We start from the raw sequence: 57,671 nt of genomic DNA, 5'->3' as shown, positions 1-57,671 counted from the left end.
AAGTATAAAATTATATCGGAAATATAAAAGCCGGTTTTGAAGAGATACATTAAGAGTCAAATTGGGACTATCAAGGATGAAAACTTTTTTTATCAGTGAAGAAGAAGTAAATTAGGGAAACATAAAAATCAAGTTTATGCCATACAACCCAACAACAATCGCCAACTATTTTATCGAAAGATATGGAAAAGCCGGAGAACTAACCCCAATGAAACTCCTCAAATTAACTTATATCGCCTACGGATGGTATCTGGCCATCACCGATGGGAAAAAACGATTAACCAACGAACATCCTATTGCCTGGGATATGGGACCCGTTTTTCCAACCCTATACAGTAATATCAAGAAAAACTATAAAAAGTGGAACATAACTACTACAATTTTAACTGCTCTTACCGAAACCATAACCGAACAGGATAAGACTTTTTTGGATAAAATATGGTCCATTTATGGCAAATTTGATGGCATTTACTTAAGTGCTTTGACCCATCAGGATGGCACTCCGTGGCGAAGTGTTTATTCTAAAGGATGTAACATTCCATTAAAAGATGAAGACATCTATCGACATTATAAAGGAAAAATGGCCACTATCGATGGATAATTTTGACGAAAATGTAGGACGGATATTGCTAAATGAGACATCGGTCAACCCTGTAGATTTCGTTATTGGTGAAATACAGGAACAATGTCTGTCGCTGAATTTAGAGAAAGAAAAAATAAGAAAATACAAATCCAGAACCGAACGATACCGGATCAATACTATTCTGAGAGTTGTGTTTTCGGCGATTTATACCGGAATTTTAGTCTTTTGGTTGTATCGGGTTCTGCATATTGTGCAATACAATAACTTATACCATTATGAACTCTCGGATCATGTACTTCTTGGTTTGCTCGCCACGACTACTGCGAATGTGATCGGTATGGTTGTTATCGTGCTGAAAAATTTGTTTCCGATGCAAAGCGGAAATACCAATGCTTTGTGCTCAAAAATATAAGACCGATAGTAGGTACCGGTCATATATTTTTTTGAGTGCTGTTAAGCTATAGCAATAAAAATATCCACTTCGGCATTTTCCGGATTGCTTGCTTTTTCGGAATACACTTCGAAATCGGCAGTATAGGCTCTGTTTCTGTCGGAATTCCAGATATCAAACCAGGCTTCGGCAAGTGCGCCTTGAAAAATATTACCTTTAGCGACTATTTTTTCATAGGTGCCGGACATAAATGTTTTTGTGACCATTCCATTCGGAACAAGGCTTGTATCGGATACGCGGCAACCCAAAATGGTGGTATACGGTTGCGTATGGTCTTTTTCGTAATCGGTATAAATGCAATAAATGGTAGTGTCGATTTTGTTCGGAATTTTTTCCAGAAGATTTTCGGATATAAATTGTTGCCATAACGCTCCGATATCCGTCATTGCCTGTTGGTTTTCATTAGTAGTGCGTACAGAAATTCCGATCACGCTAAAAGATTCTATTTTTTCGGTATTCATATTTTTGTTTTAAAGATCAAGGGGAAATAGATTGTTCAAAAGTATTCATTTTATAACTGATTTTAAGATACAACCGACCAAAAATCAAGTGTCATACGGGTTTCATCGATCAGTTCCATTAAAGGCATGCAATTTGAATCGGAAAGATAACCGGAGCAGATTTGCTGTGTGGCTTCCAATGTGGTACCAAACGTCACTTCGGCATACAGATCTTCCGAAAGCGATCCGATAAAATGCAATTGGGTGTTTGGAAAGCGCGACAGGTAATTTCTTTCAATAGTATCGGAAACCATTAGCAATTCCTGAAGATTTCCTTTTTTTAAGGCAAATGTTCCGAATTCAATACAGGAAAAATGTTCCGGCATAAAGAAGGCCTCTTTTTCGATGTCCAGATAATGGATGTCGACCGTTGTTTTATCGATCAGCTTTAAAAAAGAAAGCGCACCGGGATTCGAAACGATATCTTTTTCAATGGCCGTAAGTACGGCAGTGTATTCGGCGAGAAGAATATTCGCATATTCTCCTTTATCGTTTTTAGCCAGACAATGAAAAACAATGCCTTTCTGATGTGCCAGAAAATCATTTTCGAAATCGGAAATGGTTTTTAGGAGTGCTTCTTCTGTGGTGTTTTCGGTTATTCGGAAACGGGTAAATTCCATTACGGAAGCCTTCAGGGGTACTTTTATCATGGTGTTATGTGATTAAATTACTAACAGCACGAAAGTAGTAGTGGCGAGTGACAACAGTATGTCAGTTGCCGTAAAAAATTATTCGTTGGGTTCGATATGGATCAGAATATGGCCCAGTTCCGGAATTTGTTTTTTCAGCGTATCTTTAAGTCGGTGTGCGATTTCATGACCTTCTTTAACGGTAAGCTGCGCGTTGACAATAGCGTGCAAATCCACATGGTATTTCATACCGGATTTCCGGATAAAGCATTTTTCGGTATCGATAACACCATCCACCTGAACTGAAATGGTGCGTATTTCTTCGATCAGATCGTCGTAAAAATGTTCGTCCATGATTTCACCCAAAGCGGGACGGAAAATCAGATAGCTGTTATAAAGGATAAAAAAAGACGCAAATAAAGCCGCCCAATCGTCGGCCGATTCGTATCCTTTTCCAAAAAACAAGGCTATGGAAATTCCTATAAAAGCTGCAAGTGAGGTAATTGCATCGCTTCGGTGGTGCCAGGCATCGGCTTTTAATGACGAACTGTTGGTTTCGATACCTTTTTTATAAACCATCCGAAATGAAATCTCTTTCCAGATAATGATGGCACCCAAAACAATCAGTGTATACGGTTTTGGCAGGTCGTGTGGTGTACTGATATTGATAATGCTTTCGTAGGCAATAATCGTAGCCGAAGTGATCAGAAAGCCTACAACAAGGAAGGTGATCAATGGTTCGGCGCGTCCGTGTCCGTAAGGATGATTTTTGTCGGCTGGTCTATTGGAATATTTAATCCCGAACAACACCAGAAACGAAGCAAAAATATCGGTAGTCGATTCGATTGCATCGGCAATTAGGGCGTAGGAGTTCCCAAAATAACCGGTTAATCCTTTAATCAGCGCCAGAGCGGTATTCCCGATAATACTGAAATAAGTTGTTTTAATTGCGGTTTGTTCGTTCGTCATAGTAAGCTTCCAAATAGAGGTCGAAATTACATAAAATATAAACGTCACTGGATTAAAAAAACGTTTTTTACAATAGAACTATTTTTTAGGTTCGTTATGATTGTAATCGTTGCTACGTTTCCATCCTTTAACCAGTTCAAACCAAATAACCGATAGAAAACCAATGGCACTGCCAAGCATTAATGATGGTAATGACAACTGTTCGAACTCAAAAAAGGAAGTCAATGGCGGAACAAACAACATCAGAGCGAGCATCAATAGTGTCAATAAAATGATCCATGTGATCATGTTGTTTTTATAACGCAATGTTCGTATCACGGAATAGTAAAACGAACGATTCACCAACGTTAGAAAGATATTTGCAATGATCAATGTCGTAAAAACCAGGGTTCGCGTAGCGTTTTCGCTATAATCGTTTTGAACTGCAAATTGATATACACCGATAATTCCGGCGGTGATCCCCAATCCTTGGACAATGCTGGTAAAAAGTTCTTTCCAGTTAAAAAAGGTAGCCGAAAATGGTCGTGGTTTTTCGTTCATACTGTTGGCTTCCATTGGTTCGTTTTCATAAATGATAGAACAGGTAGGTCCCATGATCAATTCGAGAAAAATCACGTGAACCGGCGAAAAGATGTTTGGATATATCCAACCCAGAGCAAGCGGTAAAAATACCGTTAGAATAATCGGGATATGAATTGAAATGATATACTGGATTGCTTTTTTCAGATTGGTATAGATTCGCCTTCCCATCGCAATTGCCGTGACCATTTTTGATAAATCGTCTTCGAGTAAAATCAATGAAGCCGCCTGTTTGGCAATTTCGGTTCCTTTTTTTCCCATGGCAATACCGATATGTGCAGCTTTTAGCGCCGGTCCGTCGTTCACACCGTCGCCGGTCATGGCTACGATTTCTCCCTGAGCTTTTAAAGCGTTGATGATTTTGAGTTTGGCTTCGGGATACATACGGGTAAACACCTGAGTGTTTTGGACTCTTTGTTGTAATTCCTGTTCGTCCATCCGTACCAATTCGTCTCCGTTTAAACTGTTTTCGCTACCCGAAAATTGAATTTGTCGGGCTATGGCTGTCGTAGTTTCGGCATTGTCGCCTGTTACAATTTTTACCATAATACCGGCTTTATAAAATTGTTGTAATACTTCGCCGATATTTTTTTTCGGAGGATCGTAAAACGCAACAATACCTTTGAATACAAAAGGGAAATCCTGTTGTTGTTTGGGGTATTGATTTCCGTCAAAAGTGGCCTCGGCTACGCCTAGAATACGGTAACCGTTGGAAGCGAGTTGTTGCATCGCATTGGTGATTTTCTTTTTTTGCGTTTCGTCAAAAGGGATACAGTCTAAAAAAGCTTCGGGCGCACCTTTGGCAGCAATAATACGGTTTTTGGTGGTATTTTCGAAAATATGTGTCATCATGGGTGGCTTACCGCCTAAAGGGTATTCGTGAGCCATTGTATAGTCTGGCCGTTCGTCATGACTATGGGTTTCGCGATAGGCGTTATGAAGCGCGATTTCCATCGGATCAAAAGGAATTGGCTCACTGGACCACATTGCCATGCGGATAATTTCACTTACGTCTTTATTGGGATTACCGGAATAATCCGAAATCGTATCGGTTTCAAACGAATAGATTTTAGCCAGGCTCATTTTGTTTTCGGTAAGCGTTCCGGTTTTATCGGTACAGATCACGGTAGCACTGCCAAGGGTTTCCACCGTTTTCATTTGTTTGACCAATATTCCCAACCGCATTAAACGCCAGGCGCCGAGAGCCATAAATGTGGTAAAAGCTACCGGAATTTCTTCCGGGAGTATACTCATGGCGAGTGTTAGCGCTTTGAGTAAACTGTCGAGTAGGTTTCCGGAATGATAGTAATTAAGACTCCATACGATCAGGAAGATAACAGCGCCCAAAAGCACCATTTTTTTGACAAAATTCCCGATTTGTTGTTCGAGCGGTGTTTTTTCCTCTTTGATGTTTTCGAGACTTTTCCCGATTTGCCCCAACCGGGTTTGATTGCCAATAGCCGTAACAATTGCAATCGCAAGTCCGCTTACAACGGTGGTTCCCTGATAAAGGTAGGGTTCCGGATTTGCCGGATCTTTGGTCACGGAAAGGGATTCGCCGGTGAGAATCGATTCGTTAACCGAAAAGTCGTTAGCCTGTATAATCCGGGCATCGGCAGCAATAGAAGTTCCTTCTTCCACAACGAGATGATCGCCTACAACGAGTTCAGTACTTTTTATTTTTTCGGTAATGCCGTTGCGAATCACGGTACATTCCGGTTCGGTATAGGCTTTTAATTTTTCAAGGGCATTCCGGCTTCGGGAATCCTGATATAAAGAGATTGCCGCTACCAGAACAATGGCAGAGGCAAGGAAAATCGCATCGTCGGTATTACCACTGATAAAATACAATAGTGCAGCAATCAGAAGGAGTACGACCATCGGTTCTTTCAATAACTCTTTTACAGCTTTTCGGAATCCGTTTTCTTTTTTGTAGTCGACTTCGTTTTTACCGTATTTTTTTCGGGATTCGAGTACTTCCCGAGTGGTAAGGCCTTTACTATTCTGCATGGTTTGTAAGATTGTGGAGTTAACGTTGTATAAAACTGTTTATTTTTTGCATATAGGTAGTACCAAAATCCCCCTGCGATAATTTGGTAAAACCTTCCAGATGATTCCCGTCAAATACGATTAATTCTCTGTTTGCAGCCATTTCCGAAAACAACTTACTGTCTGCCACTGTAGTCATTTTGTCTTGTTCTCCGGCAAAAAGCAAATAAGGGCAGCGGATCGTAGACGATAATTTTTGAATGTTGAAATTTGTATCCGGCAGGAGTATCGTTTTGTCTTTAGCCTGTTTGATTTTGGCGGCAATGGCAGATGGATCGAAAACCAAACCTTCGGCAATTACAAAATCGACCGACTGTTTTTGTAGGGCCATGTTGGTCATAATGGTTCCCATTGAAAATGCCCAGATACCGGTTTTGTTATTTTTATTTTTGGTTTTAGTCCATTGGATTACAGCTTCCAGATCGGTTACAAATTCATTATAATACAGGTAATCATTATTGATCGTAAAATCCTGACTTTGCCCGAAACCGCGATAATCAAAAAGTACTACGGTATAACCATTATTCGATGCGACCCACGCCTGATTGAGCCAATAGGACATGTTGCCGGAATCGCCATAAGTCAGAATCAAAGTGGTCCTTTTATCGTTCGCCGGATCGGGTTGAATGGTCCAGGAATGTAACGCATATCCATCGGAAGTGGTAATCGTACTGGTTGTATAGCGTAACGAAAGATCTTCCGGTTTTGCGACATAGTTTTTATCCGGTTTTAAAGCCCAGCTAGTAGAAAATGACAGTAAAATGAGAAAGGAAATAAAATACTTTGCCATGGGGAATGTATTTAGTTTTTTGGATTCCCTTAAAAGTACCGATTATTTAGCCAATTTCAAAGATTTTTTTCTTTTAGGATTCGTTTAAGCATTGGGGTTTTTATAGGCTTGCCGTACCATGTTTTTAACAACCATACGATGAAAGGGTTTTATAAACTGCATATAGATACGTCCCTTACGGTTGTTGTACGATACGAGCGTTGTGACTTTTATATTGTATAAAGGCGTTTGCGAGTTTGTGATCACGGCTCTGAAATTTAGATGTGTATCGTCGGCACCCAGTAGCATTTCATTTTCGGTTATTGAAAAAATCCGGAAAAATCCAATGTAGTGACCTATTTCAAAACCGACTTTATAGTCTGCTGGTTTGTTGTTTTTCAGACCGATAAAGCGCACTATAAAATTCCGGACAGCAAACAAGGCACGGATCCATTTTGGAGAACGGCCAAAAATAAGTTGGGTTATTTCTGTAATTGAATTTATATGATTAGTGGTTGCAAATGTATCGGAAAAATCAATTCGGGTTAGATTACTTAGTACTTTTTCGCCAGGCATATAGGTAACTTCAATTACTTTCATGGGAGTAAATATTTTAGGGCAAATGTACTAAATAAAGTTAAAATTAGTACAGTTGTACTAATTTTTATATTTTTGCACGATGAATAAAACAAAAAAGAAAATATTGGAAGCCGCTTTACAGCTTTTCAATACTTATGGATTGCCGAATGTAAGCCAGCGAAAAATATCGGATCATTTGGGAATAAGTCCTGGAAATCTAACCTATCATTTTAAAAAGAAAGAAAATATAGAGGAGGCCTTATATTTTGATCTGGTTAACTGGATTAGTGAAGAATTTAGACAGATGGGCGAGAAGGAGGTGAGTTTACAGAATCTGATTACTTTTGTGGATAGCTTTTTTGTAACCATTTATGCGTATCGTTTTGTTTATTTGGACATCGTGCACCTGATGCGTAATAACGATGTTATTTCGGCGCATTATAAGCAACTGATCATTTCACGTAAGCTACAGTTTTTGCGAATGATTGAACAATTTATCGATTCCGGTTTGTTTCGCGAGGCAGAATTACCGGACGAATACGAAATGTTGTACAAGCGTATCCAGATCATTTTGGATTTTTATCTTTCGGCCGAAGAAATCACCGAAAATGCAATTGGCTACCGCCCGATGGGAAACCATACGCTTTTATTTATGCATTCCATTTATCCGTATCTGACGTTAAAAGGGAAAAAACAATTCCAGGAAATCCTGCCACTTTATGAATAATGCCATAATTATCAGGATATGAGTTTATAAGTTGTTTTCCGCAATTTTCTTTACAATTTCCAACGCCTGCGGAAATTTTTGATTAAAATAGGCCTCAAAATCTTCGGGAATGTCCATGCTCACTTCCAATTGGGTAACATCTTCCAGAGCGATTAAAATGTAATTTTCGGTGATTCCCGACCATTTTCGGGTTTCGTCGTTTAAGGGTTCCCGCTGACCGTTTTTTAAAATGCCAAGATGCTTAAAAGACATCAATTTGTTCGGTACCAGTTGGTCGATTATACTGTACATTCCATTTTGATGATCATTATCTACAAAAAGTATGGTACTTCCTTCTTTCCAGTCGGAAACAGCAGTGGAACCTTCACTAAAAACATGAACCCACTTTTCGTAATTGCCAATTTCCCATAAAGCATTCCATACAGTCGTAGGAGATGCTTTGATTTCGATTTTAAATTGCAGAATTTTCATAGGGTAGCTTAATTTATTTCGATAAATAGTCTTTTAAGAATATGCACAAAAGGTTTTATTATTCAAAATCAGGAAAACGGTCAGCTACCAATGCTAAGTTGATATGGTGTTCCAAAAGTGCCTTTAAAGAGGCCAAAACGAGTGTAAAACCTTCGGTAGAGTTGCGGACATCGGCAATAATTTCATCTACAGTTCCATCGTAACCGGAATCGGTAATGCTCACAAAAGTAGTATTGTCTTCCCGTGCGGTAAAAGTAAATTCTACCGTAGTAGGCCATTCGATCACGATACGTTTGTTCGGTTCGACGGTTTTTACGGTTATTGTAACAGAATGCTTGTACATTTCCCAATCCCATTGTACGGATTTTCCGGCTTCGAGTGGTCCGCTACTTTTGGTAAACCAGAATTTCGTGGTGATATCCGGATTGATAAAGGCTTCAAATACTTCGGAAACCGGTCTGCGTATTAGCATTGCGGCTTTAGCACTATAGGTTTGTGGATGCATAGGAGATCTTTTTAAGCGCCATTATAGGCTTGTTGTAGCGTATTAATATCAAGCTTGTCCATTTGTAATAAAGCCATCATCACGCGATGGGATTTTTCGGGATCGTTAGAACCCATAAGTTCACCCATATTGGCGGGTACGATTTGCCAGGATACACCGTATCGGTCCTGTAACCAACCGCATTTTTGCTGCTGACCACCTTCGGAAAGTTTATCCCATAAAAGATCAATTTCATCCTGATTGTGACAATTTACGACAAATGAAATGGCTGGTGTAAAGGTAAATTGCGGACCGCCATTTAGTGCAACAAACTCCTGTCCTTCCAATAGAAAGCTGGCTGTCATTAGCGTACCGGCAGGAGCCGGACCACCTTCGCTATAATAGCTGGTTTTGAGTACGCGGGCATTGTTGAAAATGGAAATGTAGAAATTCATGGCTTCTTCCGCCTGATTGTTAAACCAGAGAAAAGGCGTTATTTTTTGAATAGGTTTGTCCATAATCGATTATTTTTGATTGTTATCTCAAATTTAGCAGAATTGTAGGAATAAAAGAAGCGTTTAATTGCTAAAACATATGTAAATTCTTGTAAGTATGTTGAATAAAGATAAAAACGAATGAGGTAAATCAAAATGAGGAATCCTTCCAATACGGGATTTCAGCTCCGGTATTGGAAGGGTACTTTTTTTAATCAGGGTTTATATATTCCGTTAAAAAGAACTACCCGCCATTTATCGGGATCTTCATAGGTTTCACTTTTCCCGTTCCAATAGGGATTTTCCGGTGCTACGGGAGTGAATCCGGAATCGGTCATCCGTTGCACAGCCTGATGGTATTTTTCGGGTGTATCGAAATAAAAAACCAGTATGTTTTCACGGGTTGGTTCCGGTAAAGCAGTCTGACTGTCGTGTTGCGTAAATTCCAGGTGATACTGTTCTCCCGGAAGGCCAAGCATCACTCCGTCGTAACCATCGTGTCCGGAAAAAGAACCCAATTCTTTTAAACCTAAAGCCTCTTTGTAAAAAGTTACAACCGCTTTTAAATTGTTGGTAGGACGTGCGATTCGAAACTGAACGGCACTGAAACCGTTTGTGTTTTCATTCATGGTAACTGTTGTTTTTGTTTGGTTCTGACAGGCGGTTACAACGAATAACCCGGTCAAAATAGCTGTTGCTAAAAAATGTTTCATATAATTTTTTAGGCAAATTTCCGCTAAAACTACAGGGACATCAAGAGCGGTATTGCGGTTATAAGAACCAATTTTACCGAATTTGACGGTATTCGGATGGTGTCTGTTTTTTTTGTGCTTTAAAGAAACGTCCAAAATGTGAAATCGTATCAAAATTCAGAAAAATCGAAATTTCTTTAATGGTCAGTTCGGAATAGCGTAATAAAAATTCCGATTCCAGGAGAATGCGTTGATGAATCAAATCAATGGCAGAATAGCCCAGTTGTTGTTTGGTACATTCGCTTAGGTATTTCGGAGTGATATGCAATAAGTCGGCATATTCTTTTACGGTTTTAAGCGTGGCAAAATGAAGGTCAATCAGTTTTCGGAATTTATGAACAATCTGAAACTGCCGGTTCATATTGGTTGTGGAATTGAGCAGACAGATTTCGCAAACGCGATTGTAATCGAACAGAATCTGAACCAGATATAACCGGATCATATCCAGAAAAAAAGGATTGGTCTTATTTTGTTCTTCCAGTATCTTATCGAACTTATACAGATTGGCCTCAAAATTATCCGTGTCCAGTTCAAAAATGGGCGGATAATCCGGATTGATGTAGAGTAATTCATCCAAAATAGCGGTATTCAGGAATCCTTTTCTTAGAAAATCAGATCGGAATACGATTAATTTGGCTTTAAAATCGGCTGAAAACCCGGATAAAGCATTAATATGTTCGGCCGGAATAATAGCGATATCGTGTGCTTTTATGGTAAATTGATGCTGACCCACAATGCTATCCAGACTGCCGGAAAGGCAAAGTAGTACGCTTGTAAATCCAAAGCGGGCCACGCCAACTGGTTTTACGGAAGGATCAATTTCCAGGACTGCGAAATCATCGTGGAACGGCTTTGAATCTACTTTTTCGGTTAATCCGGAAAAAAGCGAAATAAAAGTCGGAATATCCAAAGGTTTCGGTCGTTGTAAAAAAAGTTCTTTGTTAATGTAGCATTGTTTTTCCAGCATGATAACCAGTTTCGATTATATTTTAGTAACGGTATTCGTATAACTTTTCGTGTTATAAATGTACGATTTTTTATAGTATTCTAAAAAACAACACTTTTTGATTATTATTTGTTTTTTGTTACAATCTGAAAAGAAAAAAATAAAATCTAAAAATAGCTACTGTTTTGATGTGGAAAATACACGGATTTAGGTTTGATCACATATTTTTCGAAGTTGCTTTTGTATGCCGGAGTATAAAAGCCAGTCGGTTTTCGACAGTGTCTTGTGGCACTTCAATAATGGTATAACCGTGTTGACGATAGGTTTGTACCATTTGCTCGTAGGTAGCAACGGCTTCTTCCCAACTTTGCTTGCGTTCGGCATCGGTATGATAAATCGCTTCCCAGGGCGGTAGGATAAAAACGTTACGATTGTAACGATACTCCCGGGCATACGCTGTCATTTTTTCGGTAATCGGTTGCTTTGTTAATTCGGCATAACATAACGTATCGGGAATACCGCGATCAAAGAAAACTGGCTGGTTTGTAATGTGCTTTTTTGCGGTTTCCGTATAACTTAAAACTGAACGCTCGAGCATGATCTCAGTATATAAAACATAATCCTGCCAGGGTAGTGCACTACCATTATCCCGGATTTGTTCGCTGATAATTTCCCGGGCCACTTCGGGGATACACGAATAACTGCTTTGCGCTAGTGCTTCGATTAAGGTGGTTTTTCCGGAACCGGGACCACCGGTTAGGATATAATAGTTATCCGGCATAAGCAAGTTTTAAGTTGGATTATTTAAACGGTGTTTTAAATAAAATCAATATCCGGTACTTCAATAGTAATGTGATTAATGCTAAGTAAGTAGCAAAAAAAACCGGAACGAATTCCGGTTTTTTAAAGGTCTTTTATTAATAAAGACCTGGATATTTTGAAGGATTTACTTCATTCATAATTTCATAAACCTTTTCGAAGATATCTTCTACAGATGGTTTAGAGAAATAATCCCCGTCGGTTCCATAAGCCGGACGATGCGCTTTGGCAGCCAATGTTTGCGGCTGACTGTCTAAGTGCAGGTATCCTTTTTGAGTGTCGATGATCTGTTGTAAGATATAAGCCGAAGCACCACCTGGTACGTCTTCATCGATTACCAGTAAGCGATTGGTTTTGGCAAGGCTTTTCACGATGTCATGATTGATATCGAAAGGCAATAATGATTGCACATCGATGATTTCGGCATCAATACCCACTTCCTGTAATTCTTTAGCCGCCTGTTCTACCAAACGAAGGGTAGAACCATAGGAAACCAAAGTAATATCACTACCTTCTTTTAAGGTTTCCACCACACCGATTGGCGTTTTGAAATCTCCTAAATTGGTTGGCATTTTTTCTTTTAAACGATATCCGTTCAAACACTCGATCACCAAAGCCGGTTCGTCGGTTTCCAATAAGGTATTGTAAAAACCGGCTGCTTTTGTCATACTACGCGGAACCAAAACATGGATACCACGAATGGCGTTCAGGATCATTCCCATTGGCGAACCGGAATGCCAGATTCCTTCCAGACGGTGGCCACGTGTTCTAATGATCAATGGTGCTTTCTGACGACCTGCGGTACGGTATTGTAGCGTAGCCAAATCATCACTCATGATCTGAATCGCATATAATAAATAATCCAGGTATTGGATCTCGGCAATTGGTCGCAGACCACGCATTGCCATTCCAATTCCCTGACCTAAAATGGTCGCTTCACGGATACCGGCATCGGCCACACGGAATTCACCGTATTTTTCCTGCATACCTTCCAATCCCTGATTTACGTCACCGATATTTCCGGAATCTTCTCCGAAAATCAACGCTTCCGGGTATTTGGTAAAAATAGCATCGAAGTTATCACGGATAATCAAACGCGCATCCACATCTTCAGAGGATTCTGTATATACCGGAGCCACTTCGGCTACGTTATAAATGTTTTTATCCGATTGAGAAAACAAATGCGAACTATAACGCGGTTGTACTTTTTCGGTATAATTGGTAATCCAGCTGGCTAATTGTGCTTTTCCGCTTTCATTCACGATAAGACGAATAATTTTACGGGCTGTAACCAGGATATCTTTGCGAATTGGCTCTTTTATAGCGGCCAGATCGTTGCTGTATTTTTCAATAAAAACTTTATTCGGACTGGAAGCGGCAATGGTGTTTAAAAGTGCTACCAATTCCTGTTGTTCTTCTTTGATAGGATTTACGTAGGCACTCCAGGCGGCTTTTTTACCTTCCAAAACCTGTTTTTTAGCCTCGGTATCCATCGCTTCAATTTCTTCGGCTGTAGCGATGTTGTTTTCGATTAACCATTTACGCATTTGCGCCATACAATCGAATTCGGCTTCCCATTCCAAACGCTCTTTACTTTTGTAACGCTCGTGTGATCCGGAAGTAGAGTGACCCTGAGGTTGTGTTAGTTCCTGTACGTGGATGAGTACCGGAATATGTTGTTCCCGTGCGATGGCAGCAGCTTTGGCATAGGTTTCGACTAAAGTCGGATAATCCCATCCTTTAACGGTGATGATTTCATAACCGTTGGTATCCGCTTCACGCTGGAATCCTTTTAATATTTCGGAAATACTTTCTTTAGTTGTCTGGTAACGGGCATGAACCGAAATTCCGTATTCATCGTCCCAGACACTCATTACCATCGGAACCTGTAATACTCCGGCAGCGTTGATGGTTTCGAAAAACAAACCTTCGGAAGTAGAAGCGTTACCAATGGTTCCCCAGGCAACTTCATTTCCGTTTACGGAGAAATTGGTATTGTTTTCCAGTCCGCTAACATTGCGGTATATTTTTGAGGCCTGTGCTAAACCTAAAAGACGTGGCATTTGCCCGGCAGTAGGAGAGATATCGGCACTTGAATTTTTCTGAGCGGTAAGGTTTTTCCAGTTTCCTTTTTCATCCAGACTATGTGTGGCAAAATGTCCTCCCATCTGACGTCCGGCACTCATCGGATCATGAGCCAAATCCGGATGGCCATACAAACCGGCAAAAAACTGTTGGATAGTCATTTCGCCAATTGCCATCATAAAGGTTTGATCACGGTAATATCCCGAACGGAAATCACCATTTTTAAATGCTTTTGCCATGGCAAGTTGCGGCACTTCTTTACCATCTCCAAAAATCCCGAATTTCGCTTTACCGGTTAGTACTTCACGTCTTCCCAACAAGCTGCATTCTCTACTGATAGTTGCAATTTTATAATCGTTAAGCACTTCTGTTTTGAAATCTTCAAAAGAAAGCGCTTCTTTAGCGGCCGTTTGATTCATAGTCAAATAATAAAAAAAATGAGATTGGGACAAATTTAATTATTTACCCAATACAAAACAAAGAATTGTTAAAATTACAATTTAATATTTGATAAAAAAAAGAGGATATGAGATGTTTTTGTTGCATATATTTTATTTAAAATCATTTTTTATCAAGGTATTTTTAATAAAATAAAATAAAAAAGGGACTTTTTTTAAGTTTTATTTAGAACCACTTACGCGTAAAAAGGGATACTAATGTTCTTGCGCTTAGGGTTACGACAAATCGAATACGCTGACCGTAGTTCGGATCTTTTATTTCCCAGCCATTGTTGGAGTATACCGGGAAATACAATTCGAAATAATCCTGAACCAGATTCAGTCGGATACCACTGTCGTATACAAACTGCGGATCGGAAAACTTATTTTTAATAATCCCGGCATCACCATAGGCTTCGATCCAGTTCCAGATACTAACACTAACATTGGATGTCGTCATCCATTGATTGGCATAACGGTTTTTTAGTTTGGATTTAAAACCTCCGTCGGCCATCACAAATTGCTGACTGAAAAGTCCTGTGGATTCCGAACGTCCGATAAGGTTGTAACCGAAAAGATAATCCGATGGGCGATCCAATCCGAAACTAAAGAAATCGGTTCCGGTTTCGTTATACATAAAAGTACCACCAAAGAAACGAACGGTTAACTGACGACGATCGTCAAATAATTTACGATATTGGTATTCCGCGGCTATTTTACTGAAATTATTGGCAATCTGTAAATCGGTCAGAAAGCTGTATAATTTGGCTGTTTCTGCTTCTCCAACAGAATAGCGTGCATTGAAAACAGAATAATTTTCTTCCTTTTTATTTTTTAATAATGGTGAATCTTCTTTTTCTACAAAAACATGACGTAACAAGATCGTTTTCCTTTTATTTTCACGGTAATCCGGTTCCCGGAAACGGAATTGTACCGATGGTGTAATCTTGGTATACGATGCATTTGGAGCATAATGGAGAGTCGATCCTGTAATGGAATAACGGATGTTATACAAACGCTCGTCGCGTATGTTTTGATAATAGGAGAGTGTGGCACTACCTACCAACTCTTTGGTATTACTGGAATAATCCGGGGTAATATCAAATTGGAACGGTTTGTCCAACAGGGTTTCGTTATGGATACGCATTCCTAACATCACACCGTCGTATAGGTTATAATTAAAATCCGGAACATAGAATAACTGGTTGTATTGCGGATCTTCCAGATCTTTAAAAAAGTTAAACTTGATCGGACGGTTTAGCGATGGAAACCCTTTTAAGGTTTTATAATTATTCCGACGGTTAAATTCGGGCACCTCATTACCGTAGTTCAGCGCCAATCGGTCGATACCTTCTCTGGAAACGGTCACAACGGTATCGGTTGCGACATTGGGCAACCATACTTTCGATATAATGCGGTCCTTTTTAACACCGTAAAGCGAAATCGGAACGGTGGCATAGGCGTTGTTTTTAACCGTTACCTGCACGGTTTTACCATCGTCACTTTCTTTGATTCTTCCAAATTTGTAATCGATCAGATCTCTGGAATTGATCACCGATTTAAAAAACCAGTCAATATTTTTATCGGTTTTCGATTTCAGGATGTTTTCGATATCCTGACGCGTGGTTTGCTGCGTTTTATTTAGGCTTACAAAATCGTGTAGCGCCTTGTCGACACTTTCCTGTTGCAAATAAGCATCCAGATAATTCAGTGCCAGACCGGCTTTGTATTTTCCGGAAATCTGTTCATTGAATTTAACAAAAGTATTTTTTGGATTTCCAATTGGCTGGTCGAGGTTCATACGGGCCATCATCAGATAGAGATAGCTGTATTGCTCATTAAAACCGGTACTAAAAAGACTAAAACCTCTTAAGATTTTATAACGCGCCAGCGTCCCGGTCATTTTTACATTGGGGTAATTGTCCTCAATATATTTCATCATCGTATACACCTGAATGCCGTCGTAAATCCAGTTGTCCTCGCGATGATTTAATTGCAAGGTATTTTTCAGATAATTGTTGACGTATGTTTTGAGAAATTTCAGTTCATATACAAACGAATCGGGAAAGGGTCTTAAAAATTTCGGAAGCTGGTTAAGTCCGTAAAACGGATTACGGTCGTAGTCGGTCTGACTAATGATTATTTTATTTTGCGTCGGACTACCCAAATGCTCGGAAACATAATTCACCACCCGGTCGATGATCACCGCTTTTTGGAAATCATCCAGTTTTTTTTCGTTGATGTTGGTTGCGATTTCCGTTTTATCGTTTTTATAAAAGCTATAGGTAGCGGTAGTTTCAACTGCCAATAGTATATCCTGACGGTTTTTACCGCTTAGGGTATATATTTTATAAGGATCCGCTTCGTTTGTGGCCAAAACATCTAAATCAGTTGTCAGTGCTAATTGCGATGGGATTATGATTTGGATATCAAAATCGGACACCGCATTTGAAATATCGTCCAGATTTTCGTTACTGTCTTTTACAAAACAGCCTTTTTCGTAACGCGCCGGTGTTAAAAACCAGTTTTTGATATAAAAACCACCCTGACTGTCAAATCCGTATCGCGTAAAACGATCGCTCGGGATTTTTACGGAATAGACAATATTAATTTTAAATTTCTGATTCGGATATAAAGGATTCAGTAAATGCACATCGACCAGATCGGGTTGGTTGGGAACGCGGGACCATTCGAGTCTTCTCTGATTTTGATCGATAATGGAAATAATATCGGTATGGCCGCGATCGCTATCGCCGGCCAAATGAAAAATCCGGGTAAACTCGTCCGAAAATCGTTTCCCTAAAGGCGAACTTTTATCGGAATAAGCATTATTCCAATCGTTTAAAATATAGTCTTTTAGGGTATCGTTGGTCGTGTTATGATAGGTAATCTCCTGTTGAATCTTTAGTATTTTGGTATCGGGATCAACGGTTATCTGCATGGCGCTGTGGTGTTGCGCATGAATCCTGCATATTCCTGAAAGTAAAGCAATAAAAAGATAGATATAGGCTTTCAATAGATAACGTTTCTTGTGTTTGACCTGATTTATAGTTTCACATTCCCGATACACAATGTTACAATTTTAATTCAGAATATTTACGAAAATTCTTTTAACAGAAATAAAAAAATCAAACAGTATTTTGATGCTTGACCATGCCAAAACCGATAGTAATGATGTTAATAAAAGGTAATTTTTTGATATCCAGATACGTATTAACAGTTCAAAAAGGCTATTTTTTCGTCATTATGGCTACATTTGTCCTTAAACTCACTTAAAATGACAAAAAAACTCCTCCAAATTTTACTACTATTTGCGACGAATCTTATGTTTTCGCAGGTGGTTATCAACGAGCTGGACTCCGATACTCCTTCGACAGACGACAAAGAATTCATCGAATTAAAATCGACTACACCTAATTTTCCGTTAAACGGCTATATCTTGGTTATGTTTAATGGAGGAAGTAGCGGAACATCGAATTTGAGCTACTATGTGATCGACCTGAATGGTTTGGTTACCGATGCGAATGGAATTATTGTGTTGGGAAATCCTTTGGTATCGCCGGTTCCGAATTACCTGTTTCCAATTAATACCGTACAAAACGGACCGGATGCGATCGCGATTTACCAGGCAAGTGCTTCCAGTTTTCCGATGAATACGCCGGCCTCAACAACCAATCTTATCGATGCGCTGGTTTACGGAAACAACAATACACAAGCCTCGGCTTTACTGACCGCTTTGGGAGTTTCGACTCAGATTAATGAAAACATGAATTCTCAGGGGACTACACAATCCATTCAGCGTAAAAACGACGGAACCTATGAAGTTAAAGCGCCAACACCGGGCCGTAACAACGATGGTAGTGGAATCCTTTTTAACGGTATCACGATTACCGCTCCGACAACACATCTGACCGAAGGGGATAGTTTTAACATCACCTTTACCACACAAACGAATGTGACGAGCAATCTTACTTTTAATTTTACGCTGAACAACGGTAGTTTTACCAATGCTGATTTTACCGGAAATACAACGGTTTTTATCCCGGCAGGTTCCAATTCGTTTACCACGACGATCCAGTTGGTCGATGATACCGAAGATGAAGGCGACGAAGTTTTACGCATTAAATTCGGAACACTTCCGGCGGGTTATGTCCGGATGAACGACTTTATCGAGATTCGCGTAATTGACAACGATTATACCACTTCTACCTGGGGAACGCCTCTAAATCCAACCTATGGTGTGGTAGCCAGTACGGCTCCGGCCGGATATTACAGTTCGCTGGAAGGACTAAGCGGAGCCGCCTTAAAACAGGGAATTCAGAATATTATTGCCAATCCGGTTGTAGTACGCGCGCATAATTATGGCGATATTGTCGATATTCTGAAAAAAGCCGATCAGAATCCGCTAAACAGCAATCAGGTTTGGATGATGTATGTAGAAGCGCCACGTGCCAAACTCGATTTTCAGACCGGAAGCAGTAATGTAGGTACCTGGAACCGCGAACATATTTATCCGCAATCCCGCGGTGGATTTAGTAACGGAACGTCATCTACACCGGATGGAATCAATGTTTGGTTACCCACAAATGCAGACGATATTAATGCTGCCCATGCCGATGCCCATCATTTACGAGCGGAAGACGGACCGGAAAACAGTTCGCGTAACAATCGTGATTATGGAGGAACCGATTATAATGGACCGGTAGGCAACCAGGGATCCTGGAAAGGTGATGTAGCGCGTGCTTTATTTTATATGGCGATTCGTTATAACGCATTGGATCTGGTAAACGGTAATCCACCGGATACGACGGTAGGACAATTGGGTGACTTAGCGTCTTTATTAACGTGGAATCACAGCGATCCATCGGATGATTTTGAAATGAATCGTAACAATTATATCTATACCTGGCAAATGAACCGTAATCCATTTATTGATCATCCGAATTTAGCGGATTATATATGGGGTGTTCATGCGGGAGAAGTATGGTCGGCTACCTTAACAACCGAAGATATAACAAAACTACAAATGGTATTGTATCCGAATCCGGCACACGATTATCTGATGATTAACGGTAGCGTTGATCGCGGACAAATTGAAATCTATAACATCGCCGGACAGAAAGTACGTACGTTCGATTTTGACGGAACAACCCGTTTACAATTGGGATTGCCATCCGGAGTTTATATGGCTCGGGTAACCGCTGCAGATCAAACATTGGTTAAAAAGTTGATCATCAATTAAAAAAGATAGTGTTATTCCATAAAGAAGCTCCGTATTACGGAGCTTTTTTTGTTTGTGTCCCGTCTTGAAATAAGTTGACAATAAATCGACTTTATTATGAAAAAAATAGAATATTTTGCCCGGTTCGTATTGAAACATCGGACTTCCCGGAGGTTTTCTAAAAATTTATTGAAGCTTACGAAAGCTCAACAAAAAAACTAATCACCCTCTCTTTGAAACCAGTTATTTTAAGTGACTTTATGATATATGTCATTTACTTCTCCAAACGTTATACGTGAAAATCAAATTTTTGCCACCGGAAAAAGAAAAACGATCTGTATATTCAATTTTATAGGTCCCCCCGTTGTGTAGTAGTTTTGAACCATCGGTTTTTGTAACCACCATATTTAGCCTGTAATTCATATCTGAATATGTTTTTTACGGATTCCCGTAAAAAATATTGAAAGCCTCTAATACCTTTGCTCTCGCTATAAACGTGTACAAAACGCTTTAATTAAAGTACGTGTTAATATGTGTTTTTAGTACTAAATATGATGTTTTCCGGGAATTCGTATTTTTTAAAAAAATAAAATTGTAAGATTTGCGAGATCAAATTATGTATTAAATATGGACAATAGAAAATTACGAAACCGTTTTCCCATTTTTGTTTTTATTCTGATCGCGCTTTTTGGCTGTGAGCTTGAGCAAGATGCAATACAAAAAAACAGCTATCAGGAAAAGGTAAAGATTAGGCGTAGTACTTTCGATGCGCTGTTAAAAGAGCGAAATTTTGTTAACGCATTTTCAAAGTTAAGTCAAGGCCAAAATAAGGGCTTACAATCAAAAACTGTTATGGAAGCCGAATATGGCTTTACTATTATGCCTAATTTGGCTAAAGTTATAGAAAGTGCCGGAAGTACATCTTACACGTTTAAGATTACCCGTGAAATTAACAGTGTAGATTATTTTGAAAATCTTGTGGTTAATGTAGATAGTTTAGGCCAGTCAAGTGCCTATATTTTAAAATATACGCCAAGTGAACCGTTAGCACCAGCTGCCCATAATTCCTTTAATTTTACAGGGCGAGTAAAAATAACGCCGATTACTTATAATACCGATGAAATAGGAAAGACTACAATTTGTGTCACGGCTCAGATACTTATGTGTGATCAGGCGTGGAGTTCAACTAATACTGGCGTACATGTTGCTACTAATGACTGTCAAGATCAAAACCATTTATTTTACGCTCCCGTTACAACTTGTTACTCTGTAAATGGAGATATTGGCGGGGGCGACTTTGGAGACGACCCTGGAGTTATTGTCCCTATTGGCGGCGGCGGCGGCGATGGTTCCCCACCAACTAACGGAGACCTGACGCCTCCTAATAATTGCCCAAGATGTCCAATTATTATTACTGCCCCTGTTGAAGATGTACCTCCAACCCCAACTCAACCAAATCCGTGTGTAAAACTTGGCAAATTAATTCAGCAAAAAAAAGTCAAATCAGGATTAAATCATTTAAAAAACAATTTGGAGACTAACTTGGAAACTGTCTATTCATTGGAATATGACGCCACAAATAACAGTGTATCATTTAGACCAGGTGTATCAGGAACGCGAAGTGGAGTGGTTCGAATATTCCCTACGACTTTTGGTGCAGCTCATAACCATCCCGTAAAGTTGGAGGACGATGACTCGAGTTACCCGATGTTTTCGGCAGATGATCTATTAACACCCTACCAAATCGCAATGAGTAGCGGATTTCAACCTACCGACTATCCGCTCACCAACTTAATGGTTGTGCCGGAAAACACCTATGCACTAATTCCAAACGATGTACAATCGCTTTCAATATTAACGTCAAAATTCGCAAATGAAAAATCTTTAAGAGACTTTAATTCTGAATTGCGAGATTTGTATATTGCAAAAGGTAAACCTTGGAATGCTGACCAAAACACATTGGCAAGAGAATTTTTAAAATTTGTAAATCAGAAGTATAATTTAAACATTAGTCTATTCCAAATGAGTAATTCGGATTTTTACAACAATAATAATACTTGGTCTGAGGTCAAGTTAGATCCTACTAGCCCCACAGGAATAACCAAAACGCCTTGTAACTAAAAAATTAGAACTATGAAAAATATATTTATAATAACTATTTTATTACTGTCAATTACTGGCTGTTCACAAACTTTTCCATTATACTTAGCGCATAGTCAGGAAGCCGGAAAATATTACAAAGACATTGATAACGATTTAAACAAGTTTCAGGGGACGTGGAAATACACTAACGGTTCTACTTCGTTAACCATAGTACTAAGAAAGAAAACGCAAGTGGTTAATCCATTTAGAAACTTTACAACTGATATGCTTATAGGTGAGTACAGCTATATTCACAATGGCATACAACAAGCTAATACAATCGGTTTAATGGAGTCAAATTCATCTACCTATGGTGGCAATAATATCTACGGTGCAACACTTGGGAAATGTGACGAATGTCCTACGGGCGGAAAAAATTTGGTTTTTCTTTCTTTTAGTGACCCGGCGGCAAGTTATTTAAACAGCCAAATGAGTGTTAAGTATTATGTTGAGAATGGTATTGAAAAAATAAAAATAGGGTTAAAGCCTGAGAATTATGTACACACAGGGGAATTGCCGGCATTACCTAGTGGATATGTGCCTGTGCCTATTGATAAATATATTCTGATAAAGCAGCCCTAATATTACATATTTTAGGATACAAAAAAAGCCAAGTAATAATTTACTTGGCTTTTTTTGTTGATTTTCATGATGTTATCCGCCCATATATTCGTCGCCACCACCATTATCATCGCGTTTTTGTTGCTTATCTCTGTCGGATTTGCTTTTGTTAAAACGGTAGGTAAAGGTTAGATTGATCTGACGTTCTCTCCATTGCATTTCGCTGTGGGAATTTAATAGGAGTGGAATGCTGGTATCGGTAATTCTTTTTCTGGAGTTAAACACGTCGTTTACATTTAAGGCGATCGTTGCTTTATCTTTTAGAATATCCTTGCTTAACGCCAGGTTTGCCGATACAATACCTTCGCTTCTTCCCTGAGACGTGTTTTGTGGTGCATTATAGGTCGCATTGGTCTGCCAGTCGATACCATATGGTAAGCTTACTTTCGAACTTACACGGGTAAACCAGCTGTAGGCTGTATTGCTTAAATCGGTAAAGACTTCCGTGTTGTTTTGATCAATATAAGTATAACTTCCATCTAACTCGTTACGGAAGAAATTGAAGTTTCCGTTTAGTTTCCACCATTTGTATGGCGTATAATTTAAGGTAAACTCAAAACCAAAACGGTATTCGGTGGCTAAGTTTACCGGCGTATTGGCGTATACCGGGTTACCGTCGATTACATTTCCGGTTGCTTTTTTAATAAACTGGAAACTATCATCGGTTTTATTAAAATAAGCCGAAGTATTTAAGGTTAATTTGTCCCAACGTTTTAAATAACCCAGGTCAAAGGAGTTGGTATACGACGGATTCAAATCCGGGTTTCCTTCGAATACGTTGATGTTACTCGATAGTCCGTTAAACGGATTTAGGAAACGCCCTCTCGGACGGTTGATACGTTTACTATAACTTAAACTAATACTGTTATCCTGTGCAAACTCATAGCTCAAGAATACACTTGGGAAGAAATTGTGGTATTTTTTGGTGTTGAATTGTTCCGTACGTAAAAAGTCAATCCCGATGTTGGAATCTTCAAAACGCATTCCCACCATATAACTGAATTTACTGATCTTGGAACCAAACTGTGCATAAAGCGCGTTGATTTGCTCTTTATATTCGAAAATATTGGTAAAGTTTGGATCGTTCATCCAGGTATTGTTACTAAAATGATCCACGCGGTAATCGGTAGTCAAATCGGTAAAATCACCGCGATAACCCGCTTCAAACTGACTTTTCTTTCCAATTGGTAAAACGTAATCGGCTTGTAACAGGCTTCGCGTTTGTTTTTGGTTGTTTAAAGTTCTATCAATGGTAGACACACCGGTATCAAAACGGGTATCACTAATCGTTGCATCGTCATTATCACGGTTGGTAGAAGCCGAAAAATCAACGGTTAATTTATGACCATCTTTTTTAAACTTCTGTGTGAAATTTGTCGAGTATTCTAAATTTTGTGAATCGTTTGACTGATCGTTAAAACGGTTACGGGTGTATAAAAAATCGTGATTAGCATCATAATTATTAAAGAATACATTATCCGGATTGGCACCGTTGTTTTTACGGACTCCAATCGAGTTCGTCCAGGTTAAGGATTTGGTTAAATACCATTCCAATCCGAAACCGGCATTATACCCTTTACGCTCTCTTTTGTTTTTACGTCTTTCTTCGATATAGCTGGAAACTGCACCGGTATTTCGGTCTAAGTTTTCCGAATCGGTAAACGAATTCCCCGGACTGTTACTATAGTTGTAGCCGAAGTTGGTAAAGAGGTTAAACGCTTTGCTTCTGAAGTTGACATTGGTATTCCCTCCGAAATTATCCGGATTACCGGCAACAGCCATAACACTACCATTGATTCCCTGTGCTTTTCCTTTTTTAAGGATGATGTTTACGATACCGGCACCACCTTCGGCATCATAACGTGCCGACGGGTTGGTGATTACTTCCACTTTGTCAACCGAATCGGCCGGAAGGGTACGTAAAGCATCGGCAACATTGATTCCGGCAAGACCCGATGGTTTTCCGTCGATCAAAATACGGACGTTGTCGTTACCTCTTAGGCTTACATTACCGTCAGAATCCACGGTAACCGAAGGAACATTGTCCAATACATCGCTCACGCTACCGCCTTTAACGGTCATGTCTTTTCCTACGTTATATACTTTTTTGTCCAGTTTGATCTCTACCGTACTTTTCTCGGCTACCACGGTAACTTCCTGAAGCTGTTTAGCGTCAAGAGCAAGGGTGATCATTCCCAGGCTGGTATCTTTTGTAAGTTCTTTTTGCGGGATTTCAACGGTTTTAAAAGATAGAAACTCCACCTTGATATAATAATTTCCGGCAGGCACTTCAAAACTGAATTCCCCTTTGTCGTTGGTCATCGCACCGGAAACAACGGATTTATTTTTAAGATTTTGGGCATAGATATTCGCATATTCCAGGGGTTGTTTGGATTCGCTGTCCACAACACGTCCGGTAACAGTAACTTTAGCCGCGTCTGGTTTTTGAGCGAATGAGACAACAGAAGACAATAGTAAGAACATTACTACTGCAAAATGAAATCGTTTCATGTGTAATTAGTTTGATTTGCAAGGTTTGACTGCAAAAGTAACCTTGGGTTTAAGTGGGGAATCACAAATGTTTGTTAAAACAAACGTATACTGATTCTAAATAATTTCCAGAATCTTTTCGGTTGGACGACCAATTACGGCCTTGTCACCATTGATAACAATCGGACGTTCAATTAGTTTGGGATTTTCGGACAAAATGGTAATGATCGCATCGTCGGAAAGCGTCTGACCTTTATAATTTTCGCTCCAAAGACTTTCTTTCTGACGAACCAGTTCGATTGGTTTAATTCCCAGTTTTTGGATGATTGATTGTAGTTCTTCGCGGCTCAAAGGCTGATCCAGGTATTTTACGGTTTCAAACGAAATTCCTTTTTCTTCCAACAGGCAAAGTCCTTCTCTGGATTTGCTGCATCTCGGGTTGTGGTAAATTGTAATCATAGTGCAATATTTTTTACAAAGGAACTACTATTCTGTGAAAATTGGATTAACTTAGTGAAAACAAATTTTCCACCATAGGTTGCTATAGGAAATATACTAAAATCCAGTAACAGATATGTTTATCGAACAAGTCAAAACCAAAAACTTTCGTTTCTTTTTATATTTACCGATTCCGGTATTATTTTTTGCCGTTATGATTGCCAATTATATAGCGGCTTCCGAGATCGATACCGAGCAGGCAATGCATCAAACCATAGCCGCCTTTGGTGAAAATATGACCTTTGTAATGATTATTCTGCCGCTTTCGATTGCTTGTCTTTTGTTGTGGGTTTGGGTAAAAGTGATACACCGTCAAAGTATTACCAGTTTGACGACTTCGCGGGCAAAAGTGGATTGGAACCGGATTTTATTTTCATTCGGATTATGGGCAACAATATCGATTGTACTGACACTGGCGGTTTATTTTTCGCACCCTGAAAACTTTAAATTGAATTTCCAACCGGTACCATTTTTTACCTTTCTGATACTGGCGGTATTGTTTATCCCGTTGCAAACCAGTTTCGAGGAATATTTATTTCGCGGTTACCTGATGCAGGGCATCGGAGTGGTGACCCGAAGTCGGTTGATTCCATTTTTGATTACTTCAATTATGTTCGGACTAATGCATATTGCCAACCCGGAAGTTGGAAAAATGGGGAATATTATATTGATCTATTATGTCGGAACCGGATTTTTTCTGGGAATAATGACACTAATGGACGAAGGCTTGGAACTCGCGTTGGGTTTCCATGCGGCTAATAACCTGGTTGGAGCACTTTTGGTTACTTCCGACTGGACGGTATTTCAGACGCATTCCATTTTAAAAGACATGTCGGAACCATCGGCCGGTTTTGATGTAATACTGCCGGTGTTCGTTATCTACCCGATATTGCTATATATCTATTCGCGAAAATACCAATGGAAAAACTGGAAAGAAAAGCTAACCGGTAAAATCGTATTTGAAAATAAAGAGAATTATGATCAATAAGCTAACCTATAAAAATGTGCATAATCGTTTTAAATTAAACGGTGTGCATTTTAATGGAAAAGAATTGTATGACAAAGCCTATGTTTTTGTAAAAGAAGGAGATGCACACGAAAAAGCACTAGGGCATTTTATTCTGGAATGGTTTGATGGAAAGGAATATATCGAAATGACAACTTCCGGAACCACGGGAACGCCTAAAAAAATACACCTGCAAAAGGCTGCAATGGTCAATTCGGCACTGGCGACAGGTGATTTTTTCGATCTAAAACCGGGTGATACGGCACTTCACTGTTTACCCATACAATATATAGCCGGTAAGATGATGCTCGTACGTGCTTTTATCCTCGGGTTGGAATTGGATTATGTAGTACCGGATTCCCGTCCGTTGGATATAACGGGGAAAAATTACGATTTTGCGGCAATGGTTCCCTTACAGGTAGAACAATCATTAGCCGAATTGGATCAGATTCAGAAACTAATTATCGGCGGAGCCAAACTAAACGCCACTTTGGTCGAACAGTTAAAAACACTACCGGTGGCCATTTATGAAACCTATGGGATGACGGAAACAATTACCCATATTGCGGCCAAAAAAATACAGGAAACGGCTTTTTCCCTATTACCGGGAATACATATTGCTACCGACGAGCGCGGTTGTCTGGTGATAACGGCACCACGTATTTGTGAGGAACCCCTGGTGACAAATGATATGGTAACGATAATAGGAGAAAAGCAATTTATATGGTTGGGACGTTATGACAACGTGATTAACAGTGGTGGTGTAAAATTGTTCCCGGAACAGATCGAAGAGAAGCTGGCCACGGTAATACCACAACGTTATTTTGTGATCGGAAAGGAAGATGATACGCTGGGCGAAAAGCTGGTATTGGTGATCGAAGGTGAACCCTATACGATCGCACCGGAAGTTTTTGGTGAACTGGATAAATTTGAAAAACCAAAAGAAATCCTTTTTATACCGCATTTTAAAGAAACAGCAACCGGAAAAATCAAAAGGAAGGAAACCGTGGCATAAGGACATAAAAAAACCACAAAGTCACCTGTTTGGCTGTTCACAACACGTTTCTGAATACACGTTGGTTCAAGTGGTCTTTGTGGCGGGTTTTGTATAAAAACTATTGGTTCATTTTAAAATAATAGTCGGCCGAATGTTTCCCGCTTCCGTAGAATAGAAAAAAAACACAGACCAACAGTGTGATCGAGGCCATAATCAGGTTTTGTACATTCATTTGTCCTAAAAAGTTAATTATAACTGCTCCGATTAGTATCGGCAATTGCGCCCAGATAGACCAGCGGGTCAGTAATCCGAAAACGATCATAATACCGCCTACCATATGTGCCGAGGCAACATAGTGGATGAGCAGCATTTCACTACCGAAATTCCTGTTCATATGACCGAGAATTTCGTGTAAGTACTGTCTGTTTGTGATAAAAAATACGCCTTTTAAAAACAAAAAGACACCAAGGCCAATACGCACCAGATCTATCGGATAGCTGGTATGAGCGTTGGCCCATTTGTTTAAACTTTTTACTCTATCCATAACAAATGACAATTTGATTTAGTATGAAAGTTACTAAATAAAATTAATATTTGATAATTTATCGGTTAAAAGTTATGTTTTTATATGTTTAAAATGTTAAAATAATGTATTTTGTAAATTATTTCTGAACATTGTAATACATTTTTTTAGTATTAAATTCCAATTGATCGGCGGTTACCTTTTTGTCGAATTTCTGCCATTCGGTAGTAACGTCTATTCGGGCCGTTTTTCCTTTGTACGTATATTCTACCGGCATCTGGAAATTTTCCACATTGGCTTTCCAGCGGTATTCCAGACGGTTGTTTTGGGTGCGAAGTTCCAATACCGGAATGTCTTTATAACGTAGGTATTGGTTGAATATAGGGGTCAGGTCTTTTCCGGTTTCCTTATTAAAGAAAGCAATAACGGTTTCGGTGTCGATAATTTGCTTTTTATAGGTTTCGGAATAATCCAGTAACAATTTCCACCATTTGGCGTCGTCGTTAAGAGTATGACGGATTGTATTGAGCAGCAAAGCACCTTTGTAATACATATCGCCCGAACCTTCTTTGTTCACACCATAAAAACCAATAATAGGACGATCGTTTTTAACGTTACGACTTTGTCCGTTTATATAGGCCAACGCTTTGTCATAGCCCAGATTGCATTCTACAAAAACCGCTTCGGTATAAGTCGTAAAAGCCTCGTGGATCCACATGTCGGCAATATCTTTAGACGTAATGCTGTTTCCAAACCATTCATGTCCGGATTCGTGTATGGTGATAAAATCGAATGTCAGTCCGATGCCGGTACCACTCAAATCCGATCCCAGATAACCTTTTCGGTATTTGTTTCCGTAGGCTACAGCACTTTGGTGTTCCATACCCAGATAAGGCGTTTCGACCAGCTTGTAGCTGTCTTCCCAGAAAGGGTATTTTCCGAATTTCAACTGGAAGCAATCCATCATTGGTTTTACTTCTTCAAAATGTTTACGGGCTTTGGCTTCATTTTCGCGTAGCACATAATAATCCAGATCAAGACCTTTGTAATTATCATGGATATGAGCATAATCGGCTATATTAACCGTAATGTCGTAATTGTTTATCGGATTGATTACTTCCCAATCCCAACGGGTATACCCATTTTTCAGATCTTCACTACCTTTAAAACGACCGTTGGAAACATTCATCAAACCATTAGGAACAGCCACTTTTACGGTGGCGCCATTATCGGGCTCGTCGGTCTGCGAATCTTTAACCGGATACCATAAACTCGCTCCCGTTCCCTGAACGGCTACGGCAATCCAGTCTTTTCCTTTGCTATCTTTGCTAAATACAAAACCGCCATCCCAAGGTGCATTTTTGGCTACGATGGGTTTCCCGGAATAATAAAACCGTACGGTTTCGGTAGTTCCTTTAAGAAGGCGCTCCGGAAAGGCTATAAAAACAGCATCGTTATCGCGTTTGTAGTCCAGTTTTTTATTTTGAAACACGATACTGTCGACTTTCATATTTTCAAACAGATCTACCTGAATCATATTGGTATGGGTAACCACTTTAAAAGTGATGTCGTTATAACCGATAATCGAACGCGCTTCCGGGTTGATTGTGATGTTCAGGTCGTAACGTTGTACGTCATAGCTGGTACGTTCGGCTCGTAAGCCACCGTGAAGGGAATCCCTGCGGGTAAAAACGTCTTTTTCGGTGATCAGTTGAGCGGAAGCCTGCTGGAAGCCGAATAATACAAGCGAAGCGAGTATAAAGTTTTTCATAATCGTATTGAATTTAATCCGGGTAAGTAAAGTAGTAATATAAATAAAAAATCTACTGCTTACGGATAAGTAGTAGATTTTTAAAATTGTTACAGTATGTTGTGTTAAACCTGGATTACGCCAAGATTAAACGGTTTTTCGATAGGAGCGTGGTTGGCAGCTTCGATTCCCATGGAGATCCATTTACGGGTATCCAACGGATCGATAATGGCATCGGTCCAAAGTCGTGAAGCGGCATAATAAGGCGACACCTGCGCATCGTAACGCGCTTTGATTTTATCGAACATTTCGGCTTCTTTTTCCGGAGTCAGTTCTTCTCCTTTTGCTTTTAGCGAAGACGCTTCAATTTGTAATAAAACTTTAGCAGCCTGTGCGCCACCCATAACGGCTAGTTCGGCACTTGGCCAGGCGAAAATTAATCTTGGGTCATAGGCCTTTCCGCACATGGCATAATTTCCGGCGCCATAGGAGTTTCCTACCACTACGGTAAATTTGGGAACAACGGAGTTGGATACTGCATTTACCATTTTGGCACCGTCTTTAATAATACCGCCATGTTCGGATTTGGATCCTACCATAAATCCGGTTACATCCTGAAGGAATACCAACGGGATTTTTTTCTGATTACAGTTGGCAATAAAACGGGTTGCTTTATCAGCACTGTCGGAATAAATAACACCACCAAACTGCATTTCGCCCTTTTTGGTTTTAACCACTTTACGCTGGTTGGCTACGATACCAACAGCCCAACCGTCAATGCGGGCATAGCCGGTAATAATCGTTTGCCCGTATCCGGCTTTATATTCATCGAATTCTGAATTGTCTACCAAACGATTAATGATGTCCATCATATCGTATTGTTCAGAACGCGCTTTCGGTAGAATACCGTAGATTTCGTTTTCATCCAAAGCAGGTTTGGCCGGTTTTTCACGGTTGTATCCGGCTTTTTCAAAATCACCGATCTTACCTACAATATTTTTAATGGTATCCAAAGCATCTTTGTCGTCTTTGGCTTTATAGTCGGTTACTCCTGAAATTTCGCAATGTGTAGTCGCACCGCCGAGCGTTTCGTTATCAATTGTTTCGCCAATAGCGGCTTTAACCAGGTAACTTCCGGCCAGGAAAATACTTCCGGTTTTGTCTACAATCAGCGCTTCATCGCTCATAATTGGAAGGTAAGCACCACCGGCAACACAACTTCCCATTACAGCAGCGATTTGGGTGATTCCCATACTGCTCATGATAGCATTATTGCGGAAAATACGACCAAAGTGTTCTTTATCGGGAAAAATCTCATCCTGTAGCGGAAGGTATACGCCGGCACTATCTACCAGATAAATAATCGGCAATTTGTTTTCCATTGCGATTTCCTGTGCTCTCAGATTCTTCTTCGCGGTTATCGGGAACCAGGCCCCGGCTTTTACGGTAGCATCATTGGCTACCACAATACATTGTTTTCCTTTGATATATCCGATTTTTACCACGACACCACCGGAAGGACATCCGCCGTGTTCTTTGTACATACCTTCGCCTACAAAAGCACCGATTTCGATACTTTTTGAGTTGTTGTCCAATAAATAATCGATGCGCTCACGGGCAGTCATTTTGCCTTCAGCGTGTAATTTTGCAATTCGTTTTTCGCCACCTCCGAGTTTTACTTTTGCTAAATTTTGTTTTAATTCGGAGACTAAAAGCTTGTTATGATCTTCGTTTTTGTTGAAGTTTAAGTCCATTATATGTTGTTTCGCTTTGAGTTTGTTTGTTGGAGCGCTAATTTACGATTTAATTACCAATAAAAAAGAAGGTGTCTGTCGAAGTTTTTACGGGGGATTAATTAAACATGAATTGTTATTTAGTTAACGTTAGCTTAACATTACAAGGGTAATTTCGCGTCATTAAATTAACATATGATGTCATTAAACAACATTTTCCAGTTTTTAGTACCGAAAGATAAGAAATTCTTTCCTCTTTTTGAGCAGGCTTCCATTAACCTGATCCAATTGGCAGAAACCCTTCACGAAGCAGTAAATGCGCCGAAAAACGAAAGAGAAGAGTACTTCAAAAAGATTGAAGAGTTAGAAGCTAACATCGAAGAAATTACCCATAAAACGAACCTGGAACTAAGCCGTAATTTTATCACGCCATTCGACCGTGAAGATATCCACGCTTTGATCACAGCTATCGATGATGTAGCCGATTATATGCATGGAGCAGCAAGTAGAATGCGTTTGTATCAGGTAGAAAAAATCACAAAATCAATCCGTAAATTAACGGAAATCAACTTAGAAGCGTGTCAGCATATTGGGAATGCGATTAAGGAATTAAAAGACCTTAAAAACTTAAAAGCTATTGCTGATGCTTGTAAAAAAATCAACAAACTGGAAAGTAAAGCGGATAACGTATTTGATAAAGCCGTAGCGGATATTTTCGAAAACGAAACCGATGCTAAAAATATCATCAAATACAAAGAAGTACTATCGGCATTAGAGACAGCTTCCGACAAGTGTAAGAGTGTTGCCAATGTTTTAGAATCGGTAACGGTTAAATATTCATAACAACAGTCATCACCCCAGAAAACAAATCGTATGGATTTTACATTACTTGTCATAATCATTGTATTAGCACTGATTTTTGATTATATCAACGGTTTTCACGATGCGGCCAACTCGATTGCGACCATCGTAGCCACAAAAGTACTGACACCATTCCAGGCAGTATTATGGGCGGCGGCCTTTAACTTCGCAGCTTATTTTATCTCCATGTACTGGATCGGTGAATTTAAGATTGGTAACACAATCGCTAAATCGGTTAACGAAAACTTTATTACCCTTGAGGTGATTCTGGCCGGACTTATCGCGGCAATTATCTGGAACTTATTAACCTGGAAACTGGGAATTCCGTCTTCATCGTCCCACACTTTATTGGGAGGATTTATGGGAGCAGCATTGGCACATGCCGGCGCTTTATCCGATAATGGAGTAGACGTAATTAATTACGCTAAAGTAATCCCAACATTCCTGTTTATTTTCTGCGCCCCGTTAATCGGTATGTTTATTGCCTATCTGATTACCATTTTAATTATGAATATCTGCCGAAAGGTCAATCCGCATAAAGCTGATAAATGGTTTAAAAAATTACAGTTGGTGTCTTCGGCCTTGTTTAGTTTAGGACACGGAGGAAACGATGCCCAAAAAGTAATGGGTATCATCGGAGCAGCTGTAATCTGTTATCATATGAATATTGGTGACGTAGCCTATACTGCTTTGGATTCGAGTCACCGTTTTTCACACTTTGTAGAAGACTGGGCCTGGGTTCCGTTTGTGAGTTTCCTGGCTATCGGTTTGGGAACGCTAAGTGGTGGATGGAAGATCGTTAAAACGATGGGATCTAAAATTACCAAAGTAACGCCTCTTGAAGGTGTGGCAGCCGAAACGGCCGGTGCGGTTACCTTATATTTAACCGAGCATATGGGAGTTCCGGTATCAACCACACACACCATTACCGGTTCGATTATCGGGGTTGGAATTACAAAACGTATTTCAGCGGTACGATGGGGTGTAACGATTAACCTGTTATGGGCCTGGATTCTTACGATTCCGGTATCGGCTTTGATCGCAGGAATCATGTATTATATTTTGAAAATGTTCCTGTAATTCGGGAAATTGAAATAAAAAAAGAGCTGTCATCCGACAGCTCTTTTTTTATTATTTATCTTTTAAATATTTCATGTTGTAAACCACAATCCGGTCGTTATAATAGATATACATTTGTTTGCGGTTGCCTTGTTTTTTACGGGTATAAATGGCAATCGTACAATCGTCTCCTTCGTTGGTGACGCATTGAAAAGAAGCAATGTCGTCTGTAGGTGTTGATTTAACATCGAAATATTTAATGATTTTAAACAACTGCTCGACGTTGGAATAAATCATAATCCGGTTTTTTTGGGTATTCAGATCAATAATGATTTCCGCTTTACGGAATTCGGTATAATCGCTCCATTTTCCTTTTTTGTCCTTTTCGGCCACGCTGACACCTGTTGTGACAAAACGGTAATCCTGACTGTAAAGCTGACTGCTTCCGGATAGAAACAGCAAAAAGAGTAGGGCTTTTCGAATCGTTTTCATTTTAGTACTATGCTTTAATGGGACAATAATACAAAAAAAACGTCCGGAATGCCGTATTATTTTGGTGGTTTTTTCGAAACCTTTATTTTTAAGGAAATACTAACCCTTTTGTGAATCAAAAAAATGTAAATTCGCAGCATGATGAATAAAAATGAAATGGAAGCGATCCATACGTTATTGGCCTCGCCAAAAAAAATCGCGATCATTCCCCATCGAAATCCAGACGGAGACGCTATGGGGTCGACACTGGCATTGTACCACACTTTTTTACAACTGGGCCATAAGGCGGTTGTCGTAGCGCCCAATGAGTTTCCGGATTTTTTAAACTGGCTTCCGGGAGCCGATACGGTTCGGGTTTTTGAAACCCAGAAAAAAACATGTGAAACGCTGATCAATGACGCGGATATTGTTTTTACATTAGATTTTAACGCTTTACACCGAACGGGTGAACAGATGGAGAATTTCCTAAAAACGTTGACGGAAAAATTATTCATCATGATCGATCACCACCAGTTGCCGGATACGTATGCAAAATATACGTTTTCTGATACCGGTTATGGCTCTACCTGTGAAATGGTGTATACATTTTTAACCGGATTGGGGTATGCCAATTTGATCAATAAAACGGTGGCAACCTGTATTTATACTGGAATTGTAACCGATTCGGGGTCGTTCCGTTTTCCGCTTACAACCAGTACGACACATCGTGTCGTAGCCGATCTGATCGACCGTGGTGTGGAAAACAGTAAAATACATAACCTGCTGTTCGATACAAGTTCGTACAACCGTTTGCAGTTATTAGGCCGCGGTTTACAAAACTTAAAATTGCTACCGGAATACAAAACGTCCTATATCACCTTAACTCAGGACGAACTGGATCAGTTTCATTATGCGAAAGGCGATACCGAAGGGATTGTCAACTATGGACTATCGATTAAAGGAATTGATTTTACGGCTATTTTTATCGAAAACAAAGAAGAAGGTATCGTGAAAATATCGTTCCGTTCGCAAGGCGGTTTCGATGTAAATCAATTTGCACGCGAACATTTCAATGGCGGCGGACATATCAATGCGGCCGGCGGAAAATCCTTTTTAACATTAGACGAAACGATACAACAATTTATTGCTATTTTAGCGTCTGAAAAGACAACATAAGTTATGAAAAGAATCTATTTCTTAATGCTGGCCGTTTTGGGATTTGCTTTTACAAGCTGTTCTCAGCAACAGGCACGGCAGCCGATTTCGCATAGTTCGGGAACTTTTATCAAAGAATCGATCAAGCGAAATAAAAAACTGATCGCCAATGAAGAATCGCTTATCGAGGCGGTGATCAGTAAAGATACCGCAAAGGCCTATGTTGCTTCAGCCAAAGGATACTGGTATCGTTATGACGTCAAAAATGACAAAGAAACCCTGACACCTAAAAAAGGGGACATCGCTTATTTCGATTATAACATCAGCGATTTGGACGGTAAACAGATTTATTCGGAAGCCGATTTAAAATCGCAGGTCTACCATGTGGACAAGCAAAACATCATGATGGGGCTTCGCGATGGTATCAAACTGATGAAAAAAGGAGAGAAGGTAACCTTCTTATTTCCGTCGCATATGGCCTATGGTTATCATGGAGATAATGATAAAATCGGTACCAATCAACCGTTAATTTGTACGGTTACGTTAACCGATTTAAAACCGGGCGCTTCCGAAAAAAACAAGCCGGCTCTGAAAACCGAAACTGAAAATACAAAAAACCAACCCGAAAACTAGTAATAATTATCAATTTAAAAATGAAATCAATGACAAGTTTATTTGTAGGCCTTGTTGCATTATTTAGTTCTTGTACGTCATCTTACGATAAGTTAGGCGACGGGCTTTATGCCGATATCGAGACGAATAAAGGTAACATAATCGTTAAATTAGAATACCAGAAAACGCCGGTTACCGTAGCGAATTTTGTATCGTTAGCCGAAGGTAAAAACCCTTTTGTAAAAGATAAATTCAAAGGGAAACCCTTTTATAATGACGTTAAATTTCACCGAGTGATCAAAGATTTTATGATTCAGGGTGGTGATCCGGACGGAAATGGAGAAGGCGGACCAGGTTATAAATTTAAAGATGAAATCGCACCGGAATTAAAACATTCCAAAGCGGGAATCTTATCAATGGCCAATGCCGGACCGGGAACAAACGGAAGTCAGTTTTTTATCACGCATAAAGCAACGCCATGGTTAGACGGAAAACACAGTGTTTTTGGAGAAGTGGTTCAAGGTATGGATATCGTGAATAAAATCGAGCAAAACGATGTAATCAAAAAAATCACGATCATCCGTATTGGAAAAGACGCTAAGAAATTTGATGCTCCAAAAGTATTCAAAGGATACTACGATACCGAATCGGTAGCACAAAAGAAACTGGCTGAAGGATTGAGCAAAATTAAAACGGAAAAAGTAGCGGCATTTGCAGCAGCAAAAACGGGAGCTACTAAAACACAATCCGGATTGGAATATGCTATCATTAAAAAAGGAAGCGGTAAAAAACCAGCTGCCGGAACACAGGTATATGTGCACTATGCCGGTTATTTCGAAAACGGAGACTTGTTTGATACCAGCTATGAAGATGTTGCAAAAGCTTTTGGTAAGCTTGATGCCAACAGAGCAGCTGCAAATCAGTATACCCCATTCCCGTTCCCTTATGGTAATAAAGAAGGTTTAATCCCGGGCTTTATCGAAGGATTGGAAAACATGTCTTTTGGTGATAAAGCGATCCTTTTTATTCCGTCGCATTTGGCTTACGGAGAAAGAGGTTATGCGATTATTCCACCAAACACCAATTTGATTTTTGAAATCGAAATGTTAGAAACGCCACCGGCGCCAAAAGCAAAACAATAAATAAAAGTAAAGTCCCGATTTAATCGGGACTTTTTTTATGGGATTAATTGCTGTTCCAGTCAATTTTTCGCGAAAGATACATTACGAGTCCAAGGATGATAAATAGACCAATACTACCTACCAGAAGGGCATAATTTTCCATCTGAATGATAATATAGATAAACACATACAAAGCCGATAGCGACGTACCAATGAGTAATGGAAACTTGGGATTTTTCAGAATTGAAAACGAATACAAACTGATCATCAGAACGACTCCAATACCGGAAAGGATATACGCCAATCGGAAACTACTGTGCTCGGTGATCGCGATAAGCAACGTATAAAATAATACCAGCGCAATACCAATCATACAATACTGGAAGATATGGATGCGGATTTTACTGATGGACTGAATCAGGAAAAACGTCAGGAACGTAAGACCAATCACCAGAAAGCCGTATTTGGAAACGCGCTCGTTTTTCTGGTATTCGTCAACCGGTACGATAAAATTCACCCCAAAAGCATATTTGCTCAAATCCGGCAGACTGTTGAAATACTGCTGCGAAAACGCTCTGTTGATGTGAAGCACTTTCCATTTCGCCTGAAAACCATCATTGGTGATCACCTTAGTTTTATCATTCGGAAGGAAATTACCGGTAAAACCAGGACTGTGCCAGTTGGATTTCATACTCATTTCGGTCGTTTTTCCAATCGGAACCATTTTGATCAGCTGACTACCATCGTATTTGATTTTAAACTGAAAGCTCGTTGGAAAAGTAGCGGCTGTCATATTGATAGGGCCGGTTTCCAACGCTTCAAAACCGGAATTGCTGTTGTAAATCGGTTCGAAAGTATAGGGTTTGCCGCCAAAAGTAATCCCCACTTGATCTTTAATACTCTTTAGATTGGTGGTCTGAATCAAAATGGTCGCCTTATCCCAATGTATATTTCCGGCCGGAATATTCTGGATGTCGAAATCCGGTTTTATATACGAACCTTTAAAATTCATTTCGGCGGTATAAACGGTAGCATCATAAATATTCCGATTTAAGGGTTTGGTTTCGACCGTCGTCTGATTTTCCAGTTTTTCCGGGAACAGATAGGCATATTTATAGTATTTGCTATTGACTTCGGTATACGGTACTTTTAAAATAGGTCCGTAAAAATTGACACTGCTTCCCCATTTCTCACTCACTTCTTTAATCACCTCGTTTTTCCGTTGGGAACGTTCTGAGATTAAGTCTTTGACAAACTGCAACGGTATAAGCAGAAACAGTGCCAGAAAGCCAATCATGATCATTTTGACCGTTGGCGTTTGAAAAAAAGGAGTAGGCATTTTGGGAAGGTTTACTTCCGGTCTGGAAGTGTCTTTGTCTGATTGATGGTCCATGTTGATTTGATTTAAGGTTATTGAATTTTGTTTGTTTATTTTTTAAAAGTACTTTGAAATTCAAAGTTAATAGCTAAAAAAATAGTCTTAGTGTTTTTGGATTAATTTTTCAAGGGCATCAATATGCTCCTGAAACGCTTTGCGACCGTCCTGGGTTGCGTTATAGCGGGTGTTTGGTTTTTTTCCGATAAACTGCTTTTCAATAGCGATATAGTTTTCACTTTCAAGGGCTTTGGCATGACTGGCCAGATTACCGTCGGTCACGCCCAAAAGCTCTTTAAGCGTCGTAAAGTCAGCATACTCGTTAACCATCAGTATGGACATAATACCCAAACGGATCCGATGGTCAAATGCTTTATTGATATTTTCGATGAGACTTTTCAAAACAATTATTTTCGGTCGTATTTATAATGCATCACAGCGCCATAGAGGATATGGCAGATTCCGAATCCAAGCGCCCAAAAGTACAAACCATAATTGGAAAAAGCTACGGATAATAACCCTAAAATGATTTCGGTAATCCCAAGATAGCGAACGTCCCGTAGCGTGTATTTACTGGCGTTTAAACAAGCCATGCCATAAAAAATTAGGGTAGTGGGAGCGATCAGATCGTAATAACCTTTTTCGAATAATAATAGCGCCAGAATGCCACCGGTAACCAAGGGAATAAAAAAGTTGATCAATAACCTTTTGGAAGAGGAATTCCATACTTTTTCGCCTGTTTTTTTGGCTTTATTAACGGTGAAAATATACGCCGTAATTAAAGAGACAACCAGTACGACCAAAGCCACCAAAACCAGTTGTTGGAACAGAGAACTGTCAACGGAAACATAGGCTCCGGTGTTGGTACGGATCAGATAGTGAGCTACGAAAGCGCCAATCAAAGCATAGGCACCGGCCAAAACCCCGGAAAGACCACTTAATGAGATAAACTGAGTTGATTTATTCATCAAGTCCTTGATGTCTTTTAAATCCTGTAAATAATTATTTGTATCCATTTAAAAGTACTTTGAAAAACAAAGTAAGTAATATTTTTTGAAACGAACAATTTTTTTGCAAAAAATAAATCTAAAAGCCAATTCATCGGAAATTACCAAAACAAGTGATATGTTTGTAAAAAGATTTAAAAGGATGCGTATAGTAGGCTATTTTCTGGTTATCATCGGCGTGTTGTTTGGGGTGTATCTCCTGATGGCGCTTATTGGTATTACAACATTTACGGAACATCTAAAAGGGGAGAAACCCAGTTTTCTGATTGTGTACTATATGGGAATTGTAGTGGCGATGGTGGTATTGGCTGTAGCCGACTATCTACTGATTCGCTACGGTCGACGCCTGATTCGTAAGGCAAAAAAGAATGTACAGAACGTTTCTTCAGAGGAAAGACAAGCATAAGTATGAAACCGGCCGACGTATATATTATCAACCAACCGGAACCGTATCGCTCGATATTATTGCATTTAGTGGCGGTTTTGGAGATGACATTGGAAACCTCGTATCGTTTGGAATGCAAATGGACCGTTCCGTATATGTATTATAAAGGCCGACCTTTTTGTTTTCTGAATGCGAGTCATAAAGGACAGTTTGTCGATCTTGGTTTTTCAAGAGGTTTTAAACTTTTGCAACATCAGGAGCTATTAGTGTCGGAAGGACGGAATACAATGAAATCACTGCGTTACCAATCGCTGGAAGGAATAGATCCGATTGTCTTAACGGATTTGATCCAAGAAGCGATGGCGTTATATCCATAAAAAAAGGCTCCAAATGGAGCCTTTTTTGTCGAGTATTTTTCTCTTGCTTCTGTTCTCTTTTAGCTTATATTCTAAAAATACCTCCAAAAGCAATCACACGTTGTAAAAACATAAAGTGCTGTGATGCTTTATCGTCGTTGCTATATGTGGTTTTGATATCATTCATGTTGATATAACCTCCTTTTAATTCGGCCTGAATAAAGAAGTGTTTAAAGAAAGTCAGGTTCAGTCCGGCTTTGGCTGAAAGTCCGAATCCGGAAATATGGAAATCGTCATGACGTTCTTTATTAAACAATTTGGCATTGGTTTTTGGAAATAAAACACCGCCACCAACACCTTCGGTTACATTGATCTGAAATACATCCGTATTGGTAATTCCAAACCATTTTGAGATATCGTCCACTCGTGAAAATTCCGTGTTGATATAGTTTAATCCGTCGGTATGTTCGAACGTAAGGAAACTTTCATCGGTTAAATCTACCATTCCATTGCTCACGACCGTGTTGTTGTATTCCGCTGGATAATTCCCGGAAATACGCGCCACCTGATCCTGTTGCATTACATATTTCATATGGTCTACACCAATCGAAATGTTATATTTGTCGGTGATAAAATAACCTACACGCAGGTTGGTTTGTGGAATTGTCATTCGTCCCGGGTTGATATAGTCAATATGCCATCCTTTGGGTTTGTCCTGAGCCGCAACATCATGAAGCGTAAAATCGTAATCGGCACCTTGAAAATGGATGTCCGAATTGGTAAAATTTGCGCGGTTTCCACCCCAGAAAACGTAAAACTTACCCTTGTTATGCGCCGTGTATTTTTCAGGTGTGATTGCTTCTTCCTGAGCAAAGGTGTACTGTGAAAAAACACAAAAAGTTAGCACAGCCATTAAAAATGGATGTTTCATTATCGATAGTAAAAATTAAAAAGAATTTACAGTTTTACGGATCGCTACCAGTTTTTGCATCAACCCTTCAAAATAATCCAGATGTAGCATATTGGCACCGTCGCTTTTCGCATTGGCAGGGTCGAAGTGGGTTTCGATAAAAATACCGTCAACACCAACTGCGATTCCGGCTTTGGCAACCGTTTCGATCATATCCGGACGACCACCGGTAACGCCGGCCGACTGGTTGGGTTGTTGTAGCGAATGCGTCACATCAAGTACCGTAGTAGCAAATTGTTGCATGGTTGGGATTCCCCGGTAATCCACAATCATATCCTGATAACCAAACATGGTTCCGCGATCGGTTACCATCACGTTTTCATTTTGGCAGTCCAATACTTTTTGTACCGCGTGTTTCATACTTTCCGGACTCATAAACTGACCTTTTTTTAGGTTTACAGTTTTCCCGGTTTGCGCCGCAGCCACCACAAGATCCGTCTGACGTACTAAAAAGGCAGGAATCTGAAGAATATCCACATATTCGGCAGCCAATTCGGCATCGTGGTTTTCGTGAATATCGGTAACGGTTGGTACGCCAAATTCCTTGGATACCTTTTGAAGTATTTTCAAGGCTTTTTCATCTCCGATACCGGTAAAACTATCGATTCGGGAACGGTTAGCCTTTTTAAACGAGCCTTTAAACACATAAGGAATGGCAAGCTTGTCGGTGATGCCTACTAATTTTTCGGCGATTCGCATGGCCATTTCCTCGCCTTCAATGGCGCAAGGTCCGGCCAATAAAAAGAAATTTCCGCTATCAGTATGTTTGATTTGCGGTATATTGGATAAGTTCATAATGGATTCTTAAAAAGTGACACAAATATACAACAAAAATCCTTCCAAAAAACGTTTCGGAAGGATGCGATTTCTTATAGTATTCTTAAAATTAGTGAGTTCGGGATGGGTTTTTCTTAATGGATAAACCTTTAGGACACATTATTTTGCCTTTTTCGAAAGTGTTAAAATAAAGGACCACCGGTTTGGACTGGCCTTCCCAGGTTACCGTGTACATAGCCAGCATTCCGGCACCTACGCGGTTGTGTTTGGTTGGAAACGGACAACAGGTTCCGGTTTTTTCGAAGCTTAATTTTTGCCCGTCAGGACCTTCCAATCCGTTAAAAAAGTAGGTCACATTATTTTTTTCCTGCGATTCGGATATAAATCCGATATTGATTGGATAGTCCGAATCATATCCGTATTTGGCGTTATCGCTATACTCGGTCAGTACATAATAATCCCCGCGAAGAATAGGGCGTGAAGCGTTTTCGTCAATATTTTTAATAGTCGATTTGGTGCTGATACAGGAAGAAACCGACAGCGCCAGTACTAGCAGGGCAAAAGCTGTTTTTTTCATAATTAATTTCGGTTTTTGGTCTGAATAAAATAAGCGGCAATTGCCGATAATATAATTCCTAAAGACAGGATGTTTAAAAATCCTTGTGAAATAAAGCTCTGAAGGTTAAAATAACCGGTTGCAAATTCCTTATTGCCCGGTTTGGTTTTCATCACATTCGCAATAGCATTGTCGAAAAAGTCCGGAGAGATTATCTCGTGAAAAATCACCTGTACCAGTGGGCTTATAGCAGCGATCAGCAACGTCAGTATAGCGCCCGAAATAAACGCCTGTTTATAGGTAATGGTACCGTTATAAAAAGTCGCCTTTTTTTCTTTTAATGCCAACGTAAAAACGATACTATATACGATTCCGAACAGCAAACTGATATAGAAATAACTACTGATCTTTTCGTCGTGAAAGCCGGCAATTTTCTCTAAAAACAGCCATAAAACAGTGGCTACGGAAAAAATGATACTCCATTTTATTTCGGTAAAAAACTTTTTCATCTGCGGATAAATTTATGGTTTCAAAGGTAGCAGAATATTTGGTTTGCCGAAAATTATGTAATCAATGTTACACAAAATACTGGTCGAATAAGTACTTTTGCCCTAAATCAGTTTTTTATGGAAGTACTTTATGGAACCTGGCCCTGGTATATATCGGGCTTTTTGATCGGAATGGTGATGCTGGCGCTACTTTATTTTGGCAAAGCATTCGGAATGTCATCTAATTTACGAACCTTATGCAGTATTGGCGGAGCGGGTCGTTTTGCCGATTTTTTCCGATTTGACTGGAAAGCACAACGCTGGAATCTGGCAGTGGTTTTTGGAGCCATGTTGGGCGGTTTTGTAGCCGTTCATTTTTTAAGCGACGGAAGTGGTGTTAATCTAAACCCAACCACGGTAGAACAATTGGCAACGATGCATATCGAAGCGCCGGAAGGGAAACTGGCTCCGGATTCGTTAATGGGTTTTGAAGCCTTAAAAAATCCGAAAACCTTTATCATTTTATTGGCAGGAGGCTTGCTGATCGGTTTCGGAACGCGTTATGCCGGCGGATGTACATCCGGACATGCTATTTCCGGGTTAAGTAATTTACAGTTGCCTTCGCTGATTGCCGTAATCGGGTTCTTTATCGGCGGATTGATCATGTCCCATTTTCTATTACCTTTAATTTTCAGATAAGATGAAATATATCAAATTTATACTGGTTGGTTTTGTATTCGGAATCGTACTAACCAAATCGGAAGCGGTATCCTGGTACCGTATTTACGAAATGTTCCAGTTCCAGTCGTTCCATATGTTCGGAATCATTATGGTTGCGGTAATGACCGGTTTTATCGGTGTTCAGTTGATCAAACGTAAAAACCTAAAAGATTATACCGGTGCGCCTATTGTGATCGAACCGAAAGAAAAAGGATTGGCCCGTTATATTATTGGCGGTACGTTGTTTGGATTGGGTTGGGCAATGGTTGGTTCGTGTCCGGGACCGATTTTTATCCTGTTAGGCGCCGGATTCTGGGGCGCGGGCGTGATCCTATTGGGTGCGCTTTTGGGAACCTATATCTACGGATTGTTAAAAGAGATATTGCCACATTAAGAAGTGGTTTTGAAAATAAAAAAGTCCCGATTTTATCGGGACTTTTTTATTGTATTTCAGCGCTTAAACCGGCATCTAACAGTGAAGAACACTGCGGTTTCAGGTCGTTATACGAACCGGTTTTTACCGTGCATTTCCCGGTATAATGAACCAGAATGGCACATTGCTCGGCTTGTTCGGCGGTATGGTCGCAAACGCGGATTAAAGTGTCAATTACGTGATCGAAAGTATTTACATCGTCGTTAAACAGTACAATTTCATTATTTAATGAAATCAGTTCTTCAACCGATACGCTTTCTAAAACTTTTTCCTGGGTACTCATAATCAGAAGCTTAGTTTAAATTTTAGCTAATTTACATATTTTAAAGATACCCAATTGTTCTTTTGGAACTTTTTAACATACGTCAGTCCTTTTTCGGTACAAGACGCATCGATAAACGGAATATCCTCTTCGTAGAACCCACTTAGCAATAGGATACCGCCTTTATTCAGACGATCTACATAAGCCTGCATATCGTTTAGTAAAATATTACGGTTGATATTTGCTATGATCAAGTCGTATTGCTGATCCACTAATAACGAAGCATTGCCTTCGTAAACCGTGATGTGTTTACAGTTATTGCGTTCTGCATTTTCGATTGAATTCAGGTAGCACCAGTTGTCGATATCAATAGCATCGATGGGTTGCGCACCACGCATCTCGGCTAAAATGGCCAAAATTGCCGTACCACATCCCATATCAAGGGTTTTCATTCCGGTTACATCTGTCTCCAACAAGTGTTGCGCCATCATAAATGTTGTCTCATGGTGACCGGTTCCAAAACTCATTTTTGGTTCGATTACGATATCGTATTGCGCGTCATTTTTTTCGTGGAAAGGCGCGCGAATCTGACAAATACCGTCAATGTCGATTGGTTCAAAATTCTTTTCCCATTCTTCATTCCAGTTTACCTGTTCGATTTCTTCTATAGTATAGGAAATGGTAAATTCCTCCGAATGTAAAATTTGTATATCGTCCAGAATATTTTCATTCCACAGCTCTTTTTGAACGTAAGCGGAAAGCCCGTTTTCGGTTTCGATAAAACTTTCGAAAGCGGTTTCTCCCAGTTCGGCGATTAAAATTTCAGAACCTAACTCTTTGGGTTCCACGGAGAAGTGGTATCCTATATAATTATTTTGCATAACATTAATTTTTCGCAAAGGTAACATTATCTTAATATCGTCAGCCAATAAATAACATTAGTTTTGCTCCTAGATAACACAACACTAACATGAGAATACAACTAACTTTTGTTTTACTGTTCGTCGCAGCCGTACTACAGGCGCAGGACATTAAGATTAGCACCAAAGATAACGATTTAAAATTAGCGGCATTGCCCTATTACAGTTACGGTAAGGGACTTGGAATTACTTCTGCCGACAGTCTTTTCCAGTTAAATATTCGTTTCCGGATGCAAAACCGTATCGGGTTTATCAAAAATGAAGGGGAAGACGATGCGTACGATGGACAGATTCGTCGTTTGCGTTTGCGTTTCGACGGTTATGTAGGAAACCCGCATTTTCTGTATGTGTTGCAATTATCCTTTGCACCGGGCGATGTTGGCGAAATTCACGATGGTGAAAACATCAATATTATCCGGGACGCGGCAGTTATTTACCGACCAAACCGAAACTGGAGTTTTACTTTCGGGCAAACAAAATTACCGGGTAACCGTCAACGGGTCAATTCATCGGGAGCGTTACAGTTAACCGATCGTTCGATAAATAATGCCAAATTTAATATTGACCGGGATTTTGGACTTCAGGCATATTATCTGAATGAGAAAAAAGATCAGTTTTCCTATAATTTAAAAGCGGCCGTTACTACCGGTGAAGGTCGTAACTGGACTAAAAGCCCGGATAACGGTGTGGCTTTAACCGGTAAGATCGAATTGTTTCCATTAGGATCGTTCACCAAAGACGGATCGAATTTTGAAGGCGATCTTGCCCGCGAAAAAACACCCAAATTATTGTTTTCGGGTGCCTATCATCAAAACAATAACGCCAGACGAACCCAGGGTCAGTTAGGAGACGATTTATACCAGCAAAAAACCTTGCGTTCCTTTTTTGCCGATGCGATGTTTAAATATAACGGTTGGGCTGCTATGGCGACCTATATGTCCCGTGCGTCACATAATCCGGTAGCGGTTGATCCGTTGGATCCGACCGTAACGAATTATGCTTATGTAGGACATGGAATGGATTATCAGTTGAGTTATACGTTTCCGACGAATTATGAAATCATCGGCCGATTTTCAACGCAAAAAGCGAATAAGGATATCAAAGCTTTTACGCCGGATACCAACGAATATACCCTTGGCGTAACCAAATACCTTTGGGAGCATGCCTTTAAATTGCAAACCGAATTTACCTACGATCGACTGAGTTTTAACGACGGATCGACCAAAAACAACTGGTATGTTCGCTTCCAGATTGAAATAGGTATTTAAAAAGATTATTCTTTTGAAGAGACACCTGACAGGTATGGAAAACCTGTCAGGTGTTTTCTTTTAGAGTGTGTTTTTCTTTTAAAGGATAAAACAGATAAGGTGTTTTTAGTTGGTTAATTCCGCCTGTCGGATCAATTCCCGGAAAATCGCGGTGCAATCCGGTAAATGGATTTTAGGCGCCGATTGACCCGACCATAGATTGGTAAAATCACCTTTATTTTGTTGTTGGGCTTTTTGGCGCAATGCGGTCGTCAGACTATTTTGAATCGGATAGGGAAGTGGTGTCAAACCGGAATGCTCCACTTCGGCCATAAATTGATTTTGCAAACCGCGAGCCCATCGTCCGGAAAACGCACGGGTAAGTTGACTATCGGTATCTTTTGCCGTCAAGACCGCCTGCTGATAAGCCGGTATCGCCAGACTTTCGGTTGTGGCAATAAAAGCCGTTCCGATTTGCACCGCGGAAGCGCCCATAGTAAAAGCCGCTTTAATGGTTTTCCCATCGTTGATCGCTCCGGAAGCCAAAACCGGTTTACCAATGCGATTTACAATTTGCGGAACCAATGCTATCACACCAACTTGTGGTAACGGAATCGTTTCCAGAAAAGTACCGCGATGACCGCCGGCTTCAATACCTTGCGCCGTGATCATATCGACACCTTTTTGGTCTAATAGAAGCGCTTCTTCCAAACAAGTCGCCGTTCCGATTAAAATGGCGCCACTGGCTTTTGATTTCTGCAGACTCTCATCATCCGGAATCCCGAACGTAAAACTCACAATAGGGATTTGTTCGGCAATCAGAATATCGATTTGTGTTTTATAGGAATAAAAAGGGAGTGTTCTCACGTTTACTTCCGGGAATTCCAATCCATGTCTTTTGCTAAGATCAACCAGGAAATCCTGCATTTGTGCAGCCTGATTCCGATTTACTTCCGGGATTGTATGCGCGAACAGATTGACGGTAAACGGACGCTCGGTAAGTTGTTTGGTTTTTCGGATTAGTTCGGTTGTTTTTTCCGGCGATAAACCACCAACGGGAAGTGATCCCAATCCGCCTTCATTGGCAATGGCGGCCACCATTTCGGGAGTGGTTACGCCCAACATTGGCGCTTGAACGATTGGATATTGAATGTGTAACTTTTCGGTAATGGAATGGAACCGGTTCATGGTAAATGTTTTCTCAAATTTATGAAAATGGCCGCCGTAAAACCGGGTTTGGGATATATTTAACGCCCAAAAACAAAAATCAAAAACCGGATTGGAGGCGAATCCAACCCGGCTTTCTTCCTAAAAATATAATAAACTACTTAACAACCAATTTTTGGGTAAGGCCTTCATCCGTTTTGATCAGATACATTCCTGCCGTCAGTTTTGACGTGTTGATCAATAATGCATTTTTCTCCGACTGGATTAATTTTCCGGTCAAATCATATAGCGAATAGCTGGCCATACGGTTAAAATAAACCACACCTTTGGTAGATGGATTTGGGAAAACAGTAAAGGTTTTTGGAGTCTGTACATAATCGTCGTTGGTTAGATTGGCTGTATTCACTTCATACATACTAATCGTACCGCTGATTTCGTTGGCTACGGCTACATAATTCTTATTGTTCGGACTATCGGCTGCTTTGATAAACGTAACGCCTTCCGGACCAAAATCACCGGAATACGCCGATGTGCTACGACTGTTTTTATAGTCAACGAATTTTACATCGCTTGGATTGGTTACATCATACACCATTACACCACCAACGCGCTCCAGCGTTATAAAAGCAAAGGTTTTACCGGCAATCTGCGTTAGCGTAACACCTTCCGGCTCCGGACCTTTGGCGCGGCTTCTTCCTTTTTTAACGTTATCACCATGATCGGCATTAAAAATCGGACTGATGGACGGTGTCATAGCGGTATACATTTCGAAATCGTCACCACTGTCAAACACAATTGCTTTTGTATCGGCATTAAAGATGGAAAACGAACGGGAACCTAAAATTTTGATTTCTTCAAAGTCGGCATCCGCATCGGTATTTCCGTTAAGATTGGTAACACGTAATCGCCCGGCGTTGTGGTTTTGTTTTAAAACCGAGGCATTCGGGAAAATAGCAGGATCTAAAGTATAAGTATTGGCACCAACCGTAGTTCTTTCGGTTAAACCGGCATATTCTTTTTCGTCACCTTCGTTGGCCATAACCAGAAAGGTTGTTCCGTTAACCGTGTAATTCGCTACAGCATCCGGGATATAATACGCCTGAATGGGCCAGTTGGCAATCAATACTTCGTTGTTATTATCGGAAATATCCATACCGTTACCTGGCAAACTGATATCTTTTGTTCCCAAAGCCCAGATATCGGAAATCGTTTTGGTAACCAGATCAATTTCGGCAATGGCATTGTTTTCCTGAAGGGTTACCCATGCTTTTTGAGAATCAGGACGAATGGTGATGTATTCCGGTTCCAAATCCTGTGCCAGCGTACTGGTACTTTTGGTTTTACGCACTCCGGAAGCGATAAGAGCGGCTTCCTGTGCATTAAAAGCGGTAAATGAAGCCGTAGTAACATTAGCCTGCGTTAAAGAAGCGATTCCACCGGAAATATCGATAATGGAAACCGAACCTTCCGGATCTACGGTATAGGCATCGTTTGGTTGTCCTTCGTTGGCGGTTAAAACTTTTGTTCCGTCGGGTGTAAAGGTTACCATATCGGGTAAAGCGCCTACGGTTACTTGTTTTAAGAACGTACCATTGGTGTCGAAAAACACTACCGATCCGTTTAATTGTTCGTTGGCATTGGGTGACGCTACAGCAACCACTCCGTTTTTAACAGCTACACTGGTAATACCGCCATAAGAAGCCATATTGATAGAGTTGATCACACTTAGATTGGCCGGATTCGAAAAGTCGATGATTTCCAGTTTGTCGGAAATAGCACTGATTGTAAAAAGACGTTGCGTAGCCGGATCGTGTACGATGATTTCGCACGAACTGGTACTCGCTCCCGATGGATCGAAACTACCTACGTATTCCAATTGGATATCGTTAGTTGGGCTAGGCGCCTGACGATCGTTGTCTTTGATATATACGGTAGTCATTGGATTTCCGTTAATCGTTAAACCAACCGGGTTTTCAAGGCTTAGTACAAAATATTCGGCATGTTGTTCTTCCAACGTATCATCGATAATCGGAATTGAAATGGTTTGAGTTGCGTTACTACCGGCTGTAAAATGTAAGGTCTGGGTTTGTAATGTAAAGTCATTTTGATCGGCCGTACTGAACGGAGCGGCTTTTACCACCAAATCCACCGATGCATTAGCAGGATTGGTCAGATTTAGGTTGAATGATAACGTACCGTGATTTTCGTTTACCGTTACAAAATTGGAAGCCATCGCAATTTTGGTATCGAAAGCTACCGTCGAAAACTGAATTGCGGCACTGTTTGTTAACGCATTGTCATGCATATCTTCGATTTGATTGGGGGCTAATAACACTGCATAAATCGCACTGTTGCTAAGTGTTTGCAGTGGACTAATCGTGATGGTGTTATTGCTAAATGTGGCATCAAATGGTATAGGAGTTCCGGTAACACCACCTAAACGTAGTTCTACCAAAGCATCAAGATTGGTATTGGTAATAGGCGAATTGTCAATCAGACGAACGTTTTCATTAAACGAAATCGTAGGCTGCGTATTGATGACTACGTTAGTCGCGTTATGCGTTGGATTAAAAGTAGCTACCGGAGGAGAGGTATCGTTACCACCGGCAGTAGAACCGGTAATGGTAAGATTGTCAAAACGATTATTTCCGCTGGAACCGGCAGCCGTGCTACCTCCGAATTCAATTTTCAGGGCAAAATCAGGGTTGTTGGCGGCACCTGTGATTCCGGAGAAATCCAGGGTTACCACTTCATAGGTAGGTTCTGTTTGAGGTGAATACGTGGTTATGGCCAATCCGGTCGTGATAAAATCGGTTCCGTTTAGCGTATACGAATAATTTTGAGACGAAGCTCCTTGTGTAGTACGGGTCGTCGCAAATTTAATGATGATATTCTGATATCCGGTAGTAGGCGCTGAAACCAGTAGAGCACGGGTGTTACTCGGATTTCTCGGACGTAAACCCAATCCGGCGGCATCACCATTTTGTGCGTTCAATGCCGATCCGGCTACATTGTCCATATAGCCGGCGCCGGTTCCGGGATAGGTAATCTGCGTTCCGGTTGGAAGTAACGAAGCATCGGGCGCAACACTTGTTAGCGTTCCGGATGGCAGCGCATTAAAATTCCAATAATGAATTTGTTGTGTCTGTCCCCAGGTAAAGGTCGACCCCATAAAAAGGAATAGACGTAACAGGTTCTTTTTAGAAGTGTAAAATGGTGTCATGTGTGTTGTTTTGGTTGGGTACAAAAGTGAAGGTTTTGGGTTAGGGAAGTATTAACTTAAAAATAAATCGTTGTAAGAGAATGTTTAAGAATAGGTTAGGAAGGTAATCCTATGAAGAACCAGATGTTAAATTAACTTTTTCGATTGACGTGTATCATTATAAAAAAAAAACAGACAAAAAGGTCTGTTTTAAGAAAGGTTTATCATTTTTAACAGCTATTAAATATTACGTTAAAAAGCGTTAATAGGAGTTTGTTTTTAAGTACTTTTGCGACAATTTATAAAAAACAAATCCAATCACCATGGGTAAAAAAATAGTCTCATTTTTGTTCTCCACGCGTTTAATGGCTTTTCTGTTTATTTTCTTTGCAGTAGCGATGGCCGTAGGAACGTTTATTGAAAACGATTATAATACCACTACAGCCCGTATTCTGATTTACAATACGAAATGGTTCGAAGGTATTATGGCGATCTTCCTGATCAACTTTTTTGGGAATATCAAACGCTACCAATTGCATAAAAAAGAGAAATGGGCAACGCTATTGCTGCATTTGTCTTTTATTTTTATCATTTTGGGAGCCTTTATCACCCGTTATATCAGTTATGAAGGCGTGATGCCGATCCGAGAAGGCGAAAGTTCCAATCAGATTTTTTCAGACAGAACGTACCTGACTGTTTTTGTAGATGGTGATTATCAGGGTGAAATGCGTAGAAGAACCTTTGAACAAAGAGCTTTATTCTCACCGGTGACCAATAACGATTTTACGATTTCCAAGAAGTTTAATGAAACGCCATTTGAAATCCGTTATAAAGACTTTATAATGGGTGCCAAAGAGGTGATCAAACCAAGCGAAAAAGGGACATTATTTTTAAAACTCGTGGAATCCGGCGACGGAACCCGTCATGAGCATTACCTGAAAGAAGGAGAAGTACAAAACATCCACAACGTATTGTTTGCGTTTAACAAACCAACCGACGGTGCGATTAATATCATCAAAGACGGTGATAAATATTCGATAAAGTCGCCATTTGAAGGAAACTTTATGCGAATGGCCGACCAGATGAAAGGTGATGTTGCCAAAGATACGGTTCAGGATTTAATGTTCCGTTCCTTGTATAATATGGGCGGTACGCAATTTGTACTACCGGAGCCGGCCATAAAAGGTGTTGTAGCCTTCGAATCGAACAACAACTTTAAAGACGATAAATCCGACGATGCGTTGGTGCTAACCGTAACGGTTGGAAACGAAGAACACGAAGTAACCCTATTGGGAGCCAGAGGAAAAATGGGGGTACCGAATTCCTTTAAACTGGGGAATCTGGAGTTTACTATGATGTACGGAAGTAAAGTATATGAAACACCGTTTAAAATCCGTTTAAATGATTTCGTAGCCGAAAAATATCCGGGAACGGAAAAAAGCTACTCGTCTTTTGAAAGTAAAGTAACCGTACTCGATGGTGCGGAACAACGCGATGAACGCATTTATATGAATCACATTTTGGACTATAAAGGATTCCGTTTCTTCCAGTCATCATTCGATCCGGATGAAAAAGGAACCGTTTTATCGGTAAACCACGATTCGTGGGGAACCAATATGACCTATTTGGGTTATTTCTTATTGTATATTGGACTTATGGCGATCTTATTCGATAAAAATAGCCGATTTGGCGATCTGAAAAAGAAGCTGGAAAAGGTACGTTCGAAAAAAGCAAAATTACTACCGCTTATTGCCTTATTGTTATCGTTTAGCGGTTTTGCGCAAAACAACCACCAACATCAGATGCCAACGCCAAAACAGATTGATTCCTTACTAACCAAATATAAGGTAAGCGATGAAGAAGCGGCAAAATTTGGCCGATTGGTAATTCAGGATCAGGGGGGACGTATGAAGCCTATCAATACGTTTTCATCCGAACTATTACGAAAAGTAAGCAAACAGGATCATTATAAAGGAATGAATTCCGATCAGGCATTCCTGTCGATGACACAATTCCCGCAGGTATGGTATAACGTTCCGTTGATCTATATGAAAAAAGACAACGACAGTATCCATAAATTAATCGGAGTGTCGTTGGGTGAAAAATATGCCCCATTGGTAAGTTTCTTCGACGAAAGAGGAAATTACAAACTGGCGGGTGTTTTGGACGAAGCCTATAAAGCAGCGGTTCCAAACCAATTCCAGAAAGACTTTATCGAAGCCGATAAAAAAGTAAACCTGTTGTATTCGGCGTTAAGCGGACAGATTTTAAAAGTATTCCCGGTTCCGAACGATCCGAATAACAAATGGGTATCGTTTCTGGAAGTGAACGAGCAAACGCATACCGCTTTGGATTCCATTAAAAACGTCATTCCGTATTATTTGAGCAGTATCGACAAAGCCGCAATTTCGGGCGATTATAAACTGTCGGACAGCTTGCTAAAAGGATTGGAAAATTACCAGATCAAATACGGATCGAAAGTACGTCCAAGCGATAAAAAAATCGATACGGAAATTCTGTATAACAAATACGATATTTTCAAAAAGCTATTCTCCTGGTATATGTATGCCGGAGTGCTGATGTTCCTTTTTGTAATCATCAAAATTTTCAAAACCAATAAAACGGTTAATATATTGGTAAAAATCAGTCATGCGATCATTGCGGTATTATTCGTATTGCATACAGCGGGATTGATTTTCCGTTGGTACATTTCCGGTCACGCACCGTGGAGTGATGCCTACGAATCGATGATTTACGTAGGATGGGCAACCATGTTCTTCGGATTGGCATTCGGACGAAAATCGGAATTAACGGTAGCTTCGACAGCCTTTGTAGCGTCCATGATCCTGATGGTAGCACACTGGAGTTGGATGGATCCGGCTATTGCCAATCTGCAACCGGTATTGAATTCGTATTGGTTGATGATCCACGTGGCGGTTATCGTAGGAAGTTACGGTCCGTTTACGTTGGGAATGATTCTGGGAATTGTAGCGTTATTGCTAATGGTGTTTACGAACGAAAAGAACAAAGAAAAAATGAACCTGAATATTCAGGAGATTACCTATGTCAACGAAATGGCGCTTACGGTTGGATTGGTGATGTTAACGATCGGTAACTTCCTGGGCGGACAATGGGCTAATGAAAGCTGGGGACGTTATTGGGGTTGGGATCCGAAAGAAACCTGGGCGTTGATCAGTATAATGGTATACGCTTTTGTTATCCATATGCGTCTGGTTCCGGCCATGCGTGGTAAATGGATTTATAATGCGATTAGTGTTTATGCCTTCTATTCTATTCTAATGACCTATTTTGGAGTAAACTTCTACCTGTCCGGTTTGCATTCGTATGCCAAAGGAGATAAAGTGGTAACACCGAACTTCGTGTATTATTCACTGGCTTTGGTGACGCTATTGGTAGCATTGGCTTATTACAAAAACAAAAAATACCTGCATAAAAAGAAATAATAGCCAAATAATAAAATAATGAAAGCTACCTTTGGGTGGCTTTTTTTATTCGTGAGTATTAAATAATTTAATTTTTAATATTTTTTTAACAAAAATACCCGTTACATTTATACTCGTTAATCAATAAAAACAAACAGTATGAAAAAAGTAGTTTATTTGGCTATGGCCTTAATGTTCACTATGGCAATGTCGGCTCAGGAAGTAAAAAAAGAAATGAAAAAAGAGACTGATGCTGCTAAAAAAGAAATGAAGCACGAAGGCAAAAAAGCGAAAGCGGAAATGAAAGCCGAAGGCAAAGAAGCCAAAGCTGAGATGAAAGCTGAAGGTAAAAAAGCCAAAGCAGAAATGAAAGATGAAATGAAAAAAAAGTAACAAAATGAAAAGCGCCTCTCGGGGCGCCTTTTTATTCGGTATAATCCAGATCTTTATTATGGGTTTCGGCAATCGTAAGCGTCGAATAAATAGCCAAAGCAAATACAATCAATCCGACTATAGAGGCAGAAACAATCACCCCGTTATGGACTTTTAAATGATCAAAAGCGATTAACATCACCGGAAGTAAACCGCGAACCATATTCGGGATTGTTGTTGCAGCTGTACTACGGATATTGGTTCCAAACTGTTCAGCGCCCACCGTTACAAACATCGCCCAATAACCGGTTCCCAATCCGAGCCAGGCACAATAAAAGTAATACATTTGCTCCGATCGTGTTCCGCCGTATAGCATCAATACAATTCCTACAATCGTAAAAAGCATCATATATAAGATCGCCTTTTTCCGTGAACGCAACAATTGCGAAATGAGTCCGCTGGCAAAGTCGCCTACGGAAATCCCAACATACGCCCACATAATCGCTTTACCGGGTTCAATTTCCCCAATCCCGAACGAAGGCGCAAACTGATTCCCCATTACCGCCAGTATCCCCACGCAAAACCAGGTGGGTAATCCAATGGAAATACATTTCAGATATTTTATAAAACGGTTGCGATTGGTAAAAAAACTAAGGAAATTTCCTTTTTGAATATCGGTATCCCGAAGGTCTTTATACAGCCCGGATTCCATGACGCCTACGCGTAAAAAAAGCAGGAACAGTCCTAACGAACCACCAATAAAATAGGCATAGGTCCAGTCGCCGGCCAGTTCTACCGTAAGTTGCGCCACTACGGCACCTAAAAGCCCGAAACCGGCCACAATGGAAGTGCCGATCGCCCGTAATTCTTTGGGTAATGATTCCGAAACCAATGTGATTCCGGCGCCCAATTCGCCCGCAAGTCCGACACCCGCAATAAAACGCAGAATGGCATAGGTCATTGCTTTGTCGTTAAAAGGGAGAAACGGAAGGAAACCGCACAAAATATTAGCCACGGAATAGACGAGTATGGAACCGAAAAGTACCGAAAGCCGACCTTTTTTGTCGCCTAACATGCCCCAGAGTATCCCCCCTAACAACAGTCCGACCATCTGGAAATTCAGAATCATCGTACCGTCGGTATCCACATCAAGACCAAGGGTTTTTAAACTGGGAATACGAACAATGCCGAAAAGGAGTAAATCGTAAATGTCGACAAAATAGCCCAAAGCGGCTACAATTACAGGAAAGGATAATAAATGTTTAATTTTTTGGGATTCCATTTATATTTTAGGTTAAGTATTGCCAAAAATATAAATAATTGTCTTTTGAGTTGTTTTTTTTGTCAGGATATTTTTAAGGCGATTAATAAGCTTTAGATTTCGTCTGAAATATCCTTGTTTAAGCGGGAGGCCTTACACTATTTTGAAAAAGAGTAGTTGATGTTTGTTTAGATAATTTAAAATTATAACGAAAATTATGTAAAATTATCTTTTTTTTGTCAGTTTAATAATTTAAAATTAATCAAAATTGAATATCTTCACCGCTGGATATTGAAAATTCACAATTTAGGGATATTTTCAAATCTAATTAAAATTAAACTAAAACCAAAAAACAATATTATAAAACGTACAAACATGGAAGAAAAACAAATCGTTTACACCTTGGAAGGTACTGGTACCAGAGAAACAAATTTAAAAAATGAGGCCACCAATTTAATGACGAAACTTAAAAATCAATTTGGAAGTACGCACTCGGTTACGGCAGACGCGTTTGGTGAGTTGGGTAAAGATTGGTCGCATGAAATCAAAATCAGAAAAGGCGATAAAGTTGGAGCAGCAGTTACTATAAAATGGGTAAAAACAAACCCGGAAGTTCTTACATTAAGCGTTGACGAATCCTCTAAAATGGGATCAAGAATATTGTATGGAGGGTTATTTTCTTTTATGGCTATTGGTGCTTATTTAGGGTACAATCATATAGGGCCATTTGCAGCTTTACCGGGTCAGAAAATAGCAACCGCTTTATCCGCATTAATCATGGCTATTCCGGGAATTATTGTCGTTTATATCCTAAAATCGATGCTTTTAAAAAATGAAAAAGAGGAAAACAAACAATTGGTAGCCAGTGTTATCAATGTATGTAAAAAGTAATCCATTTTTCTTATAGTCGTTCTGACGGGGGAAAACATAATATGGAGTACTATAGAGAAGCAGGAAAAAAATTTACAGATCGAGAACGGTAAATTTTTCCTGCTTATTTTGTTTAATTCCCTTTAAATTCGGTTAAACGGACCATATCCATTTGATTGGTTTTATAAAAAGCAGTGGCTTTTTCCAATAGTTTTTTAAACGCATCCTGGTTGTTTATTTTTTTAAAATAGCGCAGTTCGGTATAGAACATATCGGCTTTATCATCATTGTCTTTTGCCATATTGTGTAACGCATCAATTTTAGATTTGATTACGGCAATACTATTTTTATCTTTTACGATATCCAGAAACTGGTTAATGATATAGGTCGCACCAGCTATGGTTTCGTTTTCGATCATCTTATTAAAAAGCGCCAGTGCTTCCGTTTCACGACCGTCTTTTACCAGAACAGCCGCTTCCTGTTGCCATAGATAAGCATCCGGATTGGTACTTAATCCGGTTTTTTCGATCAGTTCTTTAACCGATTTGATTTTAGCGAGATTCCAACTGTTTTTAGCATCACTGTTGATCGTTTTTAGCAAAATATCCTGTAGTACTTTGATCTCATTACCGGCTTTGGAACCGGTTTCAAAACCTTTTAATTTATCGGTATTATTGACCCAATAGGTGAAAAATCCGTTATCGATGGAAAAGACACAGTTTTTTAGTATCGTATAACTTTTTTGCGTTCCCAGCTGGTCTTTCGGGAAAGCATCGTACAGGTCGTTGGCAACACGATTGGCCATACGATCGTCTTTATACAATTGTACCAGCGTGGAATAGGCATATAACGTACGAATGCTTTTGTCGCCCGAAACGTATTTTTTAGCCAGATTAGCGGTTCTTTCCACCGGATCCAAAGCGGTTTTGCCAACCGTATTGACGAGATAACCGACATCGGCTTTTGCTCCGGAACAATGTATCAGCGTGTTATCGGTATCAAAAAACAAAAAATACGGTACACTTTCCAGTTTTAGTTTGGACTGTGCGATATACAAACTGTCTTCTTTTTTAATGTTTTCGGTATTGATTCTGTAATTTACAAAATGAGTATTGTAAAAATCCCCCATAGTGGCGTCTTCAAATACCGGATCCAGGGTTTTACAAACCGAGCAGTTTTCATTGTAATATTCAATAAACAGCGGTTTGTTTTCTTTTTTAGCTTTTTCAAGAGCGGTTGCCAAACCGGATTCAAAGCGTACGCCTTGCGCATTCAGT

Annotated in this window: 54 protein-coding genes (1 of these 54 cut by a window edge); 21 read left to right on the top strand and 33 right to left on the bottom strand. The window is 40.0% G+C overall.

The window, feature by feature from the left end:
* Positions 1 to 136 precede the first annotated feature (136 nt).
* Entirely contained in the window at positions 137 to 601 is a 465-nt protein-coding gene (locus ABFU83_RS08760; protein ID WP_347070138.1) for a type II toxin-antitoxin system antitoxin SocA domain-containing protein, read from the top strand.
* Positions 594 to 995 carry a hypothetical protein gene (locus ABFU83_RS08755; protein ID WP_347070137.1) on the top strand — a complete coding sequence of 134 codons (402 nt, stop codon included), beginning with the start codon at positions 594 to 596 and terminating at the stop codon, positions 993 to 995. Before ABFU83_RS08760 ends, ABFU83_RS08755 begins: the two co-directional genes overlap by 8 nt.
* 41 nt (positions 996 to 1,036) lie before the next feature.
* Here the strand turns inward: ABFU83_RS08755 and ABFU83_RS08750 are convergent, their stop codons facing one another.
* From ABFU83_RS08750 to ABFU83_RS08725, 6 genes are all read right to left on the bottom strand, one after another.
* On the bottom strand, positions 1,037 to 1,495 hold the full coding sequence (locus ABFU83_RS08750) for a GyrI-like domain-containing protein (protein WP_347070136.1): 459 nt from the start codon (positions 1,493 to 1,495) through the stop codon (positions 1,037 to 1,039).
* 62 nt (positions 1,496 to 1,557) lie between these two features.
* Positions 1,558 to 2,184, bottom strand: coding sequence for a hypothetical protein (locus tag ABFU83_RS08745; RefSeq protein ID WP_347070135.1), 627 nt, complete (start codon positions 2,182 to 2,184; stop codon positions 1,558 to 1,560).
* 78 nt (positions 2,185 to 2,262) lie between these two features.
* A complete protein-coding gene (locus ABFU83_RS08740; protein ID WP_347070134.1) occupies positions 2,263 to 3,132 on the bottom strand; it encodes a cation diffusion facilitator family transporter in 870 nt (289 codons plus the stop codon).
* A gap of 78 nt (positions 3,133 to 3,210) precedes the next feature.
* Positions 3,211 to 5,721, bottom strand: a complete 2,511-nt coding sequence (locus ABFU83_RS08735) for a cation-translocating P-type ATPase (RefSeq protein ID WP_347070133.1) — start codon at positions 5,719 to 5,721, stop codon at positions 3,211 to 3,213.
* 19 nt (positions 5,722 to 5,740) lie between these two features.
* Positions 5,741 to 6,550 carry an alpha/beta hydrolase gene (locus ABFU83_RS08730; protein ID WP_347070132.1) on the bottom strand — a complete coding sequence of 270 codons (810 nt, stop codon included), beginning with the start codon at positions 6,548 to 6,550 and terminating at the stop codon, positions 5,741 to 5,743.
* 84 nt (positions 6,551 to 6,634) lie between these two features.
* Positions 6,635 to 7,129 (bottom strand): DUF2867 domain-containing protein, encoded by a 495-nt coding sequence (locus ABFU83_RS08725; protein ID WP_347070131.1) that lies wholly within the window; start codon positions 7,127 to 7,129, stop codon positions 6,635 to 6,637.
* A gap of 79 nt (positions 7,130 to 7,208) precedes the next feature.
* Here ABFU83_RS08725 and ABFU83_RS08720 point away from each other — a divergent pair, with 79 nt between their 5' ends.
* Positions 7,209 to 7,835: a TetR/AcrR family transcriptional regulator gene (locus ABFU83_RS08720; protein WP_347070130.1), complete on the top strand. Its 627-nt coding sequence runs from the start codon at positions 7,209 to 7,211 to the stop codon at positions 7,833 to 7,835.
* A 24-nt stretch (positions 7,836 to 7,859) separates the two neighbouring features.
* On the opposite strand, the gene ABFU83_RS08715 is transcribed toward ABFU83_RS08720, so the two are convergent.
* The 8 genes from ABFU83_RS08715 to ABFU83_RS08680 all read right to left on the bottom strand — a co-directional run bounded on the left by ABFU83_RS08715 (position 7,860) and on the right by ABFU83_RS08680 (position 17,339).
* A complete protein-coding gene (locus ABFU83_RS08715) occupies positions 7,860 to 8,306 on the bottom strand; it encodes an SRPBCC domain-containing protein (RefSeq protein WP_347070129.1) in 447 nt (148 codons plus the stop codon).
* Between the two features lie 58 nt (positions 8,307 to 8,364).
* On the bottom strand, positions 8,365 to 8,811 hold the full coding sequence (locus ABFU83_RS08710; RefSeq protein WP_347070128.1) for an SRPBCC family protein: 447 nt from the start codon (positions 8,809 to 8,811) through the stop codon (positions 8,365 to 8,367).
* Positions 8,812 to 8,822: 11 nt separating this feature from the next.
* Positions 8,823 to 9,308 (bottom strand): VOC family protein, encoded by a 486-nt coding sequence (locus ABFU83_RS08705; RefSeq protein WP_347070127.1) that lies wholly within the window; start codon positions 9,306 to 9,308, stop codon positions 8,823 to 8,825.
* A 191-nt stretch (positions 9,309 to 9,499) separates the two neighbouring features.
* Positions 9,500 to 9,997 carry a VOC family protein gene (locus ABFU83_RS08700; protein WP_347070126.1) on the bottom strand — a complete coding sequence of 166 codons (498 nt, stop codon included), beginning with the start codon at positions 9,995 to 9,997 and terminating at the stop codon, positions 9,500 to 9,502.
* Between the two features lie 73 nt (positions 9,998 to 10,070).
* Positions 10,071 to 11,003 (bottom strand): AraC family transcriptional regulator, encoded by a 933-nt coding sequence (locus tag ABFU83_RS08695; RefSeq protein ID WP_347070125.1) that lies wholly within the window; start codon positions 11,001 to 11,003, stop codon positions 10,071 to 10,073.
* A 196-nt stretch (positions 11,004 to 11,199) separates the two neighbouring features.
* The gene (locus ABFU83_RS08690) at positions 11,200 to 11,763 is read right to left on the bottom strand and encodes an AAA family ATPase (RefSeq protein WP_347070124.1); all 564 of its coding nucleotides are present in this window, start codon (positions 11,761 to 11,763) and stop codon (positions 11,200 to 11,202) included.
* Between the two features lie 136 nt (positions 11,764 to 11,899).
* The gene (locus tag ABFU83_RS08685) at positions 11,900 to 14,305 is read right to left on the bottom strand and encodes a thiamine pyrophosphate-dependent enzyme (protein WP_347070123.1); all 2,406 of its coding nucleotides are present in this window, start codon (positions 14,303 to 14,305) and stop codon (positions 11,900 to 11,902) included.
* A 205-nt stretch (positions 14,306 to 14,510) separates the two neighbouring features.
* Positions 14,511 to 17,339, bottom strand: a complete 2,829-nt coding sequence (locus ABFU83_RS08680) for an aminopeptidase (protein WP_347070122.1) — start codon at positions 17,337 to 17,339, stop codon at positions 14,511 to 14,513.
* A gap of 261 nt (positions 17,340 to 17,600) precedes the next feature.
* Between ABFU83_RS08680 and ABFU83_RS08675 the strand changes: the two genes are divergently transcribed.
* The 3 genes from ABFU83_RS08675 to ABFU83_RS08665 all read left to right on the top strand — a co-directional run bounded on the left by ABFU83_RS08675 (position 17,601) and on the right by ABFU83_RS08665 (position 22,268).
* The gene (locus tag ABFU83_RS08675) at positions 17,601 to 19,565 is read left to right on the top strand and encodes an endonuclease (protein ID WP_347070121.1); all 1,965 of its coding nucleotides are present in this window, start codon (positions 17,601 to 17,603) and stop codon (positions 19,563 to 19,565) included.
* 606 nt (positions 19,566 to 20,171) lie between these two features.
* The gene (locus ABFU83_RS08670; RefSeq protein WP_347070120.1) at positions 20,172 to 21,665 is read left to right on the top strand and encodes a hypothetical protein; all 1,494 of its coding nucleotides are present in this window, start codon (positions 20,172 to 20,174) and stop codon (positions 21,663 to 21,665) included.
* A gap of 12 nt (positions 21,666 to 21,677) precedes the next feature.
* Entirely contained in the window at positions 21,678 to 22,268 is a 591-nt protein-coding gene (locus ABFU83_RS08665; RefSeq protein WP_347070119.1) for a DUF6705 family protein, read from the top strand.
* A 72-nt stretch (positions 22,269 to 22,340) separates the two neighbouring features.
* Here ABFU83_RS08665 and ABFU83_RS08660 read toward each other — a convergent pair whose 3' ends face one another.
* Positions 22,341 to 24,818 carry a TonB-dependent receptor gene (locus ABFU83_RS08660; protein ID WP_347070118.1) on the bottom strand — a complete coding sequence of 826 codons (2,478 nt, stop codon included), beginning with the start codon at positions 24,816 to 24,818 and terminating at the stop codon, positions 22,341 to 22,343.
* Between the two features lie 96 nt (positions 24,819 to 24,914).
* On the bottom strand, positions 24,915 to 25,256 hold the full coding sequence (arsC, locus tag ABFU83_RS08655; protein WP_347070117.1) for an arsenate reductase (glutaredoxin): 342 nt from the start codon (positions 25,254 to 25,256) through the stop codon (positions 24,915 to 24,917).
* Positions 25,257 to 25,371: 115 nt separating this feature from the next.
* Here arsC and ABFU83_RS08650 point away from each other — a divergent pair, with 115 nt between their 5' ends.
* Together ABFU83_RS08650 and ABFU83_RS08645 are read left to right on the top strand one after the other, a co-directional pair.
* Positions 25,372 to 26,283 (top strand): CPBP family intramembrane glutamic endopeptidase, encoded by a 912-nt coding sequence (locus ABFU83_RS08650; RefSeq protein WP_347070116.1) that lies wholly within the window; start codon positions 25,372 to 25,374, stop codon positions 26,281 to 26,283.
* Complete coding sequence (locus ABFU83_RS08645; protein WP_347070115.1) at positions 26,273 to 27,316, top strand: AMP-binding protein; 1,044 nt, start codon at positions 26,273 to 26,275, stop codon at positions 27,314 to 27,316. Before ABFU83_RS08650 ends, ABFU83_RS08645 begins: the two co-directional genes overlap by 11 nt.
* A gap of 100 nt (positions 27,317 to 27,416) precedes the next feature.
* On the opposite strand, the gene ABFU83_RS08640 is transcribed toward ABFU83_RS08645, so the two are convergent.
* From ABFU83_RS08640 to ABFU83_RS08630, 3 genes are all read right to left on the bottom strand, one after another.
* Positions 27,417 to 27,842, bottom strand: coding sequence for a DoxX family protein (locus tag ABFU83_RS08640; RefSeq protein ID WP_347070114.1), 426 nt, complete (start codon positions 27,840 to 27,842; stop codon positions 27,417 to 27,419).
* Between the two features lie 118 nt (positions 27,843 to 27,960).
* A complete protein-coding gene (locus tag ABFU83_RS08635) occupies positions 27,961 to 29,592 on the bottom strand; it encodes a M1 family metallopeptidase (RefSeq protein ID WP_347070113.1) in 1,632 nt (543 codons plus the stop codon).
* 104 nt (positions 29,593 to 29,696) lie between these two features.
* Positions 29,697 to 31,325: a carboxyl transferase domain-containing protein gene (locus tag ABFU83_RS08630; protein ID WP_347070112.1), complete on the bottom strand. Its 1,629-nt coding sequence runs from the start codon at positions 31,323 to 31,325 to the stop codon at positions 29,697 to 29,699.
* Between the two features lie 177 nt (positions 31,326 to 31,502).
* Here ABFU83_RS08630 and ABFU83_RS08625 point away from each other — a divergent pair, with 177 nt between their 5' ends.
* Positions 31,503 to 32,147 (top strand): DUF47 domain-containing protein, encoded by a 645-nt coding sequence (locus ABFU83_RS08625; protein ID WP_136402937.1) that lies wholly within the window; start codon positions 31,503 to 31,505, stop codon positions 32,145 to 32,147.
* Positions 32,148 to 32,177: 30 nt separating this feature from the next.
* Complete coding sequence (locus tag ABFU83_RS08620) at positions 32,178 to 33,245, top strand: inorganic phosphate transporter (protein WP_347070111.1); 1,068 nt, start codon at positions 32,178 to 32,180, stop codon at positions 33,243 to 33,245.
* Positions 33,246 to 33,296: 51 nt separating this feature from the next.
* On the opposite strand, the gene ABFU83_RS08615 is transcribed toward ABFU83_RS08620, so the two are convergent.
* Positions 33,297 to 33,716, bottom strand: coding sequence for a hypothetical protein (locus ABFU83_RS08615; RefSeq protein ID WP_347070110.1), 420 nt, complete (start codon positions 33,714 to 33,716; stop codon positions 33,297 to 33,299).
* Between the two features lie 141 nt (positions 33,717 to 33,857).
* Here ABFU83_RS08615 and ABFU83_RS08610 point away from each other — a divergent pair, with 141 nt between their 5' ends.
* From ABFU83_RS08610 to ABFU83_RS08600, 3 genes are read left to right on the top strand one after another with little or no spacing between them, the layout of a single operon-like run.
* A complete protein-coding gene (locus tag ABFU83_RS08610; RefSeq protein ID WP_347070206.1) occupies positions 33,858 to 34,871 on the top strand; it encodes a bifunctional oligoribonuclease/PAP phosphatase NrnA in 1,014 nt (337 codons plus the stop codon).
* Between the two features lie 3 nt (positions 34,872 to 34,874).
* A complete protein-coding gene (gldI, locus tag ABFU83_RS08605) occupies positions 34,875 to 35,483 on the top strand; it encodes a gliding motility-associated peptidyl-prolyl isomerase GldI (RefSeq protein ID WP_347070109.1) in 609 nt (202 codons plus the stop codon).
* A 20-nt stretch (positions 35,484 to 35,503) separates the two neighbouring features.
* Complete coding sequence (locus ABFU83_RS08600; protein WP_347070108.1) at positions 35,504 to 36,604, top strand: peptidylprolyl isomerase; 1,101 nt, start codon at positions 35,504 to 35,506, stop codon at positions 36,602 to 36,604.
* Between the two features lie 43 nt (positions 36,605 to 36,647).
* Here the strand turns inward: ABFU83_RS08600 and creD are convergent, their stop codons facing one another.
* The 3 genes from creD to ABFU83_RS08585 form a co-directional block, all read right to left on the bottom strand.
* Positions 36,648 to 37,922, bottom strand: coding sequence for a cell envelope integrity protein CreD (gene creD / locus ABFU83_RS08595; protein ID WP_347070205.1), 1,275 nt, complete (start codon positions 37,920 to 37,922; stop codon positions 36,648 to 36,650).
* 141 nt (positions 37,923 to 38,063) lie between these two features.
* Positions 38,064 to 38,360 (bottom strand): transcriptional regulator, encoded by a 297-nt coding sequence (locus ABFU83_RS08590; RefSeq protein WP_347070107.1) that lies wholly within the window; start codon positions 38,358 to 38,360, stop codon positions 38,064 to 38,066.
* 5 nt (positions 38,361 to 38,365) lie between these two features.
* Positions 38,366 to 38,974, bottom strand: coding sequence for a hypothetical protein (locus ABFU83_RS08585; protein WP_347070106.1), 609 nt, complete (start codon positions 38,972 to 38,974; stop codon positions 38,366 to 38,368).
* Between the two features lie 37 nt (positions 38,975 to 39,011).
* Between ABFU83_RS08585 and ABFU83_RS08580 the strand changes: the two genes are divergently transcribed.
* On the top strand, positions 39,012 to 39,371 hold the full coding sequence (locus ABFU83_RS08580; protein ID WP_347070105.1) for a hypothetical protein: 360 nt from the start codon (positions 39,012 to 39,014) through the stop codon (positions 39,369 to 39,371).
* A gap of 2 nt (positions 39,372 to 39,373) precedes the next feature.
* Positions 39,374 to 39,727, top strand: a complete 354-nt coding sequence (locus ABFU83_RS08575; RefSeq protein ID WP_347070104.1) for a DUF1801 domain-containing protein — start codon at positions 39,374 to 39,376, stop codon at positions 39,725 to 39,727.
* Positions 39,728 to 39,791: 64 nt separating this feature from the next.
* Here the strand turns inward: ABFU83_RS08575 and ABFU83_RS08570 are convergent, their stop codons facing one another.
* From ABFU83_RS08570 to ABFU83_RS08555, 4 genes are all read right to left on the bottom strand, one after another.
* The gene (locus tag ABFU83_RS08570; protein ID WP_136402847.1) at positions 39,792 to 40,637 is read right to left on the bottom strand and encodes a hypothetical protein; all 846 of its coding nucleotides are present in this window, start codon (positions 40,635 to 40,637) and stop codon (positions 39,792 to 39,794) included.
* A gap of 15 nt (positions 40,638 to 40,652) precedes the next feature.
* Positions 40,653 to 41,471: a 3-deoxy-8-phosphooctulonate synthase gene (gene kdsA, locus ABFU83_RS08565; protein ID WP_136402848.1), complete on the bottom strand. Its 819-nt coding sequence runs from the start codon at positions 41,469 to 41,471 to the stop codon at positions 40,653 to 40,655.
* 91 nt (positions 41,472 to 41,562) lie between these two features.
* Positions 41,563 to 42,030 carry a 2-dehydro-3-deoxyphosphooctonate aldolase gene (locus ABFU83_RS08560; RefSeq protein WP_347070103.1) on the bottom strand — a complete coding sequence of 156 codons (468 nt, stop codon included), beginning with the start codon at positions 42,028 to 42,030 and terminating at the stop codon, positions 41,563 to 41,565.
* A gap of 2 nt (positions 42,031 to 42,032) precedes the next feature.
* The gene (locus ABFU83_RS08555) at positions 42,033 to 42,518 is read right to left on the bottom strand and encodes a DUF4199 domain-containing protein (protein ID WP_347070102.1); all 486 of its coding nucleotides are present in this window, start codon (positions 42,516 to 42,518) and stop codon (positions 42,033 to 42,035) included.
* 117 nt (positions 42,519 to 42,635) lie between these two features.
* Between ABFU83_RS08555 and ABFU83_RS08550 the strand changes: the two genes are divergently transcribed.
* Both ABFU83_RS08550 and ABFU83_RS08545 read left to right on the top strand, forming a co-directional pair.
* Positions 42,636 to 43,196 carry a YeeE/YedE thiosulfate transporter family protein gene (locus ABFU83_RS08550; RefSeq protein ID WP_347070101.1) on the top strand — a complete coding sequence of 187 codons (561 nt, stop codon included), beginning with the start codon at positions 42,636 to 42,638 and terminating at the stop codon, positions 43,194 to 43,196.
* A 1-nt stretch (position 43,197) separates the two neighbouring features.
* Entirely contained in the window at positions 43,198 to 43,611 is a 414-nt protein-coding gene (locus tag ABFU83_RS08545) for a DUF6691 family protein (RefSeq protein WP_347070100.1), read from the top strand.
* A gap of 46 nt (positions 43,612 to 43,657) precedes the next feature.
* Here the strand turns inward: ABFU83_RS08545 and ABFU83_RS08540 are convergent, their stop codons facing one another.
* Together ABFU83_RS08540 and prmA are read right to left on the bottom strand one after the other, a co-directional pair.
* Entirely contained in the window at positions 43,658 to 43,933 is a 276-nt protein-coding gene (locus tag ABFU83_RS08540; protein ID WP_347070099.1) for an ATP-dependent Clp protease adaptor ClpS, read from the bottom strand.
* Between the two features lie 26 nt (positions 43,934 to 43,959).
* Positions 43,960 to 44,793 carry a 50S ribosomal protein L11 methyltransferase gene (gene prmA, locus ABFU83_RS08535; protein WP_347070098.1) on the bottom strand — a complete coding sequence of 278 codons (834 nt, stop codon included), beginning with the start codon at positions 44,791 to 44,793 and terminating at the stop codon, positions 43,960 to 43,962.
* 89 nt (positions 44,794 to 44,882) lie between these two features.
* Here prmA and ABFU83_RS08530 point away from each other — a divergent pair, with 89 nt between their 5' ends.
* Positions 44,883 to 46,100, top strand: a complete 1,218-nt coding sequence (locus ABFU83_RS08530) for a porin (protein ID WP_347070097.1) — start codon at positions 44,883 to 44,885, stop codon at positions 46,098 to 46,100.
* 105 nt (positions 46,101 to 46,205) lie between these two features.
* On the opposite strand, the gene ABFU83_RS08525 is transcribed toward ABFU83_RS08530, so the two are convergent.
* Entirely contained in the window at positions 46,206 to 47,267 is a 1,062-nt protein-coding gene (locus ABFU83_RS08525; protein ID WP_347070096.1) for a nitronate monooxygenase, read from the bottom strand.
* Positions 47,268 to 47,403: 136 nt separating this feature from the next.
* On the bottom strand, positions 47,404 to 50,469 hold the full coding sequence (locus ABFU83_RS08520) for a choice-of-anchor I family protein (protein ID WP_347070095.1): 3,066 nt from the start codon (positions 50,467 to 50,469) through the stop codon (positions 47,404 to 47,406).
* Positions 50,470 to 50,771: 302 nt separating this feature from the next.
* Here ABFU83_RS08520 and ccsA point away from each other — a divergent pair, with 302 nt between their 5' ends.
* Positions 50,772 to 53,912, top strand: a complete 3,141-nt coding sequence (gene ccsA / locus ABFU83_RS08515; protein WP_347070094.1) for a cytochrome c biogenesis protein CcsA — start codon at positions 50,772 to 50,774, stop codon at positions 53,910 to 53,912.
* 138 nt (positions 53,913 to 54,050) lie between these two features.
* A complete protein-coding gene (locus ABFU83_RS08510) occupies positions 54,051 to 54,284 on the top strand; it encodes a hypothetical protein (protein WP_347070093.1) in 234 nt (77 codons plus the stop codon).
* A gap of 31 nt (positions 54,285 to 54,315) precedes the next feature.
* Here ABFU83_RS08510 and ABFU83_RS08505 read toward each other — a convergent pair whose 3' ends face one another.
* The gene (locus tag ABFU83_RS08505) at positions 54,316 to 55,545 is read right to left on the bottom strand and encodes an MFS transporter (RefSeq protein ID WP_347070092.1); all 1,230 of its coding nucleotides are present in this window, start codon (positions 55,543 to 55,545) and stop codon (positions 54,316 to 54,318) included.
* Between the two features lie 354 nt (positions 55,546 to 55,899).
* On the opposite strand from ABFU83_RS08505, the gene ABFU83_RS08500 reads away from it, so the two are divergent.
* Positions 55,900 to 56,415 (top strand): hypothetical protein, encoded by a 516-nt coding sequence (locus tag ABFU83_RS08500; protein WP_347070091.1) that lies wholly within the window; start codon positions 55,900 to 55,902, stop codon positions 56,413 to 56,415.
* Positions 56,416 to 56,527: 112 nt separating this feature from the next.
* On the opposite strand, the gene ABFU83_RS08495 is transcribed toward ABFU83_RS08500, so the two are convergent.
* A protein-coding gene (locus ABFU83_RS08495; protein ID WP_347070090.1) for a thioredoxin family protein crosses the window boundary here: on the bottom strand, positions 56,528 to 57,671 show its 3' portion. 50 nt of this gene lie beyond the right edge of the window; the window shows 1,144 of its 1,194 coding nt (coding positions 51-1,194); its start codon lies beyond the right edge, outside the window; it ends in the stop codon at positions 56,528 to 56,530.

The sequence above is a fragment of the Flavobacterium sp. WV_118_3 genome (assembly GCF_039778605.1).
Classification (GTDB): domain Bacteria; phylum Bacteroidota; class Bacteroidia; order Flavobacteriales; family Flavobacteriaceae; genus Flavobacterium.
The sequence above is the reverse complement of the archived record's forward strand: the minus strand, read 5'-3'. Positions and strand labels throughout refer to the sequence as shown.

Excerpts from the sequence above, each read along its gene's own strand:
- ABFU83_RS08555 (WP_347070102.1), bottom strand. The coding sequence starts at position 42,518 with ATGAAAAAGTTTTTTACCGAAATAAAATGGAGTATCATTTTTTCCGTA.
- ABFU83_RS08550 (WP_347070101.1), top strand. The coding sequence starts at position 42,636 with ATGGAAGTACTTTATGGAACCTGGCCCTGGTATATATCGGGCTTTTTG.
- ABFU83_RS08745 (WP_347070135.1), bottom strand. The coding sequence starts at position 2,184 with ATGATAAAAGTACCCCTGAAGGCTTCCGTAATGGAATTTACCCGTTTC.
- ABFU83_RS08740 (WP_347070134.1), bottom strand. The coding sequence starts at position 3,132 with ATGACGAACGAACAAACCGCAATTAAAACAACTTATTTCAGTATTATC.
- ccsA (WP_347070094.1), top strand. The coding sequence starts at position 50,772 with ATGGGTAAAAAAATAGTCTCATTTTTGTTCTCCACGCGTTTAATGGCT.
- ABFU83_RS08560 (WP_347070103.1), bottom strand. The coding sequence starts at position 42,030 with ATGAAAAAAACAGCTTTTGCCCTGCTAGTACTGGCGCTGTCGGTTTCT.
- ABFU83_RS08660 (WP_347070118.1), bottom strand. The coding sequence starts at position 24,818 with ATGAAACGATTTCATTTTGCAGTAGTAATGTTCTTACTATTGTCTTCT.
- creD (WP_347070205.1), bottom strand. The coding sequence starts at position 37,922 with ATGCCTACTCCTTTTTTTCAAACGCCAACGGTCAAAATGATCATGATT.
- ABFU83_RS08630 (WP_347070112.1), bottom strand. The coding sequence starts at position 31,325 with ATGGACTTAAACTTCAACAAAAACGAAGATCATAACAAGCTTTTAGTC.
- ABFU83_RS08720 (WP_347070130.1), top strand. The coding sequence starts at position 7,209 with ATGAATAAAACAAAAAAGAAAATATTGGAAGCCGCTTTACAGCTTTTC.
- ABFU83_RS08690 (WP_347070124.1), bottom strand. The coding sequence starts at position 11,763 with ATGCCGGATAACTATTATATCCTAACCGGTGGTCCCGGTTCCGGAAAA.
- ABFU83_RS08735 (WP_347070133.1), bottom strand. The coding sequence starts at position 5,721 with ATGCAGAATAGTAAAGGCCTTACCACTCGGGAAGTACTCGAATCCCGA.
- ABFU83_RS08625 (WP_136402937.1), top strand. The coding sequence starts at position 31,503 with ATGTCATTAAACAACATTTTCCAGTTTTTAGTACCGAAAGATAAGAAA.
- ABFU83_RS08505 (WP_347070092.1), bottom strand. The coding sequence starts at position 55,545 with ATGGAATCCCAAAAAATTAAACATTTATTATCCTTTCCTGTAATTGTA.
- ABFU83_RS08600 (WP_347070108.1), top strand. The coding sequence starts at position 35,504 with ATGAAATCAATGACAAGTTTATTTGTAGGCCTTGTTGCATTATTTAGT.
- ABFU83_RS08695 (WP_347070125.1), bottom strand. The coding sequence starts at position 11,003 with ATGCTGGAAAAACAATGCTACATTAACAAAGAACTTTTTTTACAACGA.
- ABFU83_RS08585 (WP_347070106.1), bottom strand. The coding sequence starts at position 38,974 with ATGGATACAAATAATTATTTACAGGATTTAAAAGACATCAAGGACTTG.
- ABFU83_RS08520 (WP_347070095.1), bottom strand. The coding sequence starts at position 50,469 with ATGACACCATTTTACACTTCTAAAAAGAACCTGTTACGTCTATTCCTT.
- ABFU83_RS08710 (WP_347070128.1), bottom strand. The coding sequence starts at position 8,811 with ATGCATCCACAAACCTATAGTGCTAAAGCCGCAATGCTAATACGCAGA.
- ABFU83_RS08540 (WP_347070099.1), bottom strand. The coding sequence starts at position 43,933 with ATGAGTACCCAGGAAAAAGTTTTAGAAAGCGTATCGGTTGAAGAACTG.
- ABFU83_RS08700 (WP_347070126.1), bottom strand. The coding sequence starts at position 9,997 with ATGAAACATTTTTTAGCAACAGCTATTTTGACCGGGTTATTCGTTGTA.
- ABFU83_RS08685 (WP_347070123.1), bottom strand. The coding sequence starts at position 14,305 with ATGAATCAAACGGCCGCTAAAGAAGCGCTTTCTTTTGAAGATTTCAAA.
- ABFU83_RS08500 (WP_347070091.1), top strand. The coding sequence starts at position 55,900 with ATGGAAGAAAAACAAATCGTTTACACCTTGGAAGGTACTGGTACCAGA.
- ABFU83_RS08525 (WP_347070096.1), bottom strand. The coding sequence starts at position 47,267 with ATGAACCGGTTCCATTCCATTACCGAAAAGTTACACATTCAATATCCA.
- ABFU83_RS08750 (WP_347070136.1), bottom strand. The coding sequence starts at position 1,495 with ATGAATACCGAAAAAATAGAATCTTTTAGCGTGATCGGAATTTCTGTA.
- ABFU83_RS08665 (WP_347070119.1), top strand. The coding sequence starts at position 21,678 with ATGAAAAATATATTTATAATAACTATTTTATTACTGTCAATTACTGGC.
- ABFU83_RS08545 (WP_347070100.1), top strand. The coding sequence starts at position 43,198 with ATGAAATATATCAAATTTATACTGGTTGGTTTTGTATTCGGAATCGTA.
- ABFU83_RS08635 (WP_347070113.1), bottom strand. The coding sequence starts at position 29,592 with ATGAAAAACTTTATACTCGCTTCGCTTGTATTATTCGGCTTCCAGCAG.
- ABFU83_RS08725 (WP_347070131.1), bottom strand. The coding sequence starts at position 7,129 with ATGAAAGTAATTGAAGTTACCTATATGCCTGGCGAAAAAGTACTAAGT.
- ABFU83_RS08640 (WP_347070114.1), bottom strand. The coding sequence starts at position 27,842 with ATGGATAGAGTAAAAAGTTTAAACAAATGGGCCAACGCTCATACCAGC.
- ABFU83_RS08575 (WP_347070104.1), top strand. The coding sequence starts at position 39,374 with ATGAAACCGGCCGACGTATATATTATCAACCAACCGGAACCGTATCGC.
- ABFU83_RS08530 (WP_347070097.1), top strand. The coding sequence starts at position 44,883 with ATGAGAATACAACTAACTTTTGTTTTACTGTTCGTCGCAGCCGTACTA.
- ABFU83_RS08650 (WP_347070116.1), top strand. The coding sequence starts at position 25,372 with ATGTTTATCGAACAAGTCAAAACCAAAAACTTTCGTTTCTTTTTATAT.
- ABFU83_RS08755 (WP_347070137.1), top strand. The coding sequence starts at position 594 with ATGGATAATTTTGACGAAAATGTAGGACGGATATTGCTAAATGAGACA.
- ABFU83_RS08675 (WP_347070121.1), top strand. The coding sequence starts at position 17,601 with ATGACAAAAAAACTCCTCCAAATTTTACTACTATTTGCGACGAATCTT.
- ABFU83_RS08705 (WP_347070127.1), bottom strand. The coding sequence starts at position 9,308 with ATGGACAAACCTATTCAAAAAATAACGCCTTTTCTCTGGTTTAACAAT.
- arsC (WP_347070117.1), bottom strand. The coding sequence starts at position 25,256 with ATGATTACAATTTACCACAACCCGAGATGCAGCAAATCCAGAGAAGGA.
- ABFU83_RS08645 (WP_347070115.1), top strand. The coding sequence starts at position 26,273 with ATGATCAATAAGCTAACCTATAAAAATGTGCATAATCGTTTTAAATTA.
- ABFU83_RS08760 (WP_347070138.1), top strand. The coding sequence starts at position 137 with ATGCCATACAACCCAACAACAATCGCCAACTATTTTATCGAAAGATAT.
- ABFU83_RS08730 (WP_347070132.1), bottom strand. The coding sequence starts at position 6,550 with ATGGCAAAGTATTTTATTTCCTTTCTCATTTTACTGTCATTTTCTACT.
- ABFU83_RS08570 (WP_136402847.1), bottom strand. The coding sequence starts at position 40,637 with ATGAAACATCCATTTTTAATGGCTGTGCTAACTTTTTGTGTTTTTTCA.
- ABFU83_RS08510 (WP_347070093.1), top strand. The coding sequence starts at position 54,051 with ATGAAAAAAGTAGTTTATTTGGCTATGGCCTTAATGTTCACTATGGCA.
- prmA (WP_347070098.1), bottom strand. The coding sequence starts at position 44,793 with ATGCAAAATAATTATATAGGATACCACTTCTCCGTGGAACCCAAAGAG.
- gldI (WP_347070109.1), top strand. The coding sequence starts at position 34,875 with ATGAAAAGAATCTATTTCTTAATGCTGGCCGTTTTGGGATTTGCTTTT.
- ABFU83_RS08715 (WP_347070129.1), bottom strand. The coding sequence starts at position 8,306 with ATGAAAATTCTGCAATTTAAAATCGAAATCAAAGCATCTCCTACGACT.
- ABFU83_RS08620 (WP_347070111.1), top strand. The coding sequence starts at position 32,178 with ATGGATTTTACATTACTTGTCATAATCATTGTATTAGCACTGATTTTT.
- ABFU83_RS08670 (WP_347070120.1), top strand. The coding sequence starts at position 20,172 with ATGGACAATAGAAAATTACGAAACCGTTTTCCCATTTTTGTTTTTATT.
- ABFU83_RS08610 (WP_347070206.1), top strand. The coding sequence starts at position 33,858 with ATGAATAAAAATGAAATGGAAGCGATCCATACGTTATTGGCCTCGCCA.
- ABFU83_RS08615 (WP_347070110.1), bottom strand. The coding sequence starts at position 33,716 with ATGAAAACGATTCGAAAAGCCCTACTCTTTTTGCTGTTTCTATCCGGA.
- kdsA (WP_136402848.1), bottom strand. The coding sequence starts at position 41,471 with ATGAACTTATCCAATATACCGCAAATCAAACATACTGATAGCGGAAAT.